This window comes from Acinetobacter sp. H1(2024), assembly GCF_046557555.1.
GTDB classification, from domain to species: Bacteria; Pseudomonadota; Gammaproteobacteria; order Pseudomonadales; family Moraxellaceae; genus Acinetobacter; species Acinetobacter seifertii.
The window spans coordinates 115,344-173,014 of the sequence record NZ_JBKGFO010000008.1; the positions used below are offsets into that span (position 1 = coordinate 115,344).

The following is a 57,671-nucleotide window of genomic DNA, read 5'->3' on the forward strand; positions in this document are numbered from 1 at the left end:
GATCTTTACGATCAATAGCATCCATCACCTGAAAATGCTGCTCGCTTAGCAAGTCACCATTTATGGGGTCGTTATAAACTTTTTTACGTCCCAACAAGACATTGTATTGCAACAAATCAAATAGACTACGCATCATTTGAATCAGCACCACATTATGAGATGCCTCTGCAATCGCTAAGTGGAATTCAGCATCAGCCACCGCGGCCTGTGCTGAGTCACCCGCATTTTGGTGGCGACTAATTTCATTAAAATAATGATGAATTTTGGCTCGATCTTCGGGCGTTGAACGTAATGCGGCATACCATGCCGTGCCACCTTCAAGTAATAACCGCGCCTCTTGCACATCAAAACGGTACAGAGGATCTTCTTCAATCAGGTTACTAATTGGGTTCACAATCAATTGCTGTGGCCACTGTTCAGGTAACTGCTGAATATAAGTCCCATCGCCACGGCGGCTACTGAGCACCCCTTGACTATTGAGCTGTTGAATTGCTTCACGCAAAGACGGACGAGAAACCCCTAAGCTAGTTGCAAGCTGGCGTTCGGCAGGCAAACGGTCACCTTTTTTCATGTGACGCTCTTCAATTAATGCCTGCAATTTCATGACCACTTGATCGGAGATTCTCATCGCGTTTCCTTCACTGGAGTTATGGAATCATCCACGGAACCAGATAAGCCTGAACCGTAATAATGATGCCAACAAAGACAGTGAATATGATGCTATGTTTTACCGTGAAACGGAACAAGTCAGACTCTTTTCCAACTAAGCCTACTGCTGCACATGCGATCGCAATCGACTGTGGAGAAATCATCTTACCTGTCACACCACCACTGGTATTCGCTGCTACAAGTAACACTTCCGGAATACCAATTTGCTGAGCCGTAGTCGCCTGTAATGCCGAAAACAAAGCGTTTGAAGAGGTATCTGAACCCGTAAGGAACACACCAAGCCAACCCAAAAATGGCGAGAAGAAAGTAAACGCATGACCTGTATGCGATAGAGCCAAAGCCAAAGTAGCAGATAAACCTGAATAGTTCGCAATAAAAGCAAACGCCAACACCATACCAATTGAATAAATCGGTGTTTTCAACTCATTGAGTGTTTCACCAAAGGTTGTTACTGCCTCACTTGCTTTCATTTTTAAGAAAATAGCAGTGATGATTGCAGCAATAAAAATTGCAGTACCTGTTGCAGAGAACCAGTCAAACTTATAAATCGCTTCGTATGGCTTCATCTCTGCCACAATTGGCGGCATTTTTTCGACCAATTTATGCAAATATGGTACTTCAAGTTTAAAAATCCAGTGTTCAAGAGCACCATCTTTTGCAAATAATGCTTTAAATGGCTTAACGCTCCAGATCGTCACCATGACTGTTAAAATAGCAAATGGAGACCACGCCTTAGCAATTTTCCGAATGCTATAACGTTGAACCGTAGTAGGTTGCTGAGTCAAAGTTTGACCCGCTTCAGGCTCAAAACGGAAAATATGTTTTGGTTTCCAGAAACGGAACAACACAGTCAAGCTGACCAATGATGCAATTGCAGCGGTAATGTCTGGTAACTCAGGACCAATGAAGTTAGATGTAAGATATTGGGCAACCGCAAACGAACCACCACCAACGACTACCGCAGGCCAAGTTTCTTTAACACCACGCCAACCATCCATAATCGCCATAATCCAGAACAGCACAATCAGCGTTAAAAATGGCAACTGACGACCAACCATCTGGCTAATTTCCATGGTATCTACGCCAGAAACCTGCCCTGCCACAATAATTGGAATACCCATTGCACCGAACGCAACTGGCGCTGTATTTACAATCAAGCATAAACCAGCAGCGTAAAGTGGCTTAAAGCCTAAACCAACAAGGAGTGCAGCGGTAATTGCCACAGGAGCACCGAAACCAGCAGCTCCTTCAAGGAAAGTACCGAATGCAAAACCAACCAATAACATTTGTAGACGTTGGTCTTCGGTAATTGACAAAATGCTTGAACGAATAACCTCAAACTGGCCTGTTTTTACTGAAATTTTGTATAGAAAAACTGCCCCAATAATGATCCATGAAATTGGCCATAGACCATAGAAGAAACCGTAAATGATTGACGCAAAGGCCATTTGACCCGGCATTTGATAGAAAAAGAGCGCAATCAATAGTGCAATAGTGACTGTGCCTGTACCCGCGATACTGCCTTTTAAACGAAAAACAGCCAATGCCAAAAAGAAGAAAATAATCGGGATTAATGCAACCGCACTGGACAGCCAAATATTATTTAAAGGGTCATAAAGTTGTTGCCACATATTGAGCATTGTCATCTCCTTGAAATGCCGAGGCGAAATTTTTTGTACCTTAAAAGTTTAAACATTTAGCACAATTGGTATGACCAATTTAAATTTAAGTGCAAATGTTGTTCCTTAAACCACAGATCGCATCATAAACACAGATATTGGCAAGATCAATCATTAAATTAACATCATAATTGGTATGACCAATATGGCTAAGAAAAATAAAGCTATTTCTAATTTATAAATTTATTTATTAGACTAAAGTCGTAAAAATCTTTCTTATAAATTTAGATATGAACTACCGAAATGAAGTGAAAAATTTGAATATAAAAACTATAAACATACCTGTTTCATGATCTATGTATAATGTGCACACAACTCAAACCACATGTATTGAATTGAATAATGACTACTTTAACGTGTTTTAAAGCTTATGATATCCGAGGCAAACTCGGCACCGAATTGAATGAAGAAATCGCCTATAAAATTGGCCGCGCATACGGACAAATCTATAAACCAAAGACCGTGGTTGTAGGTTGTGATATTCGTCTAAGCAGTGAGGGTTTAAAACAAGCGACCATCCGCGGGTTAAATGATGCGGGTGTCAATGTTCTTGATTTAGGTATGACAGGTACTGAAGAAGTTTACTTCGCCGCTTTCCATTTAGATGTGCAAGGTGGTATCGAAGTTACTGCGAGCCACAACCCAATGGACTATAACGGTATGAAATTGGTTCGAGAAAATGCTCGTCCAATTAGCGCAGATACCGGTTTAAAAGAAATTCAGGCTTTAGCAGAAACCAATAACTTTGAAGAAGTTAGCCAAAAAGGTACAACTCAAAGTTATAACATTTTGCCTGAGTTCGTTGATCACCTAATCACCTATATTGAACCTGCAAAAATCCGCCCACTTAAGTTAGTGGTAAACGCTGGTAATGGTGCAGCTGGTCACGTGATTGATGCAATCGAAGAAAAATTTAAGGCACTTAACGTACCAGTTGAATTTATTAAAATTCACCATGAAGCAGATGGTACGTTCCCAAATGGCATTCCTAACCCAATTTTAATTGAAAACCGTGACAGTACCCGAAATGCTGTTCTTGAGCATAAAGCGGATATGGGAATTGCTTGGGACGGCGACTTTGACCGCTGTTTCTTGTTCGATGAAAAAGGTCAGTTCATTGAAGGCTACTATATTGTGGGTCTATTGGCTCAAGCTTTCTTGATTAAACAATCAGGCGAGAAAATTGTGCATGATCCGCGTTTAGTGTGGAACACATTTGATATCGTAGATGAGTACAAAGGTGTTGCCGTACAGTCAAAATCTGGTCATGCATTCATTAAAGACGTTATGCGTGAGAATAATGCTGTATATGGCGGCGAAATGAGTGCCCATCACTATTTCCGTGACTTTGCTTACTGCGACAGCGGTATGATTCCTTGGTTACTCACCGTTGCTCTACTTTCTGAAACAGGACAATCACTTTCAACCCTCGTTGAAAATATGATTACCAAGTTTCCTTGTAGCGGTGAAATCAACTTTAAAGTGGTTGATACACAGATCACTATTCAAAAGATTTTCGATTTCTATGCCGAGCAAAACCCAGAAATTGACCGTACCGATGGTGTAAGCCTCGACTTTGGTGCATGGCGTTTTAATGTACGTGCTTCAAACACTGAGCCTTTACTGCGTCTCAACATTGAAAGCCGTGCAGACCGTCAAGCTCAGCCAATGCAGCATTATATAGATGAATTGACTGGATTAATTCAGTCTTAATAGAGCTCATCTCAAAGAGATGGAACATTATTGTTCCATCTCTTTTTGGCTATTCTGCATAATTTTATAAGTATGATTATGTCCATCTAATACATCCTTATTTAGATTTTCATAACCTTTCAACAGCGCTTTCTTATCAAAATTACACGTTTGATTTTCATTAATAAATTTTTGGTGAATGGCACTATAACAACTCGATACATCATCAACAAATTGATAATAATCTGACAAAGGCAACCCTGCTAGCTTTAATAGTTTTGGAGCAACGAAACTTGCAGCAATATAAGGCTGATTCAAGGGCTTCTTATCTAATTTATAATTGCTCCACACTACAAACGGTGTCTGGTAATTTTTGAGATTAGTCCGCTCAGGATCATCTTTAAAAAATCCATAACTCTCATAAACTTCTTGTAGATTCGGCAAATGATCGCCAAAAGCCACTAAAATTGTTGGTCGATCTACTGTCTTTAAATATTCAGCGAGCTCTTTTAGCTTTTGGTTAGCACGTGCAGTTCCAGCAGTATAAGTACTTAATTTTTGCTTTTCATTTTCAGACAGCTCTTTGTTAAATTTATAATTTTGCTTACCAAAACGATCATCGTTATACATCGGATGATTTTCAACAGTAATCGCATAAATAAACTTTGGCTGTTGCTCACTCTCTTCTAAAGTAGACTTAATCGAATCAAAAATAAGATCATCTTTAGCCCACCCACCCAAGTTAAAAACTGTAGATCGATCTTTTTGGGCAATCATATTTTCAAGTGATATAAATTTATCGAAGCCTAAATCTGGATATACCTTATTCCGATTATAGTAATATCCATAGTTATTATGCATTGCTATCGTTTGGTAACCAATTGAGTTTAAATAATAAGGTAGAGCATAAATTGGTTTCTTTAGCTTAGAAACATATAACAACTCATTTGGGAAAAAAGTTGTGTTGAGGCTCGTAAGTACTTCAAACTCAACATTCGCAGTACCTCCTCCAAAAGAAGGAGACAATAAATTAGAGACCTGATTTTGATGAACAAAAGATAGTAAGTCTTTTGGTAAACCATTATCTAAATGGTGAGAATCCCAAAAAGATTCTTCCATCACAATAACAATGTTCGGATATTCCTTCTCATTGTCTTCTAAAGATTGAATAGAATGATGTTGCTGCAAAATCTGCTGTATCTCTTGCTCAGATACTTTACGGTTAGGTAATAAAACACTGGTTACATTATCCAATACCTTAGATACGTAAAAAGTCACAAACCCGTAATCTTGAATTTTTCGATAGTCGCCAATCCAGTCATTTCTCGTATTTGGAAATTCCTGTAAGCTGGCACAAATCATGGGTTTGTTTTCTGCAAAACACGCTCCCGTAGGGTTTTTAATAAAATTTAAGTAAACTAAACCACTCCCAAGCAATCCAAAAATAATAATATTGGGAACATAGGTATGAAAAGTGGCTTTACTCTCTTTACGTATGGCAATCAGGAGTACAATAAGAAAGAAAATAATAAGAGTGAAAAAGATAAGTTGTAAGTGCCAAGGTGTTGCCTTCATAGCCTCTGGAAGTAAAAAAATATCTTCCGGACTTAAATTACTAAATAAATATTGTTGTTTCTTTTTATTAATAAAATTTAAAAATATAACGAATAATTGACTTAAGAAAAGAGCTGTATACTTTCGGCCAACTACAATAAAAAATAGTTGAATTACTGCATAGTTAAAGAGAATTGAAAAAATAGCTTTTTCTGAAATCAAATAGCTATAAAACTTATCCCATGTAAGGTTCATATCCCATGCAACGTATACACCAACGCAGGTGGATAAAAATGCAATAAAGATGAATAACAGCTGTTGACGTAAAAAAACCATGACGACAAAAAAGAGGCTAACAGAGGATTGTGGCGAATACTAACATGAAAGTAGTCACAACAACTGTAGCCTCTTTTTAGAAAAGAATAGTATCTGACTTTAAGAAAGATAGGTAACTGATATTTAGAAAAATTAAATAATCAATCTTTATATCCTGTCGGATTTTGTTTTTGCCAATTCCAACTATCTTTTAACATATCTTCTAAGCCGTATTGTGGTTTCCAACCTAGCTCAGCAACAGCACGAGTATTATCTGCAAAAGAAGTGGCCACATCACCTGCTCGTCGTGGTGAAAACTCAAAAGCCACAGCTACTCCATTCACCTGTTCAAAGGTATTTTTAACTTGTAATACTGATGAGCCATTACCTGTGCCAATATTCCATGCACGGCAACCTTGTGCTTTTAAACGGTTATTGAGAGCGCATAAATGTGCATTTGCTAAGTCAACAACATGGATATAATCACGTACACCTGTACCATCTACAGTGTCATAGTCATTGCCATAAATAGAAAGTTTTTCACGGCGACCAACAGCAACCTGTGTAACGTAAGGCATTAAATTATTTGGAATACCTTGTGGATCTTCACCAATACGTCCACTTTTATGGGCACCTACCGGATTAAAATAGCGAAGTAAAGCAATCGACCATTTAGAATTAGAAACAGACAATTTTTGTAATAATTGCTCAACGATTAATTTAGTGTAACCGTAATTATTACTAGGTATCCCTGTAGGCATTTCTTCATTTAGTGGAGAAGTATTCGCTTCATCATATACTGTCGCAGATGAGCTAAACACGAGTGTATAGACACCTGCATTCTCCATTGCCTTAGCCAATTGAATACTACCTGCAATATTATTATCAAAATAAATAAGGGGTTTTTCCTGGCTTTCACCAACTGCTTTTAAACCTGCGAAATGGATCACTGCATCGATTGTATGATTTTGGAATACGCGATCAAGTTCATCTGCATTGCGAATATCTCCCTCTACAAAAGTTAAACTTTTTTGAGTGAGTTCTTGAACTCTATTTAAAGACTCTTCTGAACTATTTGAAAGATTATCAAAAACAATGACTTCATGACCTGCATTCAAAAGCTCTATGCAAGTATGTGAACCAATATAGCCTGCACCACCAGTAACTAGAATTTTAGCCATCAACTTTTCCTAATAAAATTTTAATCAATCCACGCGTTGAATCATCAAGTGCTGAAAGATCGTTTTGAACACCATTCAAAATCGGGAGTAACTGGTCAGCAATCTGTTTACCTTTTTCAACCCCCCATTGATCAAATGGATTAATGTTCCAAATTACAGATTGAACAAATACTTTATGCTCGTATAAAGCAATCAACAAACCCAAACTATAGGGATTAAGTTCTTTTAAAAGTAATGTTGAACTCGGCTGGTTTCCTTCATATTGTTTATAGATAGGCAAATTACCTAATTCTTTCGCATCTAAGGCTTCATTACCAAAAGCCAATAACCGTGATTGCGCTAAACAGTTTGAAAGTGCAAGGTGATGTTGTTCAATCAATGCCTCAGCATTTTCTACATATGTAAAATGGTCAGCGTTATAACGCTGTACAGGTGCAATAAAATCACAACTTACCGCCTGAGTTCCTTGATGAAGTAACTGGTAAAATGCATGTTGAGCATTTGGTCCTACTTCACCCCATACAATTGGGCAAGTATCTAATTCGACTTTTTGCTCATCACGTTGTACCGACTTACCATTAGACTCCATCTCGAGTTGTTGTAAATAGGCAGCGAAATATTTTAAACGGCCATCATAAGGCAATACAGCGTGGGTCTGAATATTTAAAAAATTATTATTCCAGATTCCTAACAATGCCATAAGTACAGGAATATTATGCTCAAAACTTGTATTTTGAAAATGTTCATCAACAGCATGAGCGCCAGCTAAAAGCTGCTGAAAACCATCCACACCGACTGACAATGCTATAGGTAAACCAATACATGACCAAAGAGAATAACGTCCACCAACCCAATCCCAAAGCAGTAATTGGTTTTCAGGCGCAATACCCCACTCTGACATTTTGTCAGCTTTTGTAGAAACACCGATAAAATGACTTTTTACAACCCGTTCATATTTCCCTAGCGCTTTTTCAAGCCACTGTCGAACAGTTTGTGCATTGGATAAAGTATCGATAGTACCAAATGACTTCGATGAAATAATAAATAAAGTCGTTTCTGGGCGCAATTGATGCAGCAGGTCCGACAACTGACTACCATCCATGGTTGATACAAAATGGACAGTGAGTGGCTTGGCTGTTTTTACTTTAAAATCTGATAATGCATGGGTTACCATTTGAGGTCCTAAATCAGATCCTCCTACCCCAATGTTAACGACATCTTGAATGACTTCACCAGTAGCCCCACGATATTGTCCAGCATGGATTTTTTCAACCAATCCATACATACGCTGCAATTGGTTATGAACATTTTTAGTTAATTCCGGAAATTTAGAATATTCTAATGGTAAACGTAAAGCCCAATGCATTGCAGCACGCTGTTCGGTACAGTTGACTTTATCTTGAGAAAATAATCGTTCAATCCAGTGAGTCAATTGTTTAGTTTTTGCTAAAGCCACCAATTGCTCTAAAACATTTTTAGTCACACGGTGCTTACTATAATCAAAAACCAGTTGATCGAACTTTACAGAATATTGCTGAAATCGATCGGGCTCTGATGCAAATAATTCTTTTATATGTAAATTTGAATTTTTCTCAACCAAAGAATGAAGCTGCGCGATAGGGGAAACTAGCTCTTTGGGAAACTTCTCGATAGATTTACTCATAATCGACCTACTCCTTCATAAGCAAAACCTTTAGATTTCACATATTCTGGATCATAAATATTACGCCCATCCAAAATAAGAGGATGCTGCATCAATTGTTGTAACTGTTTAAAGTCAGGACTCCAATACTGCTTCCATGCTGTGACTAAGCATAAAGCATGTACTCCTTGTGCTGCTTCATATTGATCAGTGCATAAAATCAGGTCTTCACGGGTACCATATAAAGCTGCAATTTCATTAAGAGCTTGTGGGTCATGTAACCGAACCTTTACACCTTGCGCCCATAAAGCAGCCAATAAAATATGAATAGGTGAGTTATGTGTACTTGGAGTATTCTCTTTAAATGAAGCTCCCCAAATTGCAACAGTTTTTCCACTCAAATCACAATGATAGTAGTTCCATAATTTACGGAATAAAATTTCTTTTTGTTGTTCGTTAATCGCCCAAACTTGTTCTAGAAGTTGACTTTTCACACCTGTTTCAGAAACTGTACTTGAGAGTGTTAAAATATCATGTGAAAAATTTTCACCACCAAAACCCACGCCTGCAGATAGGTATGCTGCGCCAATACGAGTATCAGCCGCAAGCCCGTGTTTTATATTGGCAATATCAATACCCAGCTTTTCAGCAACTAGAGCAAGATCATTCATGTAGCTGATGCGAGTTGCCAACATACCTGAAATACTGAGCTTGGTAAATTCGGCATCTAAAATCGGCATGAATAAATATTGATAGCTGAAACGGAAGAATGGTCGTAGTAATTCTTGCATCGTATCTTGAGCATAACTCGATTCAACACCAACAATGACATGCTTTACATTGAGTACACTATTAATTGCATTCCCTTCTTGAATTACATCAGGAAAATAGACCCACTCATCTTTAGGTAAATATTGCTTTAATTTTTCTGTCCCATGTAAACCAAAAGTAGATCCATTAACCATTAACTTTGGATGAACAATTGGACGTTCACTTAACTTCTCAACTGTTTTTAAAGCTAGGTCTATTTGTGTTGGGCTAAAACAGAATAAATAAACTTCAACCTCCAAAGGAATTTGAGAAAAAGGACTTTCTGTTAAAAAACCTGCTTTTCGTTGTTTATTTAAATAATGATTAACTTCTTGATCTTGATATGAAAGTACAGATATATTTTCTTCACAGGTGACACTTGTACACCAATAGATCTGATTACCATATTCAGCTAATAACGCTGCCATTACACCAGCGTGCAAGGTGGTTCCAAATACCGCAATTTTCATTGTACACCTGATTTTAATATTCCATAGAATTCTCTTCCCACTACGAGAAGAGAATATATTGAACCACTCACATCTTCATTATTTTTTACAAATACTTAAGTTGAGCTACAAGTTTTATAATTTAAGTTCTTGAATCAACTGTTTAAAATCATTTCCCAATTTAGGATGTTCTATGCCATAGTGAAGTACGGCTTTTAAATAACCAAGCTTACTACCACAATCAAAGGTTTGCCCTTGCATACGATAGGCTTCAACCACATAAGTTTGTTGCAACATGGCAATTGCATCTGTTAATTGAATTTCATTACCCGCACCTTTCGGTGTATTTTCAAGTAACTGCATAATTCTTGCAGGTAAAACATAGCGACCAACAACAGATAAATTAGATGGTGCAGAACCTACAGCAGGTTTTTCAACAATACCCTGCATAGCAATACTTTTACCTTCATTTGGGCTCTGTGCAACATCAACAATACCATATTGATCTACCAAGTGATCAGGCACCGCTTCTACCATTATCTGCGCCGCGTTACATTCAGCATAACGAGAAATCATACGCGATAAATCATTCTGTCCTGAGCTATCTTTCACCAATACATCAGGTAATAACACGGCAAAATCATCTTGCCCTACTACACTTTTCGCACATAAAACAGCATGTCCTAAGCCTAGAGGTTGAGGTTGTCGTACACTTACAACACTCACATAAGAAGGAACAATTTGAGTAATCTCTGCAAGTAAATCAAATTTTTTCTTTTGCTCTAGAGTGGTTTCCAACTCAAAGTTTCGATCAAAATAATTTTCAATCGAAGCTTTAGAAGAGTGTGTCACCAAAATAATTTGTTCAATTCCTGCTTCCACTGCTTCACGAACTACATATTCAATAGCTGGGCGATCAACAACGATAACCATTTCCTTTGGAATTGACTTACTTGCAGGTAAAAAACGCGTTCCTAAACCGGCTACTGGTAAAACTGCTTTTTTGATCATAAGAAATATTTCAAGATATAAAATTTACTTTACAGATGAGTCGACATTTTCTTGGACGTCATTACCTTTAAATAAAGATGGTCCTACATGTCCTGGTGCATTAATACCTTCGCGTCTTAACATCACTTTAACTGTTTTAAACATGATTTTAAAATCAACCCAAACACTATGATTGTCTACATACCAAACGTCACATTTGAATCGTTCTTCATAATCCAGTTCATTACGCCCACTGACTTGAGCTAAACCAGTCATTCCAGGACGGACTTCTAAACGACGCGCTTGCTCTGGTGAATATAAAGCGACAAAGTCTTTTAACATTGGACGAGGACCCACCACACTCATATCGCCTTTTAACACGTTAATAAGCTGTGGCATTTCATCTAAGCTAGTAGAACGCAATTTTTGACCAAATGGGGTAATACGAGCCTCATCTGGCAATGGATTTCCCTGCGCATCAAAAGCATCCTTCATCGAGCGGAATTTGATCATTTTAAAAAGTTTGCCGTTCTTACCTGGTCGCTCTTGATAGAAAAAGATAGGCGAACCTAAATTTTTACGCACTTTATAAGCAACAAATAAAAAAATAGGTGAAAGCAGAAGCAATGCTACAGAAGCAATAAAAATATCAACTAGTCTTTTCATTTAGATCTTTTAAACCCATGATATCTATAAGTTTGGCGTTTACTTTTTCAGCATCAAATTTTTCTTGTGCTATTTCATAGCTTTTCAAACCCATTATATTCACTTGCTCAGGATTTTCTATAAAGTAACACATTTTATCTGCTAAAGCTTTTGGATCCCACCTAGGGACTAGAAAACCATTCACACCATCCTCAACAGTTTCACGACAACCGGGCACATCGGTTGTAATGACTGGACGCCCAATTGCCATTGCCTCTTGAGTGCTACGTGGTACTCCCTCTCTGTATGATGGCAGAACAAATACACTAGAATCTGTTATCCATTGATTTACATTTGTAACATAGCCAGGATATTCGAATAGTTTTTCAGCAATTAGTTCATCTAACTCTGACTGTTTTAAGGCCCCCATATTTTGATGATCAATCGCTCCTAAAATTGTAAAATGTGCTTGTGGATATTTTGACTTCACAATCCGAATTGCTTGAATTAACTCAAAAACTCCTTTTTCTTTGAGTAATCGTCCTATAAATAAAAATTTAACAGGCGATATTTTTGCATCCATGAAAGGATAATCCGACAAATTCAATCCAATTCCACCTAAAATATGAACCTCTGGCACATTTAAACTATATTTTTTTATCAAGTCATTTCGATCATCTTGATTTAAAAAAATTATTTTATTTAAACATGGGAATGACATTTTATAAAGTAATACTTGTATACTTCGAATAACCTTAGTTTTTATATTTTGTCCTTCTGGTTGTTCAGTAAACGTATAACCCAAGCCTTCAAGCATCCCTATAATAACAGGCACTTTTGCAGATTTTGCTGCCATGCTTCCATAAATTACAGGTTTTGCGAAATATGAAAGTACAATATCAGGTTTAATAGCTTTCAATATGCTTTTTAATTGTAAAAAAGATTGAATATCAGCAAATGGATTAAGCCCTCCACGACTTAACTCATACATTATAGGTATGGCACCTAGAGATTTAATTCTAACTAAACATTGTTCTGTAGATTCTGATGTTAATGCATACACTATATGTCCTTGCTTAACCAATCGTAGAATTAAATCTGCGCGGAAACCATAAAAGCTTGATCCAGTTGTTCCAATTAATACAACTTTTTTACTAAGCTTCATATATTTTTAACCATTGCATTGTAGTTTTTTCTAAATCAAAATTTTCATGAACATAATTTAAAGCTTTTAGATTATTTTCTAAACGAACATTTAAAGGCATATTTATTGCTCTTAGCAATTGGTCAGCTAATGCTTTTGAATCTTGAGGGGGCACCATTAAACCATGACCACCCATAACCTCTTTTACCCCACCACAATCTGTTGCTACAACAAATGTTTCACAAGCCATTGCTTCTGCAACTACTAAACCAAAACCTTCAAAAGCAGATGAAAGTACAAAATAATCAGCTATTGACATCAACTCTGCAATATCATTACGCCGACCTAATAAAGTGACATCTTCATCAAGGTTAAGTTTTCTTATTAGCTCTTCAATAGCACACTTTTCCTCACCATCTCCTACAATTAATAATTTAAAGGCTTGAGAGGAATTTTCTTTTAAAAGGCTAATAGCTTTAATTAAATTTGGATAATCTTTTTGCTCATTTAAACGCCCAACAGCCAAAATTATTTTTTGGTTTAGATGAATATGATTTAATAAAATCGTATTTCTATCAATTACCTTTTTTCTAAATTTAGTTAAATCTATTCCATTATATATAGTTATAGCAGAAGTATCAAAAGCTTTCTTTTTTTGAAAAGCTTTAGTAGCTTCTTTACTTACATTTGTATTAATATCAGATAAATTATTTGTATAGCGATAAGCTAGCATTCTTAATACACCACCTTCATTTGAATTATGGGCAGTACAAACTAGTTTAGGAATCTTACAAAAATATCTCATAATACGTGTAAAAATATTCGCATGTACCATATGAGAGTGAATAATATCAGGTTGATATTGCTCAACTATTATTTTATATTTTTTATAAGCTTTTTTATAGTTCTTTAAACTTTCTAAACCAATATAAATCAATTCTATTGAATCATTTTTAGGACGTACTACAACATTGCCTTTCAAATATGCAATTTTGACTTGATGCCCTTTATGAGTCATTTGATCAGCTAAATCGGCCACAACCTTTTCAGCACCACCACCACCCAACCCTGTAATCACATAAAGAATTTTCATTAAATCGACTCCATCAAGTAGTTAAATAAATAGTTTTGATAGGGAAGCCAAGCCTGGGACCATGCTCCAAAGTTCAACCAGATAACTAACATTAATGTATTAAAAAAAATAATACTTCCAACCATAACTGAACGGTTAAAATAATTTAAATGAGCAAATAAAAAAGAAAAAACAAATATATCGAACATAATAAGATATAAATTGAAACGATCCGCCAGAGTGGAGAAAGGTATAGCTAATATTAATGTATACAATATAAGAAGAGCTAAATAATCAAAAACACGCAAATTAAATTTTAATATTTTTTTTATTTTTGAATAATATAAAAAATAAAATAATAAAGGTAAAAAATGTACTATAATTCTAAAAATTGCGCCAGTTGAGCTTATATCTCCAGATTGATTTGTATATACATTTTCACCAGTAATAGATGAAATATAAACTAAAGCACTCATGACTAAAAATGAAACAAGAGTATAAAAATAAAATACCCATTGTCTTTCGAAAGTTCTACTCGGCATTAAAAAAAAGGGATATAACATAAATATAATAATAGCAGATTTATGAAAAGACATAGCTAAGAAAGAAAATATTGCTAGCTTCCAAAACTTACCTTCTAGTGCACATTTAAAAGCTAAAATCACTAAAGCAATAGCAACCGATTGTCGTGTATATCCCATCGACACAACAAGAATAAGATAAGGAAATGAAATTAATAGCGGCAACCAGTAGTTTTCCATGTCTTTACAAACAAAGTAGAAACATGTATAAAATATTAATGCACAAATAAAATTAATTAAAAAAGTATCAGAAAATCCTAGCTCTAAGCTAAAATAATTTAAAATACCATAACCAGGATCTGTAACACTTAAAGATTCTATAAAAGTTAAGCCTCTAAACCAATCATAGATATTTAAATAGTTTTCCCAATCACCGCCTATTTCAAATCTTAATCCAGTCATTAAACACAAAAAGATAAGTAAACATAAAAAAAATACACGAATTTCAGGCTTTTTAGAGGAAAAGAAACTAAAAAAAGAAATAACAAACCAAATAGAATAGTAAAATAACATTTTAAACCAACCTAAATAATATTGAGCCATTGATTTAATATATTTTCTAAATAAAATTTTCGAGAATTTAACTTCGATAAATTTACCATTTCTACATAGTCATCTAACGGTTTTTTAGACATATCTAATAACTTATTAGCTAATTCACTTACATTTAATGATTCTACTAAATATCCATTTACTCCATTTTCAATAATATCGGATGGCCCCGTGTTACAATTAAAAGCAACTAAAGGTAAACCAAATGATTGTGCTTCTAATAAAACCATTGGTAATCCCTCAAATCTTGAACTCATACAATAAAATGAACTAGTTTTATAATAGTGCTCTACATTTTTTGTAGCTGGTACAAAATCAATCCTGTTTAACACTCCTAAGCGTTGAGACTGCTCTTTTAATGCTTTTTCATCCTCGCCACTTCCAACTATCCTTAAGATCCAATCCTTGTTTTGATGACATACCTGTGACCATGCTTCAATTAAAAATTCAAAACCTTTTTGATACGTAAGTCTTCCTAACGCTAAAATAGTTTTATGTTCTAAACTTGGCATATGCTCTATGTCTTCATATGGTGTTGGATTTGCTATTGCTACTATTTTTGCATTTATTTTTTTTAGACCTTGCTCCCATAGTTCTTTGTCACTTTTAGTTAAGGTCACCACATAATCACAATATTTCGCGGCCCATTTACGGCCAATATCACGATATTTAACTCCAAGATTTACATCAAAATTAAAGTGTTCCCAACAAATATGATTAACCTTAAGTCCAATACACGCTGGTACTGTAAAGATACAGCTTATACTATCAACGACAATCAAAGTATCAATATTATTATAATTCAGATAGGCCCGTATTCGAATTATTGCCTGCAAAAAATTTCTTTTCATAGAAACTTTAGATTCAAATAAATAATTATTAATTATTTGATCATTTTGATAGAAAAAAGGACTTTCACCTTTACATAAAGATAAAATATGAACTTCATAATTTGGACTATCTGATAATGCATTAGAGATTAAGGTAGTTACACGCTCTGTACCACCAGAATGATTAATATTTCCAATTAAAAAACAAACTTTTTTCATATTTAAATCTTTCTCTTTGCTCTCATCAAAAAAAAGTAAAAGCTTAGCTTAGGAAAATAAGTAGCAAGATAAAATAACTTTTGAATAAATCCTATTTTTTTTATTTCTACCGATTTATAAACATATTCTTTAAAAAGTTTTGGATCTTTATCAATGATGGCATAATGATAGGCTTGAGATAACATAGCATAAGCATATATTTCTTTTAGCTCATTACTTTTTTGTAGATCATTTTTAAAAAATATGAGTCCTTTATCAAATACTCTTTTTACACCCAGTGGAAGAACAGGATTAATTTTCCCTTCAATCCAACTTACGCCAGCATTTACTCTATAAGCACCAAGCAATTCGCCAATATGGAAAATATTCCCATCAATACAATTAGCTACATGTACATCTATATCTAAAATTTTTGAATCATTTAAAACTTCATTCCAAAAATTAACATCATATTTATTCCGGAACATTTTTGAAGAATGTGAAAAAAAAGGTAACTGTCGATATAAGTCAAATAAGTCGTAATTGCCTGTAGGATATATCCAAGAATTATTCTGATCTACACCCATATTATTAATACGTATTACATCATGGCTACAAACATTGCAGTCAAGATTTTTCTCTAGAATATCAAATTGTTTTTGCAACTTTCCTGGTAAAGCTAAATCATCACCATCCATATGTGCAATATATTTACCTTTTGCTTTGATATAAACCTGCTTTAAATTTTCAACGGCTCCCACATTTTTTTCATAAAATAATGGTACAATTAAATCTGGGTATTGCTGTATATATTTTTGAATTATTTCTCTTGTACTATCTGTTGAGCAATCTTCACCAACAATAATTTCAAATTTGAAGTTTGTGACTTGCTTTACCAAACTTTCCAGGCATTCCGCTATATAATTCTCTTGATTGTAAGTCACTACACATACGGATACTTTGATATCATTTTCTATATTCATAGAAATCTCTTTAATACTCGCGAATGAATGATAAGTCTAGTTTGTTTAGAACTTAGTAATGAAACTATGAGACAGATCAGACTAAAAAAACAAATTTGTAAAAATGCGATATTTCTCTGTTCTGAAAAACTCATAAAATGAATAAGAAGATAGGATATCATGCCTGTGCTGGCCACACTGGGTATAAAACTCTTGAACCATTTCAAATTAATATTTGGTTCAATCATTTTATGAACATAACTTACCCACAGCACAAGATAAGAAAATTGTATTAGTAACCAAGTCCAACCTGCACCAATTGCCCCATAGTTTTTAGCTGCCCAAATTATGGCTGGTATAAGCAGTATTGCAGTAATTAAATTGCCAATAAAATGTAAACGCAAATTACCTTTTGCATACTGTAAATAGTAAGGAAAAGCCCCTAAAGTTAATATAGCATTACCTAATGCATACAGCTGTAAAATAGGTGCGGCACTTTCTGAGAGTTCAAGATTACCAGTCCAAACATAAAGTATAGGCTTTGCCAATACCGATAAAACAATTCCAGCAGTTACAACTATAACCGTCACAAACTCTGTAGCGCCTAGATAAATCGTTTTTAACTCTTGATATTTCTTTTCACCTTGCAAACGCGCCATTCTCGGCATGATGGCGGAACTTATGGGGGTACCTATCTGCAAAATTCCTCCTGCCACTAAAACTGCCAAGGTAAAATAACCATATTCAGATAAAGGAAGTAATCCAGATAAAATAAATTTATCAAGTTGAGTTAATAACACCCAAACTGACGAAGTAAAAGCAATAGTTAATGCGAAGCTTAAAAGTGGTTTTACTGGATTTAAAGACCATCCTAGTTTTGCTGAGGAATTTAATTTTGGTAATAAAACATATGTCTTAAATATGAGTAATACAAACTCTAACATTGCAACAATAAGCTGAAATACGAAAAAACTTCGAATTGTAAAACCGAAGTAATACATATAAAGCAAAGCACCAGGAAAACGTAACGTAGCAATTATAATATTACTAATGCTCAACCAGAGAATGCACTCAAAGCCTGAAATCACGCCTCTATACAATCCAGTCATCCATCTGAGCGCCACACAGACTGCCATAATTTGTAAGCTAAAAAGTACATCAGACATGGTTAAATTTTCTAATTTCAACCAATGTTCAGCAATATAATGATTAATATAAAAAAGCGTTCCACCACCTAAACACGCTATTCCTGCAAAAATAACACTCAGTGATCTAAAAAGCTGTCGAAAGCCCAAAGCTGTTTCTACACCAGCATTGTATTGAGCTGTTTGACGACTAATTGTTGGTGTTAAACCAAAGTCAAGTAAACTAAATATTCCTTGTAGCATCGCAAAAAAACCTACAAGGCCATAAGCTTCAGCCCCCATATATTTCATATAGATAGGTAGTATTGCAATACTAATAATCACTAAATAAATTTGGCTGGTATAGCTAGCCAAAACATTTATTTTTAATGAGGGCGCTGACACTTAATTATCCCAATAATTAATTTTTGCTACATGCTCATCATATTGAGCATGTGTTATACCGCACATAACTTTATCGTGAAACTGACCATTTCTATAAAACCAATCAACTTTCTTACCTTCTATCATCCAACCACACTTCCTAGTATAAAAGTCAATTGATCGTTCATTATATGCAATCATTTCAGCATCTAAACGATTTAACCCTAACTCTTTGAAGCAATATCTCATTACTGTCATAACAGTATCTAATGCATAACCTTTTCCTCGGCTATCTTTATCACCCAACATAATGCCATTAGATGCAGTTCGATTTTTCCAATCTATATCAACTAAATTTGTTGTCCCAATAAGACCCATTTCCTCTGTTTCTATAGCAAAATTTTGAAATTTCATATTATTGTTATCAACATTCTTAATATATGCTTCAGTACTTAGCCTTGAATATGGAAAATGCCAACCACCTAAGTTGTACCAAATTTCAGGTGAGTTTGCCCACTTTGATAAGAGCTCTAGATCATTCATTTCTAGAGCTCTTAAAGTAACTACTTTACCTTTTATATTCATTTTAAATAGTCCTGTACTTTATCTATTTGAAACTGCATTTCTTTCTCTCCATACCTTTGGTCACAGATCAAATGAGTAACATTAGAAATAAAACTATTTTCAAAACTATTTTCAGATACTCTTTTTAAACTGTCTAACCAGTATATAGGAGTATAAATTTTTGACTGAATGAGTACATTTGAAATATTTTTTTCTAACATTAAAGGATATGTTAATGGTGATTCAATATCTTCAATGTTTATTTTTAACTGATTATATTTACTGAGTTGAGAATGTAAAAATTTGAAATTTTTTAACCTTTTTTCTTTAAAATCCGCATAATCGAAACTTTCAAGCATTTGTTCAGTAATTTTTGAAAGTTTCCTAGGCAAACAATCTTCAAACGTCTTTTCATTATCTTGGAAATTATTATAAGCATAAGTCGCTGTAGAGGTACTTCTTAATAATGTATGCTGATATTGCTTGACCATTTCCTCAGCAGTTCTTTCGCAATATTCAGAAACAATATCTTGATTGATAAATAACAATCCACCTTCTGCAACTGGTAGGAACTTTCTTGGTGAATAAATTGTGGCATAACAATCAAGTGGTTGTACAAAAAAAGCCTGTGAGTGATCAAAAATAACTTGTTTTTCAGAGTATTTTTTTAATATCTTCTTCTGGATCGAAGTACATAATCCGAAATAATTTACATATAGTAAGTATTCATTTGGCATTAATACTTCAGGGAGTATAGGAGAAAAATCCTGATTTAAATCATAATAACAAATTTCAATACCTAAGATAGTCAATGGTTTGATCATTGAGTCACAAATAAATTTAGGCATCCATACTTTTTCTATAAATGTATTTTTTAACACATCATAGAATGCAGAACGAGCCGAGTTGTATTGAATTGCTTTTGGATACGGAAACTGATTTAGTGCTGATAAACTAAATTCAAAAAAACCACCTATTTCCTTATGCTTAAAATCCATGTATCTTCTCCCTAGAATATCAGATACATTATTAAACAAGATGAAAATGCTTTAATTGTTCTTGAATTTCTTCAACATCATTAAACATCATTACATCAATTATTGACAAAAATGGAACAAACTCACCCGAAAACTGCTTATATATTGATTTACTAGATTGAATAAAAAATAGCTCTACTCCATGCTGCAAAAAAACGTTTTTTGAATACAACTCCACACCACCTATTGGATTAATATAAGTTAGCGCATTTTCAGTTTTACATATATCAAGTACACGATCCTGACCCGACAAATAAGTATTTTGGTATCTTTCACTGCTAACCTCAAACTCTGTTTCAATTCCTAGATATCGTGAAACTTCAATTATACTCTTAATTGCTAATTCTGAAATTGTTTTAGGTTGTTGCTCTAGGATAGAATGAATTAGATTAGAAATTGCTTCATAATTTTTAGCTTTTTTATAGCTAAAAAGTATAGAATTTAGAAAGGATTTTTTCCACTTATCATATGCTTTTTCAGTAACTAGAACATCCTTGATTAAAACATGCGAACTCGCATTCGACAAAGGAATACTAAATAAACTTGCCTGATTATTGATTAATATTTGATTTCTGTTAATCCAGCCTTGCTTAATAAATGTTACATCATCATAAAAAATAAATTTATCAACTTCATTAATTAACTGAAAATAGCCAATATATGGCATAAAATACGGTTGCATAATTGCTAATTTCATTATCTACACCTATCATACTACATTTTTAATCACATTTACGATCGATTGAATTTCATCAATCGTTAATGTTGGATACATAGGTAGACATAATACTTTTTGTGAAAGTAAATGTGATTGTGGTGTTGCAGACTGATACTGCTGATAAATTTCAAAATCAGTCATAATAGGATAAAAATATTTACGCGCAAAAATTTGATGTTCTTTCAGTTTTTCAAAAAGCTCATCACGATTTAATGGATACGGCTGTGAAATTACGATTGGAAAATATGAATAATTATCTATCTCAGTTTCCGTACGTTGAATACAATGAATACCTTCTATGTGAGCTAATAAATCTCGGTATTGACGGTCAATTTGTTTACGTGCTTGTAAGGTTTGATCAATTGTTTTCAACTGAAGTAAACCTAATGCAGCATGAACCTCACTCAGCTTTCCGTTTAAACCAAAATCTTCAATCGTTGTTTCATTTACAATCCCAAAATTCTTCAAACGATCTATACGTTGTTTCATTTCTGCACTATGGCAAATGATAGCCCCACCTTCAAAAGTATTGAATACTTTTGTCGCATGAAAACTAATCACACTCAAATCGCCATAATTTAACAAACTTTGTCCACGATACTTCACGCCAAATGCATGAGCCGCATCATATATAAGTTTTAAATGATGGTGATTCGCTATTTCTTGTAATTGCTCAACATCACATGCAATGCCATAACAATGTACAGGCATAATCGCAACAGTTTTTTCAGTAATTGCCTGCTTGACCTTTTGAGGGTCAATATTTGACGTAATAGGATCAATATCTACAAAAACAGGCGTCAACTTATTCCAAACAATTGAATGCGCAGTTGCTATAAACGTGTAAGGTGTCGTAATCACTTCCCCCTCAACTAAATTAAGCGCCTGCATTGCAGTCATTAAAGCAATAGTTCCATTATTAAACAAAGATATAAAAGGAACATCTAAATAATCACACAATTCTTTTTCAAGTTGTTGATGCAAAGGTCCACAATTAGTTAAGACCTTATTTTTCCAAATTTGCTCTAAATAAGGAATAAAATCATCTAACGCTGGTAATACTGGCTGAGTAACATAAATTGGTTCTTTCATTAATCTTCGTCCACCAGAGAAATCAAATATTGTCCATAATCATTCTTACTCATGCTTTGGCCGATTTCTAACACTTGAGCTTTCGTCAACCAACCATTATGAAGTGCAATTTCTTCAAGACAAGCCACTTTATAACCTTGACGTTTTTCAATAGTTTCAACAAACTGTGCTGCTTCAAGTAAGCTTGCATGTGTTCCTGTATCTAACCAGGCAAAACCACGTCCAAGTAACTCAACATTGAGATCACCACGGTCTAGATACATCTGGTTCACTGTCGTAATTTCAAGTTCACCACGATCTGATGGTTTTACTTGTTTTGCAATTTTCACTACATCATTATCATAAAAATAAAGACCCGTAACCGCAAAATTCGATTTTGGATGTTTTGGTTTTTCTTCTAATGAAACTGCTCGTTTTTCCTCATCAAACTCAACAACACCAAAACGTTCAGGATCTTTGACTTGATAACCAAATACGGTTGCACCCTTTTGACGGGCCACAGCTTGGCGTAGCATTGGCGTAAAACCTTGACCGTAGAAAATGTTGTCACCAAGTACTAAACAAACATTACTTTCGCCAATAAACTCTTCGCCAATAATAAATGCTTGAGCTAAACCATCCGGACTTGGTTGAACGGCATAACTTAATTCAACACCGAATTGTGAACCATTACCCAATAATCGCTTAAAGCCATCTATATCATCTGGCGTACTGATAATAAGAACTTCACGAATACCAGCCAACATCAAAACAGACAATGGATAGTAAACCATTGGCTTATCGTAAATTGGTAATAGTTGTTTTGAAACGCCTTTTGTGATCGGATATAAACGTGTTCCAGAACCACCTGCTAAAATTATACCTTTTGTACTCATTATGCACTTACACCTAATCTTTCTCTTTGGTAACTGCCATCTTGTACTCGGCGGCACCACTCTAAATTATTTAAATACCATTCAACAGTCTTTCTAATACCTGTTTCAAATGTTTCCTCAGGCTTCCAGCCTAAATCTTTTGCAATTTTTGAGGCATCAATTGCATAACGTAAATCATGTCCTGGACGATCTTTTACGAAAGTGATTAATGTCTCATAAGGTTGATGATTATTTTGTGGTTTTAATTCATCTAAAATTTTACAAATTGTTCTCACAACTTCTATATTTTGTTTTTCATTATGACCACCGATATTATAAGTTTCTCCAACTTTACCTTCGCTCACAACTTTATATAAAGCTTTGGCATGATCTTCGACATACAACCAATCACGGATCTGGTCACCTTTACCATAAATTGGTAAAGCTTTACCATCCAGCGCATTTAAGATCACTAATGGAATGAGCTTTTCTGGAAAGTGGTATGGACCATAATTGTTTGAACAATTCGTCACGATAGTTGGCAAACCATATGTTCTATGCCAAGCACGTACTAAATGATCAGAACTTGCTTTACTTGCTGAATACGGCGAACTTGGCGCATAAGATGTCGTTTCAGTGAATAAATCTGTTGTACCTTCTAAATCACCATAAACCTCATCTGTTGAAATATGGTGAAATTTAAAAGAGGCTTTCTTTTCTTCATTTAATTGTAGCCAGTACTTACGTGCAACCTCTAATAATGTATAAGTGCCCACAATATTTGTTGTAATAAACTCAGCGGGACCATCAATAGAACGATCCACATGTGATTCGGCTGCTAGATGCATCACGACATCTGGTTTGAAAACTTTAAAAATTTCCGTTAAACGTTCATTATCACAAATATCAACTTGTTCAAATTGATAGCGTGAATCCGTGTCAATTTCAGACAATGATTCTAAATTGCCTGCATATGTTAATTTATCTATATTTAATACTTCATCTTGAGTATTTTTTATAATATTTCTAATGACAGCAGAACCAATAAAACCTGCACCGCCAGTGACTAAAATTTTCATAAAATTCCTATGCTAATAACTAGTAATTTTTACAGCCGAATATCACTTTGTTCTTTATCTAAGACATATTTTAAATCATATAAAACATGTTTCTCTTTGCCTAATGCAATGAGTTCCTGACTCGACATTACTTTAAACTGATCATGGGCAACAGCAATAACTATTGCATCATAATGATCTTGCTTTAATTCTGTAACTGGAGCTAAACCATACTCGCCTTCAACTTCGGCACTATCCACCCAAGGATCGTAAATATCAAGATCTAAATCGTATTCCTTTAGTGCTTTGACCATGTCTACAATTTTAGTATTTCGGATGTCAGGACAGTTTTCTTTAAAACTCAAACCTAAAATTAATATACGAGCACCCACAACTTGTATGCGCTGCTTTACCATTTCTTTGATCAATTGGGTCGCCACATACTCACCCATACGATCATTTAAACGACGAGCTGCCAAAATAATTTCAGGATGTAAACCAATTGACTCTGCTTTATGCGTTAAATAATACGGGTCAACGCCGATACAATGCCCCCCAACTAAACCAGGTCTAAAGTTTAAAAAATTCCATTTTGTACCTGCTGCCTTGAGTACATCTTCTGTATCGATACCCATTTTATTAAAAATCAGAGCCAACTCATTGATTAAAGCGATATTCACATCTCTTTGTGTATTTTCAATGACTTTAGCAGCCTCAGCAACTTTGATACTCGGGGCTTTATGTGTGCCCGCCTCAATAATTAAGTTATATACTTGATCAACATAGTCAGTGACCTCTGGAGTCGAACCTGAGGTAATTTTTAAAATATTAGTGACACGTCGTTGTTTATCACCAGGATTAATACGTTCCGGACTATAACCAACAAAGAAATCTTTATTAAAATTTAAACCCGAATGTTTTTCTAATTCAGGTATACATACTTCTTCTGTCGCACCAGGATAAACTGTTGATTCATAAACAACTATATCCCCCTTTTTTAGAACTTTAGCAATGCTTTGGGATGCTTTTATAAGCGGGGTCAGGTCTGGCTGTTTAAAGTCATCGATTGGTGTAGGTACAGTAACTATAAAGAAATTTGAATTTTTTAAATCCTTGATATCTGCAGTATATGAGAGATGTTCTACATATTTTAGCTCATCTGCAGTCACTTCTAAGGTGTGATCATGTCCACTTTGTAACTCTAATATTCGCTTTTGATCTATATCTAGTCCTATTGTAGGTTTATGTTTACCAAATTCAACCGCTAGAGGTAATCCAACATACCCTAAGCCGATAATTGCTATTTTTAGTTGCTCAAGTTGAAACATATATAAAACCTAACCATTTAATTTTAAATGGGGAAACATCATGGATACGACCTACTACGTTAATATAGCAGAGTTTAAACAAAATTTTCTCGAAATATACAATTACTAGTCGGCAAATAAAGTATGATTTGGGTTAATTATAGACTACAATCCAATGTCTTCATGCAAAGTATCATTGGATTACAAACAATAAAGGGTTTGAATGTGAAGCATCAAAGCACATTATTATTTTTAGCCATTTCACTTTCGTTTACAGGATGTGCCGTTACCTCTGGATTTCAAACTTATGACTTGCCTGAACAAGGCACTTTTAAAACTGCTCAAGGTGCAGAAGTTTCTGTAGTACCGCTCAATCAAGACAACCTTGCTAAGCTGAACTCAGAAATCATCCGCCCAAATAATAATATTAGTGCTCTTTTTAACACCTCACATTATCAATATCGTTTAAGCCCTTATGATGTATTATCTATTCAACTCTGGGCCTATCCGGAAATTACCCCTCCGACACAAGACAAAGCGGGTGTAAATACAGGTTATCCAATTGATATAGATGGAAATATACAACTTCCATTAATTGGACAGATCCATATTGCAGGTAAAACTGTACCAGAAGCAACACGATTGTTACGAACTCAATTTGCTAAATATTTAAAAACACCTGACGTTATTGTTAGAGTCCTTTCTTATGAAGGACGTCGATTCTATGTAAATGGGCAAGTACAGAAAAGTGGACAATACACTTTAGATGATCAACCTATAAGTATTTATTCTGCACTAAGTATGGCTGGTGGTATTAACCCGCAAACAGGTGATAATACCAACATTCAACTCATACGAAATGGTCAGACTTATAGTCTAAATGCGATAAATTTAGAGAAACAAGGATATTCTCTCCATAAATTATTGGTACAACCAAATGACACGATCTTCGTCAACACAAAACAAGATCAAAAACTTTATGTCATGGGTGAATCGAACAAAAATGAAGCTATTAATTTGCGTGATGAAGGTATGACCTTGAGCGATGTATTAGGCGAAAGTGAGGGAGTCAACCCATACTCTGCAAGCGCTGCTCGTATTTATGTGATGCGTACTAATTTACAAACTAAACAATCGACTATTTATCAGGTCAATTTAAGTAGTATTGGTAATCTCGCACTATCCAATCAATTTCAAATGCAAAAAAATGACATTGTATATATTGATGCAACAGGCTTAACACGCTGGCAACGAGTTATTGGACAGATCGTACCATTTGCTAGTGCAATTTATTCATTCCAGCTATTAGGAAATAACTAGAAATGAATATTGAAAATATTTTGGTAGTCTGTGTAGGCAATATTTGTCGTAGTCCAATGGCAGAATATTTTTTTAAAGTCCAACATCCTAAATTAAATGTTTCGTCCGCTGGGATTTCTGCTTTAGTCGGCTATGCAGCAGATGATAAAGCCATCTATTGCATGGACCAATTGAGTATCGATATGCGCTCCCATATTGCTCGGCAGCTTAATGCTGAATTGATTAAACAAAATGATTTAATTTTGGTGATGAGTCATAATCAACAAAAACATGTTGAACAAACTTGGCCCTTTGCTAAAGGTAAAGTCTTTAGGTTAGGCCATTGGCAAGGACAAAATGTACCCGATCCTTATCAGCATGACCAAGCTTTTTTTGATCAAACTTGCCGCAACATACAAAGCTATGTGCAAGATTGGCGTACTCAATTATAATTCTGTATTAGTTGTAAATTTATGAATCAAAACTCTAAAACCAACGAAGATAGCATTGATTTAAAAGAGTTATTCTTTTCTTTGATTGCACAGTGGAAAATTATCGCATGCTGTGTAGTTTTAAGCTTAATTTGTGCCTTGCTATATTTACGTATAACACCAGATACCTATGCAGTCGATGCAATGGTACAGGTAGAAGATAGTAAAAGTGCTGCGTCTGCTGCCTTACTTGGTGATCTATCTAAGGTAACTGGTGGCTTAGGTCAAAAGTCTCCAACCGATGCAGAAATTGAGATTCTGAAATCTCGTATGGTTTTGGGGCAAGTTATCCAAAATCTTAATCTTGATGTTAAAATTAAAGATAATCAATCTGGACTCATAGCTAAACTAATCACACAAGTCAAAAGCAAATTAGAGTATCATCATGATGCTGTAATTTATTCAAAAAGAGACCATAATTTAGCTGTAAATCAGCTTGTCGTACCTGAATATTATTTAGATAAAGCTTTAAAATTAGAGTTTAAAGACGTAAATAATTTTAATCTGATCTATAAAGATCAAATTGTGTTTACCGGCATATTAAACAAAAACAATGTATTAAATACAAGTAAAGGGCTATGGCAGGTAAAAATTAGTTCTCAAGGTAATACTAAAGATCAAAGTTATACTTTAACTAAATTGTCCTTAATCACTGCTGTAAATCAATTTAATACTATTTATAAAATTGCTGAGAAAGGCAAAATGACAGGTGTTATTGGTTTAAGCTATTTAGGTCAAGATCCAGAGCATATTACTCAAGTTCTCAATAATGTTCTAGCTGTTTATCATCAACAAAATATTGAGCGGAAATCTTTAGAGGCCAAACAAACATTAGCCTTCCTTGAGAAACAGTTACCAGACCTTAAAAAACAACTAGAAGACTCAGAGATCAAATTTAACCAGTTCCGTGAGAAATATAGAACAGTCGATGTGAATGCTGAATCTGAATTGTTACTCAAGCAAAATATTGATTTAGAAAAGCTTAAAATTGAGTTACAACAAAAACAAGCAGAACTTTCTGCTAAATATACTAATGATCATCCATTAATCTTGCAAATTGATGCACAAATTGCAGAGATTAATAAAAAGATTGCCGATCTTAATAATCGTTTAACACAACTACCTGAAACACAACGTTTATATTTACAACTATATCGGGATGTAAAAGTCAACACTGAGTTATATACGTCGTTACTTAACTCTTATCAACAGCTTAAAATTGCTAACGCCGGTGAAATTGGTAATGTCCGCATCATTGATACCGCTGTAGAGCCAGTTAACCCAGTTAAACCTCAAAAATTGATTGTTATCATTCTTTCGTTATTTGTTGGTGGGTTTATCGGTGTATTAATTGCGTTATTACGTAATATGATGCGTAGTGGAGTTAAAGATTCTACACAAATCGAAAATGAACTTGACCTTCCAGTTTATGCGACTGTACCTCGCTCCCCTATTCAAGAAACTCGTATGAGTATCTTGAAAAAGAAAAAAAGTATTCCTATTTTGGCTGTTAAAAGTAGCGATGATATTGCAATTGAAAGCTTGCGTAGTATTCGCACCGCTATCCACTTTGCATTAAGTACAGCAAAAAATAATATTATTATGATTGCTGGTCCTTCTCCAGAAGTCGGTAAATCTTTTATTTCAACTAACCTAGCAACTATTTTTGCACAAGGGAATAGACGCGTATTACTAATCGATGCTGATATGCGCCGTGGTTATATGCATAAATATTTTGATATTGATGTGAAGCCTGGTCTTTCTGAATTGCTAAGTGGCCAAGCTGATTTAACACAAGTTTTACATAAAACTCAAGTTGCGAATCTTGATGTAATTACTCGTGGTAAGAGCCCAACCAATCCATCAGAAATGTTGAGTTCTACTCAGTTCAAAGACTTACTTGAAAAGTTCCAGACCCAATATGACCATATCATTATTGATACTCCACCAGTGCTTGCAGTAACCGACGGTATTATTATTTCTCAATATACTGGCGTAAACTTAATTGTTGCTCGTTATATCAAGTCACATATGAAAGAGCTTGAATTAACTGTTAATCGTTTTGAACAAGCTGGTGTTAAAGTAAATGGCTTTATTCTTAACGACATTCAACGTTCTAGTGGCGGTGGTTATGGTTATAACTATGCCTATGCCTATAAAGCACAAAAAGAAGACTAAGTTTCAAGTTTTCATAAAACCGGATCAAATGATCCGGTTTTTTTATTTAATTTTTTAAGTTTCGCCAAATTAAAACTAACTAAAATATATAAAAAAACCACTCGTTTTTTTTGTTAAACATTCTATGCTTAAGTCGAAGCATGCTAAGATCGAAGCAGCCTTTTAGACTCAAATGATTATTTTTGGAACCTTTTATGAGTAAAGCCTTACCCATTGCTGTCGCTGTAGTTTTAGGCGGTGCTGCACTTGTACCTGTATATTATGCAACTCAACATCCGACCACAGAAGTTGGACGTAAAGCAGACAAAAATGCTTCTCCAATTCAAAAAATCAGTTATGTGCTTGGGTATGAAGTTGCGCAACAAACTCCTCCAGAACTGGATACAAAGGCATTTGTTCAAGGGATCCATGATGCGCGTAGCAAACAGCCAAGTGCTTATACTCAAGAAGATTTAAAAGCAGCTGTTGCAGCTTATGAAAAAGAGTTACAACAAAAAATGCAGCACCAAGACAAACCAGAGCAAGCAGCCACATCGGCTGAATCTGCAGATGCACAATTCCTTGCTGAAAACAAAACAAAAGCTGGGGTAAAAACTACTGCATCAGGTTTGCAATATATCATTACTAAAGAAGGTACTGGTAAGCAGCCAACAGCACAGTCTGTTGTTAAAGTTCATTATGAAGGTCGTTTAATTAACGGTCAGGTTTTTGATAGTTCTTATAAACGTGGTCAACCTATCGAGTTCCCTCTTAATCAGGTGATTCCAGGATGGACTGAAGGTCTTCAACTTATGAAAGAAGGCGGAAAAGCGACTTTCTTTATTCCATCAAATCTTGCATATGGTCCACAAGAAGTTCCAGGGATCCCAGCAAACAGCACACTGATTTTTGATGTAGAACTCATTTCAGTGAAATAATAACAATCCAGGAGAGTAATTATACTCTCCTGTTTTTTTGGAAAATGGCATGAAAAAAATTAGTTTGGTTATTGCAGCCTCAACAATGAGTTTATCTGTTCTTGCTGCCACGCCGATAACAAATAAAAGTCCAGCAAAAGATCAGTTTAGCTATAGTTATGGCTATTTAATGGGACGTAATAATACTGATGCATTAACAGATTTAAATCTTGATATCTTTTATCAAGGTCTTCAAGAAGGTGCTCAGAACAAGTCAGCGCGCCTCACTGATGAAGAAATGGCGAAAGCGATTAATGAGTATAAAAAAACTTTAGAAGCTAAACAGCTTGTTGAATTTCAAAAGCAAGGACAACAAAATGCCCAAGCTGGGGCTGCTTTTCTTGCAGAAAATGCTAAGAAATCTGGTGTGATTACAACAAAATCAGGTTTGCAATATCAAGTTTTAAAAGAAGGTTCTGGTAAAACACCTAAAGCTACTTCTCGTGTAAAAGTGAACTATGAAGGCCGTTTACTCGACGGAACTGTCTTTGACAGTTCAATCGCACGTAATCACCCTGTCGATTTCCAGTTGAATCAGGTGATTACAGGCTGGACAGAAGGCTTACAAACCATGAAAGAAGGCGGTAAAACCCGTTTCTTTATTCCAGCTAAACTTGCTTATGGTGAAGTAGGTGCTGGTGATAGTATTGGTCCAAATAGTACTTTAATTTTTGATATTGAATTGCTACAAGTTTTGCCAAAATAAGTTTTTTAAGATCAAAAAAAGCGATCATTTAAGATCGCTTTTTTTATTTTAATGTTTTAAATCTCTTGGTCTAAAACCAGTAATCAGTAAGCCAATTAAGTAAGCGATTACACCTACTACGCATAGACCTGCGACCTCAGCAATACGGATCCATTGAGAAAGTTCACCATTATACCAATTTAACCCCAACCAAAGCACTGCAATCATAGCAAGGTTTGCTAAACCATATTGAAGAGCTAGTTTTTTCCAATGTGAGCCAAATCGGAAAATATTACGCTTATGTAGATAGAAGTAGAGCAAACCGGCATTTACCAAAGCTGAGCCAGAAGATGCCAATGCAAGCGCCATATGCTCAGCATGCCAATTGATCAGTTTAAAGAATCCAATAAATACAACGTTTAAAATGGCATTTGCGGCAACTGACATTAAACCTACACGTACTGGTGTTTTAGTATCTTGCTGCGCATAGAAGCCTGGTGCAAACACCTTAATGAGCATAAAAGAAATTACACCAGCACTCATACATTGCAATGCAAGTGCTGTCATTTGAGTATCACGTAGGTCAAATTCGCCACGTTGGAATAAAGCCTGAATAATCGGTGTAGAAAGCATAAATAAGGCGATACTTGCTGGCAAACCAACCAACACAATAACTCTTGCTGCCCAGTCGATCATGCCGCGGAACTTTTCCTGATCTTGCTCAGCATGGCGTGCTGAAAGCGAAGGTAAAATTACTGTACCAATCGCAACACCAATTAAACCTAAAGGTAACTCAGTCATACGCTCTGCACTGTAGAGCCAAGATACCGAACCGTCTTGCATGAAAGAGGCCCAAATCGTATTTAACAATAGGTTAATCTGAGTCACAGACACACCAAATAATGCTGGAAGCATTAATTTTAAAATACGCTCTACACCCTCGTGTTTAAAATCAACTTTAGGTGGAATTAGTAGATTTTTACGCCATAACTCAGGAATTTGTATGGCTAACTGTAAAATACCTGCTGCGACAACAGACCATCCTAATGCTTTAATAGGCTCAGCCATATACGGCGTAAGCCACCATGCACCTGCAATCATTGCGACATTAAGCAATACAGGTGAAAAAGCAGGGGAAGCAAAAGAACCATAACTGTTTAAGATACTACTCGCAAAAGCAGTCAGTGACATAAACATTAAATATGGAATAGTCAGACGGAACATGCTGACCGCTAAATCGAATTTTTCAGGGTCATTATGGAAACCCGGCGCATACATATAGATGATTGCTGGTGCCAAAACCATGGCCACGAAAGTGAGTAACGTCATGACCATAAGCAAACAACCAAATACTCGACTAATCAGTATTTGTACTTCAGCATGTAATCGACCTGTTTTATATTCGGTTAGTACCGGAATAAAGGCTTGCGAGAAAGCTCCTTCTGCAAATAACCTTCGAAAGAAGTTGGGAATACGAAAAGCAACGACAAAGGTATCGAAATCTTTACCCGCACCAAACACGTTGAGCAATACGACATCTCGTACTAAGCCCAATACCCGTGACAACATCGTCATCGCACTGACAATAAAAGTCGATCGCCACAATGCCATCGTACTCACCTACAGCTATATATTCGAAAGTCGCTATTGTAATGAAACTAGAAAATCTTTTCGTTGTGAAATGATGAATGAACTCAAGTTTTTTTCTGTGCTAACAGTTGTCTAAAGTGCTGCCATTTAAAATAAGGTCCCGGATCGGTTTTTCGGCCCGGTGCAATATCTGAATGTCCTGCAATATGGTTTTTAATTTCTGGATAAGCTTGACGAATAGCAGTAACCACATCAGTTAGTACACTGTACTGTACTTCTTCAAAAGGCAAGTCATCACTTCCTTCAAGTTCAATACCAATTGAATAATCATTGCATTCAACTTTAGCTAAATAACTCGAACGCCCTGCATGCCATGCCCTATCGTTAAAATTAACAAACTGTAGGACTTCCCCACTACGTAAAATCAGCAAATGCGTAGAAACTTGCATGCCTTCAATAGTTTGAAAATAGGGGTGAACCGACCAATCTAATTTATTTTGAAAAAACTGCTCAATATACCCACCTCCAAATTGAGATGGCGGCAAACTAATATTATGAACCACAATCATTTGAATTTCGGTACCAGTCGGACGCTGGTTAAAATTTGGAGAAGGGACTTGTCTCGCCCCTTTTAATTGTCCATCTATAACTTCATACGGTGTGATTTTCTTCATTGAAGTGCCAATAAATTGCTTGCCAATTGTTTTAGTTTAAAACAGTTATGTGCTTTTCAAAGTAGTCAGCACGATTATTTATCGCGATTAAACGAATAAAACAGCTTATTTTTAAAGTCGACGGTGCTAATATATCGCAAGTTTTAGGGTCATCGACAAAATGGAAACCGTATGAGCATACCTCAGTCTTTGCTTGAACAGTCAATTCAAATCAATATTCAACAAGCATTACAAGAAGATATTGGGGACGGTGACATTACCGCTATGCTCACGCCTGAAGATGAACAGGCAACCGCGACCATCATTAGCCGTGAAGATATGGTTTTAGCTGGACAGCCGTGGGTAAATGCACTCATCTCAGCTTATGACAATACTGTACAGGTAACTTGGTTAAAACAAGAAGGTGACCGTGTTGCTGCAAATGAAGCCTTTTTAAAGCTTGCTGGTTCTGCACGTAGCCTACTGACGGTAGAGCGCCCTGCTTTAAACTTTATTCAAACTTTGTCTGCTGTTGCAACAAAAACTGCTGAATATGTTCAGCATCTTGAAGGTTTAAATACAAAACTTCTCGATACACGTAAAACTTTACCGGGTTTACGTATTGCACAAAAATATGCGGTTGCTATTGGCGGCGGACAAAACCATCGTCTTGGTTTATTTGATGCGTTCTTAATTAAAGAAAACCATATTATGGCAGCTGGTGGTATTGTTCAAGCAATTGCAAAAGCACACCAAATTGCACCAGGCAAACCAGTTGAAGTCGAAGTTGAAACTTGGGATGAGCTCAACCAAGCACTTGAGGCTGGCGCGGACATTGTTATGCTAGACAACTTCAGCCAACAGCAAATGATTGATGCCGTAAAGCATGTAGCTGGACGTTGTAAACTCGAAGCTTCTGGCAATATCACCATTGAAAACTTGCGTGAAGTGGCAACTACTGGTGTCGACTATATTTCTATGGGTGTCCTGACTAAAGACGTCAGAGCTGTTGATTTATCTATGCGTTTTAATGCTTAAATAAAATCCACATCGTTATTGGTTTGTTTCTGCGACTTAGTTATGTCTGCCGCTTGTGTTTTTTGCCATGCTGACTGAGTCGCTTGTGCCCCGTTATCTCTTGGGTCGGCAGCCATTAAAACAAAAGTAACTACTGCTAATAATACAATAAAACCCTGTAGCATAAATTTTCCCCATCACTTTTAAAAATTTAGGGTTTCAAGGTAAAAGATAAATATGACCAAGCTTAGGAGATTCTGTTACAAAAGGTAAGTCTTTATTTTTATTATTCATCTATACAACAGCATCTTCCCACATAATATTTTATATCAATACCCTAATCCCTTTATTTACTATCGTGACAAGGATATCTTGTTTCTCTTTATTAACCTACAAGGCGGAGTCTTACCGTCTAGATTTTTTTGCCAACAGCTAATTCTGTTACTTTGGTTTTGCCCAAAGTAACCAAAGGCATTGCCATCTGCAAAACCTGCCCACTTTCAGCCTCTATCCTATTTTGTTGCAAAAATAAGATCCTTATAGATTATAGACAGGTTGCAGATGACTTTTAGCACCAGCTAATGAGGAATAAATTCCAATACCCTCATTAAGGGAAAACTTACCAACTTAAGACTCTAAATAACCCATATATGGATCAGAAATTGAATCTTCTTGAGTTTCTATACGTCCTGCAAAACGACGACTAAACGTTACATCATCCGCTAATGTCACCGTAAAATCATACCAACCACCAAATTCAGACATATCCCAAACTAATTCTTTTTCAGAACTATTCGTCTCGATAGTCCATGTCTTACTTGGAAGATAAGCATTTGCTTTGACTGTGAGTTTGACTGACTTATTGCCATCGTGACGTACTTTTAAATATAAATTCGCATCACACTCTTCCACACATACTCTAATTTCCGGTAATGCTTGCGTCTGGTTGGCTTGGCTCAAATTACCTTTAAATGCACGGTGGAAACCATTTGGCCCAAGTACCCATAAATCGTACTGTCCATTTATTGTGCTCCACACGTCATCAAGCTGTTTATCCGCTTCAACCATATAACGGCGTGGAATTGACGTTAGGTCCAATCGGTTATACACATGGAAAACGGCTGCCTGTTTACCCGTATTAGAGAACATCAATTTAACTGTTTTTTGAGTGGCATCGACTTTAGCACTGGTATGCAAAATATATGGCAAAGCACGTGATGGTCGAATCCCCATTTCCTGCTGAGGAAATTGCTGCTGGCTTGGAACAGGAACTTGTGGCAACGAAGCTTGAGCAACACGAATCGCATCGGCCTCAGCTTTTGTTTTCTTCCCATCTAGTTCAGCAACAGGCAAAAGGTTCGGTGTTTTAAAATTAAATGCTGTCGTTAAATCACCACATACGGCGCGGCGATATGGACTAATATTCGGCTCTTGTACACCAAAGCGTTTTTCTAAAAATTGTAAAATAGAAGTATGGTCAAAGACTTGAGAGTTTACCCAGCCACCACGGCTCCACGGTGAAATCACATACATCGGAACGCGTACACCTGGCCCATACACTCGACCATCTGGCTTAGGTTGAGATTTTGAAGTCGCTACCGCCGGATGGTTAAAGTACTCATAAGATACTTGCTGATCGGTTAAAGTTGTTTTTCCATATACAACGCCATTTATATCTTTAGATGGTGCACTCGGTGAAGGAACATGGTCGAAGAAACCATCATTCTCATCAAAATTCACCAATAAAACAGTTTGGCTCCATAACTCAGCGTTTTCAGTTAAAGCATTTAATACTTCCTGAATATACCAAGCGCCTTGCACAGGACTAGATGGCCCAGGATGCTCACTATAATTTGCTGGAGCAACTAACCAACTGACTTGAGGTAGTTTTCCTTGGGCAATATCAGCTTTAAAAGTTCCTAAAAAACCACCATCCGGCATGGTATTGGCAATACCTTTATAAAGTGGTTGTGTCGCATCAATTTTTTCATCGTATGCTGGACACGTCAGTGTGTCATTGCTGACAGGTTGTCCAGATTGCTCATTTGCACGGCGATACTGTTTGAAACCAGCTAATGGATTATCAGTAAAGTTATCTGGCATGTTTTGATAAACTTTCCATGTCACGCCAGCCTGCTGTAAACGCTCAGGATACGTCGTCCATTCATAACCTTCTGTTGATGATCCAATCCCATCAAATTCGTTGACCACACTGGCTACACCTGCACCTGTAGGTCCATTGGTTCCAGTCCAGATAAACTTACGGTTCGGGTTAGTTCCCGCATGCATAGCGCAGTGGTAAGCATCACAAATGGTAAAAGCATTGGCTAAAGCAAACTGATATTCAACTTCTTGCTTTTTATAGTAGCCCATTGACTGCGGTTTCTTATAAGCCACCCAGTCGCTCATACGACCATTGTCCCAAGCAGCTTGGCCATCAGACCAAGAGTGAGGAGTTCCTGAAACACGCTGAGCATTTCCTAAACGACTATCTAAATGGTAAGGCAATACTTTATTTTTCTTAGCGTCGTATTGCTCCCAGACCTTACGATTTTCTGTCATTGGAATGGTAAAGCGGTCACCAAAACCACGCACACCTTTTAACGTTCCAAAATAATTATCAAAAGAACGGTTTTCCTGAGTCAAAATCACGATATGTTTAACATCTTGAATAGTTCCACTTTCAACTTTGGCATCGATAGCCAGCGCTTTTTGAATACTTAGCGGGAAACTTGCCAGAGCAGCAGTCCCAAACATAGTTTTTGTAGAATTTAAAAGAAATTCGCGACGATTCATTTTTTCATCCTTAATTTTTATTATGGTGCACAGTGCATTTTGCAATTGCTGGTTGGCGGTGTTGTTGGCGATGAATTATCTGAGTTGTTGTCATCGTTACAAGCACTGAGCATAAGCGCTAAAGATGTAATAAATAAAAGTGAAAGTTTTCGCATCATTTTTTTCCAAACGGTTTAAATGCGAACTACTAATAAAGCGAAAAGGTGACAGGCAGGTGATGTTTTTATGTCGATTTGATGAAGGCATAAAAAAACGCATCCGAAGATGCGTTTTTTAGATAACTTGAAATTACCAGCCTAAAGCTTCTTGTTGCTTTTTAATCAGCTCGGCAATTCCTTTTTCTGCCATTTCTAACATGGCATTGCTTTGTGCACGAGTAAACGGTTTATCTTCGGCTGTACCTTGAATTTCAATAAACTCGCCCGCTTGTGTCATTACTACGTTTAAGTCAGTTTGACAGTTCGAATCTTCTTCATAGCAAAGATCAAGAAGTACTTCATCTTGATACATACCCACAGAAATTGCAGCAACTAGGCCTTTAAGCGGATCATGCTTAATTTTTTTCTGTGCAAGTAAAACATTCATCGCATCAACCAATGCTACAGCAGCACCAGTGATTGAAGCAGTACGTGTACCGCCATCAGCCTGAATTACATCGCAGTCGATGGTAATGGTATTTTCACCAAGCTTTTTCAAATCAACCATAGCACGTAAGCTACGGCCAATGAGGCGTTGGATTTCTTGAGTACGACCAGTTTGTTTACCACGAGCAGCTTCACGGTCACAACGTGAATGTGTTGAACGCGGTAACATACCATACTCTGCTGTTACCCAGCCTTGGCCTTGGCCTTTTAAAAAGCGTGGCACTGAATTATCAATGCTTGCAGTACAAAGGACTTTGGTGTGACCAAATTCGACCAGCACAGAACCTTCAGCATAACGGGTGTAGTTTCGTGTAATTTTCACTTCACGTAATTGGTCTAATGCACGTTGGTCAATACGCATAATCCTTCCTAAATTCTCTTAAATACAAACTTGGGCATAGTATAGCAAAGGATTTTGACAGGTTGAGTTTATTCCCTACTTTGAAATGTAAGTCTGCACTTTTCATGACTTAAAAATAAAAATAGCCCCTTTTAGGAGCTATTTATTGGGCTTTCTATTAGGCAAATTTGAATTTTGCTTTTAACTTTTCGAATGTCTGCATCACTTTTCCAGTGGTATGGTTTGGTAATGAACATTTTGCTAAACGTATCCATACACTCCAGAACTGGCGCATAAAGCTCGCTTCGTTGTAGTGAATACCATATTCTGTGCAAAGCGCCTTAATTTTCGGTGCCACTTCTTTATAGCGGTTGGCAGGCATATCTGGGAATAAGTGGTGTTCAATTTGATGACTTAAGTTACCACTCAGAAAATGAAGCCATTCTGTCCCACTAAAATTACTCGAACCACGAATCTGGCGTAAATACCACTCTGCCTTAGTTTCAGTGTCGGTATTATCCGGCTCAAACGTTTCTGCATCTTCAGTAAAATGACCATTAAAGATCACGGCAGATGACCACAAGTTACGAATAATATTGGCAACTACATTTCCTGCAAAAACTGGTAAAAACATAGGACCAGAGATCACAGGGAAAAACACATAGTCTTTTAAAACTTGGCGCGTTGCTTTTTTACGCACTTTAGCCGAATCTTTCCAAACCTGTTTCCAGCTCTTGGTTTTATAAACTAATGCATCTTCAAGATGTAAGTTTTGTACACCTACATACCATTCAAAGAAAAACATTAACTGTAGACCGAGTGGAATATTAAACAGGTGACGAGGTTCCCACTTTTGTTGGTCACTTACTCGTAAAAGGCCATAACCCACATCATGGTCTTTACCTACAATATTGGTATAGGTATGGTGCACATAGTTATGTGTTTCACGCCAGTCATCACCCGATGCAATGGTATCCCAATCGTAAGTATTACCGTTCAGGCTTGGTTCATTTAACCAATCAAACTGACCATGCATAACGTTATGACCAAGTTCCATATTTTCTACAATTTTAGAAATGCCTAATAAGCCTGTTCCCAATAACCAGACAGGTGGAATCCAGCCACCAAACATCAACATGCCACGCGATGCGATTTCGGTATAGCGAACAAAATTACGCACTTTGTAGATATATTTTGCGTCTTGTTCACCAAGACTTTGCATCACTTCTTGACGAATCTGTTCAACACGGCGACCAAACTCTTCAGTCTGTTCAGGTGTTAAATGAGCAGATTTAGAAACGGTAGAAAATTCTAATGCCATATTCATAGGCTTAATCCTCTTTAATTCTTTTTATAGATCAATCGTGACTGGGCTTAATGCCTGGCTCACGCATAGTTTAATTGGACGATTCGGCTGGTCTTCAATTTCACCTGTTAACAGATTTTGAGTGACACCGCTTACTTTGGTGCAACTGCATTTATTGCAGACACCCATACGGCAACCATGTTGCGGACGTAGTCCTGCTTGCTCTGCACTGCTCAGTAAATTTGTTTCAGCTAAAAACTCGTGTTGGGCACGGCGGAAAATAACAGGCTGTGCGGTATAGGTTCCCGTCACTTGAAGTGGCTGAAAATACTCTTGATGAAGCTGTGACTGAGCATCCTTTTGTGCATAAATTTCATTCGCCTGCTGCATCATGCTGTGGTGTCCACACACATAGGTCGCAGTCTGCGCAAAGTCAGGAACCAGCTTTTGTAGCAGGCTTTCGGTTAAATGCTGCTTTTGCTCGGTGGTATTAAAAAAATGATACTGAAACTGTGGGTACTGCTCTGCCAAAGCTTTTAGTTCAGCATGAAAAATTTCCGCACGATTAAAATAAATCACATGAATTTGTTCAAGCTGCTGTTTCAAAGCTTGCTGCAAAAGTGAATAAATTGCAGTAATACCGCTTCCTGATGCAATTAAAATCGCGGGCTGCTGGCCTTGATGCAAAGTGAACTCACCTTGTGGCTGTGAAATTTCAACACACTCACCCACATGTAAAAGTTGAGCTGCGCGAGATACCAAGCCTTGTACTTTAATACCTAAAGCAATTTCACCTTGAGTGGTTACTTCAATAATTGAATAACTACGCTGTTGGTAAACGCCATCGATAAGTAAAGTCAGTAAAATACTTTGACCTGCACAAACCTGATCGAAATTAAAATTACGATTCGGTTTAAGCTTGATCAGCACCATATCGGTATGAAGTGGCTGAACTGTGGTAACTTCTGCAAGTACCCTTTTCCAAGCCCAAGACACATTAATTTTTTGCAAAACAAAATCAACGAAATCTTCTCGAACCCAATGTGGTTGATAGTTAAGTGTTGCGTTCATACGTTCCTCTTTTGTTTCTGGCTATTTATTTGAGTGAACACATGTTCGTATAGTGAACATATGTACACTATATTTATAAGTGTTCACTCAGTCAACACTTGTTCACTATTTTTTTTATGAAAGTTTGCTCTTTTTTGTTAGACTTTGGCTCACGGTTTAAATAGGTTCTTTTAATGTCGATACGGGATGAACGAAAACAGCAAAGTCGTCAGGCACTTCTCGATGCAGCCTTGCATTTAAGTACGTCTGGGCGTTCGTTCAGTAGTATCAGTTTGCGTGAAGTTGCACGTGAAGTTGGTTTGGTACCAACAGCGTTTTATCGCCATTTTCAAGACATGGATGAACTCGGTAAGGAACTAGTCGATCAAGTCGCGCTACATTTAAAAAGTGTTTTACATCAACTTGGACAAAGTTATTTACAACATAAATCCGCTAAAACCCAAACCAGCATTGAGCTATTTGTGCAGGCGGTAAATCATAGCCCTAAGCAATGGCAATTTATGATTGCTGAACGTTGGGGTGGTTCAGAAACGGTTCGTGCAGCGATTGCTCGAGAAATCGAATTTCTGATTGAAGACTTAACAACAGATCTAACTAAACTCGAAAATTTTAAACATATTCAAAACCCTCAAGATTTAAATGTCTTATCTACCATTTTGACTAATATGTCATTTACATGGGCAATGACGTGGGTCAACCTCGCCAAACAATATCAAGGTGAACAGCTCAAGCAGCAACAAACTGCCTTTATTGAAAACGCATCTACACAAGTTCGCTTACTGTTTAGAGGAATTGCGAACTGGGAACGATAGAAGCGGCAAATGACAAAAAACAGGTTATGTGGTAATACGTAAACAGAGAAAGAAAAAGGCTCAAAATTTCGAGAAAAGTCTTTTTCTTTTTTACAGGAAGTAAACTATTCGTTAGGCCAAACTGGTGTGGGAATACCTATGAATCTTGATCGTCATACACAGTTTTTAATGCGCAAAGAAAAGATTCTGAGCGTTGCAGAAAAATTGTTACTAGAAAACAATCAGGAAATTACTCTAGATGAATTAGTGGCCGAGCTAGATATTGCAAAAGGTACGCTTTATAAGCACTTTAGAAGTAAAAATGAACTTCTACTTGAACTCATTATTCAAAATGAAAAGCAAATTTTAGAAATTTCTCAAAAATATAATACCGACTTTAAAGAGTATGCACCGCGTTACATGCTGCATCATTTACTCACACCGGGCAAAACGATTCTATTGCATCAACTTGAAGAAAATCTGACCATGACAGAGTCTAAGTTGAAACACCTCTTTGAAGAGCTTTATGAAATTCGTCAGCAACGTATTTTAGCGATTAAAGATATTACTGAAAATTATTTAAAATCATTGAACTACGATATGTCGATTCGTGATTATTTATCATATATCTGGTCACTGACTTATGGCGCATCACTGCTTCTAAACTCAACGTATTATCAGCGTTCAATTGGTTCTCGCCAAAAACTCATTAATTTATATATTAACCAGGCATTGTCGTTACCAACACAAACCACCAATTTTGATGCACTAAATTTCCAAATCGAAGATGAAAATCATCAAAATTAATTGAATTATTTCGTGATTATGAAAGTAATTGAATATGTAGATTTATAAAAAAAGGGACCTCAATAGAAGTCCCTTTTTTAAAGCAATCAATATTATTTTGCCTTACGTTCTTTCTCAATTAAGTAATTAAGTACTTGGGTCACTTTACCATCTTCGCCTTGTACTACGTATTTACCATTTACCACTACAGCAGGAACACCAGTTAATTGGTACTGTTGAGCAAGTTTATTCGACTCAGCAACTTTTGCAGTTACGGCAAATGAGTTGTAAGTACTGTTAAATTTCTCTTCAGGTACCCCATAACGCGTGAAGAATTTAGCCGCAGAAGCCTGATCAAAAATCTGCTGACCATTCACCTGAATGGCATGGAATAATGGTAAATGTGTGCGCTTACGAACACCTAATGCCTCAGATGTATAATAAGTACGTGCCCCTTGTTCCCATACTTTGTTCATAGCAGCTGGTGTACGTACAAAACGTACATCATTAGGAATTTGTTTTAACCACGTTTGCATATGTGGTTCAAGTTTAAAACAGTGCGGACAACCATACCAAAAGAACTCACGTACTTCGATTTTCCCCGGTACTTCCACTTTGCCTGGATTGGCAATCACGGTGTAGTCTTTACCAGCAACGAAATCTGCTGCCATTGCACTACCCGATACGGCCATAATTGCTGCACTCAAACCACCCAAAACCAATTTTTTCATTGCTACAGCTTTTCCTCTAAGTTGTTATGCATTAGCTTATGCTCTAAATATAAAACAAATATGCTAAATTCGTTTTGCTTCTGTGAAGTTTTTTATTGGGTTTATCGCTTTTTTCCCAATAATCGCTACACTAACGGCGAACTACATCCAAAAAGATAACTCAAGTTTAGAGGTAGCACCATGTCGCAATTGAATGTTGATTTACAAGAAATCGCAAAGTTTGAAGCACTTGCTGCCAAATGGTGGGATCAACATTCTGAATTTCGCCCACTTCATCAAATTAACCCATTACGTTTAAACTGGATTGATGAACGTGTTGGTGGTCTTGCAGGCAAAAAAGTACTTGATGTTGGCTGCGGTGGCGGTATTTTAGCTGAAAGTATGGCTCGCCGTGGTGCAGATGTACTCGGTATTGATATGGGTGAAGCACCTTTAGCTGTAGGTCGTTTGCATGCTCAGCAAGATAATGTTCAAAATATTGAATATCGCCAAATTCCAGTTGAAGAATTGGCCCAAGAGCAAGCAGGCCAATACGATGTGGTCACTTGTATGGAAATGATGGAACATGTTCCTGATCCAGCATCTATTGTTAAAGCATGTCAGGCTTTAGTGAAGCCAGGTGGTCATGTGTTTTTCTCGACCATTAACCGTAACCCAAAGTCATACTTATTTGCGATTATTGGTGCTGAATACGTATTACGCATGCTTCCAAAGGGCACGCATGATTATCACAAGTTCATTCGCCCTTCAGAAATGGCACATGACATTCGTAATGCAGGCTTAACTTTAAAAGAAATGACAGGCTTGCACTACAATCCGCTTACCAAGCATTACTGGTTAGCGCCAAATGTTGATGTTAACTATATGGTTCATACAGTAAATACAGGTGCATGATGAAAGCTGTTTTATTTGATTTAGACGGCACTCTCATCGACACGGCTGCCGACTTTATTCGTATTATTCAACAAATGTGTCGTGATGCAAGACGCCCTGTAGTTGATGCAGACCTCATCCGTACTCAGGTTTCTGAGGGCGCACGAGCGATGGTCAAATTGGTTTATCCAGAACTGGATGTAGCCAATCCAATTTTCTTGGCGCATCGACAAAACTTTTTAGATATTTATGGCAATAATATTGTCGTCGATACAGACCTGTTTGAAGGCATGTATCCGCTTTTAGAAGAGTTAGAAGCTCAGCAAATTCCGTGGGGTATTGTGACCAATAAACCACGTGGGTTAAGTGAGTCATTGTTAGATAAATTAAATCTGACTGAACGCTGTGCAGTTCTAGTGTGTCCAGAAGACGTTTCTAAAACCAAGCCAGACCCTGAACCAATGTATTTGGCTGCAAAGCAGTTAAATATACCAGCAAATGAAATTATTTATGTGGGTGATCATCCACGTGATATTGATGCTGGTCGCAATGCCGATATGTATACGATCTTGGCAGCATACGGTTATTTACCTATCGAACATCGTGATGATTTAGCTGCTTGGCAAGCCGACTCGATTGTAAATACGGTGACAGAATTACACGAGATGTTACGTCAAAAGCTTCCTGCTCTACAGGAAAATCAGCGTATGATAGGTTAACACAAGAGTTTTACAGGCTTTTTTAACAGTTATTTATATCAATATAAAAAGAAGGAGGTTTACCAATGAAATATTCAGAATATCAACCTCGTCCAGATCTTCTCAAAGATCGAATCATTTTAATCACTGGTGCAGGTGATGGAATTGGGCGAGCTGCGGCCCTCAGTTATGCTTTACACGGCGCAACTGTGGTTTTGCATGGTAGAACCTTAAATAAACTTGAAGTAATTTATGATGAAATTGAAGGTTTAGGCGCTCCTCAGCCTGCAATTTTACCATTACAACTTTCGAGTGCTTCTGATCGTGATTATGACTTTTTAGTAAATACTCTCGAAAAGCAATTTGGACGTCTGGACGGTATTTTGCACAATGCCGGCATTTTAGGTGATCGAGTAGAACTGGCACATTATCCAACAGAAGTATGGGATGATGTGATGTCAGTAAATTTACGTGCGCCTTTTGCTCTTACTCAAGCCCTACTCCCGCTTTTACAAAAATCAGATAACGCTTCTGTGGTATTTACCAGCTCTGGCGTAGGTCGCGAAGCACGTGCACTCTGGGGCGCGTATTCAGTGTCTAAAGTTGCGATTGAAGCTGTAAGTAAAATTTTTGCAGCTGAGCATACCTATCCAAATATCCGCTTTAACTGCATTAATCCCGGTGCGACACGTACTGCAATGCGTGCAAAAGCCTATCCTGAAGAAGATCCAAAAACATTATTGACACCTGAGTCGATTATGCCGGCTTATCTTTATTTAATGGGTGAAGATAGTTTGGCGCTCAATGGACAAAGTATTGATGCTCAGGATTAAATAACTATAGATGAAAAGCTAAAATACATTACGGCCGATCATCACATCTGGCTTGGCTATACCTGAAAAGATATATACAAGCCTTTTTTATTATTGATAAAAACTCTGGATCTATCCGTAATTTTAATTGAAGCATTAAATGATCTTCACAGTTTCTCTGCATTTTACGCGTAGAGTATTCACCATGAGAGACATCAGATGTAAACGAGGATGCATCATGAAAAAGTTGTTCACTACCTTAACTCTTTGCATAACCGTACTGACTACTAGTATGGCAAGCTTTGCTGATCCTCCATTTGACCGAGGACATGGCCAGAAAGGGCCTAAAGGTGGGCCTCGTGGTGAATGGAATGATCGTGGACACAAATATGACCGTGACGATGATGAAGATCGTTTTCGCGATGAACGCCGTATGCGTGAAGAACGTGGTTTTGAGCGTCTAAAACAACATCGCTGGCAGCCAGGTTATGTCATGCCACAACATTATCGCGGCAATGGCTATAAGGTCGACTATAGAGACAGTAACTTGCCTAAACCAGACCGTAACCAGCAATGGTATAAAATTAACAATGACTATATTTTAGTCGACACAGACTCTAACAGTATTGTTAGCATTCGTGGTTTATAAAACTGATAGCTCCTCACTCATCAGTTAGTAAAAAAGGATAAAGCCCATCGGTTTTATCTTTTTTTTATTTTATATATCAATTAGATAACAAAAATTCATATATTCTAAATTTCTTCTTATTTCATAGAATTTTTTCACATTTATCGTTCTTAGTCTTCACGATTTATCTTTAATTATTCACTAATCTTCAATTATCGAAATTTAATTGATCATTCGAGGTTCATGATGAAAAAACTAACAACAGCAATTGTTCTTTCAATGAGTGGTTTAATCGCAACAACAGCAATGGCTGCTCCAAATGACCATGATCGTCATGGTAATTACCCAAACCATGAAGTAAAAACAGTTAAAGTGATTAAAAAAGACGACCATCGCAATGACTGGCGAGCAGGTCAAGTTGTACCCCGTGAATATCAGCACCCACGTTATGCAGTTGACTACCGCTCACACCAGAAACTGACCAAGCCAGGGCGTTTTCAAAAATGGTATAAAGTGAATGGTAACTATGTACTGGTAAATGAACAAAGCCATAAAATCATTAAAGTGATTCGTTAATTTAACAAAATATCAGACACCCAAATCTAATTTGGGTGTTTTTCTATCTAAAACATGCGACTTTAAGCTTTTTTGTTTAGAATCATCTTTATATCTTTTTGCTGTTGATTCGAGATCGGTATGCCAACTAAGTCTTTAGAGAAATCACATAATAACACTCAACATTATGTACATTGGTTCCGACATTCAGCACCTTATATTAATGCTCATCGCGATAAAACTTTTGTATTAATGTTTGGCGGTGAAGCCGTCCGCGATCCTAATTTCGAACATATTATTCATGATATTGCTTTATTGCATTCACTTGGTATCCGCTTAATTTTAGTCCATGGTGCACGTCCACAAATTAATCAAAACCTTAAAGATAAAGGTATCGAAACTCCTTTTTATGATAACAGTCGTATTACAACACGCGAATCATTAGGCTGTGTCATGAGTGCTGTGGGGTCTATTCGGTTAGAAATTGAAGCACTGTTATCTATGGGATTGGCTAATTCTCCAATGTACGGCGCTCGAATAGATGTTGTATCAGGGAATTTCGTTACAGCTAAACCTTATGGTATTCGTGATGGAATGGATTTTCAGCTTACGGGTGAAGTTCGTTCCATAGATACCGACGCGATTGAGCGTCATCTCGATAACGATAATATTGTTTTACTGGGCCCGACTGGTTATTCAACCACTGGTGAAGTATTTAATTTAAGAGCTGAAGAGGTGGCAACCAAAACCGCAACCTATTTAAAAGCAGACAAATTAATCTTTTTAGGTGAACAACAAGGTTTGCTTAATGAAGAAGGACAATTATTGCGTGAATTGAGCCCGCATCAGCTTGATTACTATATTCAGCAATACCAGACCAGTAGCCCCACCCTAACCCTACATTTACAGGAAGCAAAAAAGGCATCTTTATCGGGTGTTCACCGTGTTCATTTAATTTCTTATGCCTATGATGGCGCACTTATTGAAGAACTCTTCACCCGTGACGGTGTGGGTACCATGATTACTGATGCACACTATGAAGAAGTTCGCACAGCCCATATTCAAGATGTGGGTGGCTTAATGAATTTATTGCGTCCGTTAGAAGAAGAAGGCATCTTGGTTTATCGTTCGCGTGAACGTTTAGAGCAGGAAATTAGCCAGTTTGCGGTTATTGAACGAGACGGTATGATTTTGGCTTGTGCTGCTCTTTATCCAATTCCAACTGAATTTAATGAAACTCGTTCGGCAGAAATTGCTTGTGTAGCAGTACACCCTAGTTATCGCAAATCAAATCGTGGTAGCCAAATTCTGCAATTCCTTGAAGAAAAGGCCAAACAACAAGGCATCCGTCAATTATTTGTCTTAACAACACGAACTGCTCATTGGTTTTTAGAACATGGTTTCCATCAAGTCACTGTTGATGAATTACCAAATGCCCGTCAGGCACTATATAACTATCAAAGAAATTCTTTAGTGTTTAAAAAACTGCTTCCCTAGTCTTTGCATTTTTTAAGATATTCTTATTTCAGATAAGCTTAGTCCCAAAAGTACAACCATACATACCATTAATGTATGGTTGTACTTTTTTTAAATCTTTAAATTTTCTTCATTTCATATTTTTCATTTTATTTACAAAAACTTAAACACCATTTTCTAAATATTATTCTGTTTAATAAATCTTTTTTTTGCATAAGTTTATCGCCGAAAGTTTTTAGCTTTTTTTTGTATAAATAAAGACCGAATACTTATTTTTTATGAAATAAAAATCCCTTTAGGGTATCTGCTCATCCAATTATTTTTCTTTTTCTCTTTTGGGGAGCACGAAACCACATGGCACTTTTTAATTCCACTTCATGGGCAAAATATTCAGTCATTGCTGCCGGCCTTGCGGGAGTGATGATGCTAGGTGGTTGTGCCAAAAAAGAGGAACAGACCACCACAACTCTAAATATTGGATACCAGAAATATGGCATCCTTCCTATTTTAAAAGCTCGTGGTGACTTGGAAAAAGCACTAAAAGATCAAGGTGTACAAGTGAAATGGGTCGAGTTTCCTGCGGGTCCTCAATTACTTGAGGGTCTAAATGTCGGAAGCGTTTCATTGGGTGAGGCAGGTGAAGCACCACCTATTTTTGCTCAAGCAGCCAATCCAAACTTAGTCTATGTTGCAAACCAACCGGCTGCACCAAAAGCAGAAGCATTATTGGTACAAAAAGACTCTCCTATTCACTCTATTCAAGATTTAAAAGGCAAACGTGTCGCACTGAATAAGGGTTCGAATGTTCACTACCTATTATTGAAAGTTCTAGAAGCCAACAACTTAAGCTTAAGTGATATTCAACCAGTTTATTTACCGCCATCAGACGCACGTGCTGCTTTTGAAAAAGGCGCTGTCGATGCATGGGTCATTTGGGACCCGTTCTTTGCAGCAGCTGAACATCAAATTCAAGCTCGAGTTTTAGCAACAGGTGAAAACTTGGTAAGCAATCATCAGTTCTACTTAGCTGATCGTAAATTTGCAGAAAGTAATCCAAAAGTACTCAACACTGTTGTGCAAACGCTAAATCAAACAACCCAATGGGTCAGCACGCATCAAGATGAAGCGGCCAAGCTACTCGAAAAACCTACGGCACTTGAGTTTGATGTACTCAAAACTTCTATTTCGCGAATGGGTTTTGGTGTTCAGCCAATATCTGACAAGGTCGCTCAAGAACAACAATATGTAGCCGATGCCTTTTATGCGCAAAAGCTCATTCCAAACAAGCTCACCATTCAAGATGCCATTTTAAAACTGAAATAAACCCAGCTTTGGCACAGCTTAAATAACGATATAAATGCTGTGCCTTGCCTGAAGGGAACAAGGATATCTATATGCAACATCAGTCATTATTTAATAAGAGTCAGTGGACTCAGTTAGTTAAGCGCTTTAGCGCAGTCGCTGTCTTAGGTTTAACGATTGCTGCACCTGCTTGGGCAATAGACCCTACTGTAAAAGAACTTCGTATCGGTTTTCAAAAAAGCTCGATCAACTTTGCAATTGCTAAGCAGCAAAAATTATTTGAACAAGAATTTCCAAATGCCAAAATCACTTGGAATGAGTTCCCTGCCGGCCCACAAATTTTAGAAGCCTTGGCTGTTGGCTCACTCGATGTTGGCGTTACTGGAGACACACCTCCAGTCTATGCTCAAGCAGCGGGCAAGCCTTTATATTACATTGCTTATGAAGCAGCCAAGCCATTGGCGTCAGCAATTTTAGTTCCTAAAAACTCACAGCTCACCCAGCTTAAAGACCTAAAAGGCAAACGTATTGCGTTGCAAAAAGGTTCTAGTTCACATTACTTGCTCGTACAGGCTGTGCGTAAAGCGGGCTTAAAATGGAGCGACATTACGCCAATTTGGCTCACACCTGCCGATGCTCGCGCTGCATTTCAAAAAGGTGCCGTTGATGCATGGGCAATTTGGGACCCTTACTACGCTTCAGCACAACTAGAAGACCAAGCTCGTGTACTTGCTTCAGGTAAAGGTTTAAGTCCGAACTATACCTTTTATTTAGCCGCTCCAAATTTTGTTAAGCAATATCCAAAAGCTGTTCCTGAACTCATCAAACAGATTAATCAAGCTGACAAATGGGTTCAAAGCCATCAAACAGAAACGGCGAGCGCGATTGGCCAAAGTACAGGCTTAAAACCTGCAACTAGTGACTTATTCATTAAACGTCGTCCACGTCCATCAGCAGCAGCTCCTCTTAACAGCAAAGTGATTGCTGAACAACAGCAGCTTGCAGACATCTTTACCCAACAAGGCATCATTCCAAAACCAATCAGCATCAAACAAGCTGTTTGGGGTGCCAAGTAATTTCAATAGACATATAGGTAATGCACATGAAAATTTTCTGGTTTATTCCTACTCACGGTGATAGTCGCTATTTAGGTACAAGTAAAGGCGCTCGTCAGGTTGACCATGCCTATATGAAGCAAATTGCTGTGGCAGTAGATAATTTGGGTTACGAAGGTGTACTTATTCCAACGGGCCGTTCATGTGAAGATCCTTGGATCACGGCGGCGAGCCTGATTGATGCAACTCAGCACCTTAAGTTTTTAGTTGCGTTACGTCCGGGTGTAACAACACCAGCTTTGGCTGCTCGTATGGCTGCTACATTTGACCGCTTATCGAATGGTCGTGTGCTACTCAACTTAGTGACTGGTGGCGATGAAGCAGAACTACGCGGTGACGGTTTATATGAAGATCACTCAACACGTTATCAAACTGCCAATGAATACGTAAAAATCTGGCGTGAAATTTTGACGCGTTCACATACGGGTGAAGCTTTTACATTCCACGGTGAACGCCTACAAGTAGATGATGCAAAACTACTTTACCCACCTGTCCAAAAGCCTTACCCACCACTTTGGTTTGGCGGTTCTTCAGATGTCGCTGTCGACCTTGCAGCGGAGCAAGTAGACAGTTACCTCACTTGGGGTGAACCACCAGCAGCCGTGAAAGAAAAGATCGAGCATGTTCGTGCAAAAGCCGAGGCTAAAGGCCGTAAATTAACTTATGGCATTCGCTTGCATGTCATTGTTCGCGAAACCAACGAACAAGCATGGGCAGCAGCGAACGAGCTTATTCAATATCTCGACGATGCAACTATTGCTGCAGCACAGAAAAAATTTGCACAAATGGACTCGGTAGGCCAACAACGGATGGCCGCACTACATGGCGGTAACCGAGACAAGTTAGAAGTCTCTCCAAACCTATGGGCTGGTATTGGTTTAGTCCGTGGTGGTGCAGGTACGGCACTTGTAGGTGACCCAGAAACAGTTGCTGCTCGTATTCAGGAGTATGCTGATTTAGGTATCGATACTTTTATTTTCTCGGGCTATCCACATCTTGAAGAGTCGATCCGTTTTGCAGAGTTAGTATTCCCGTTATTACCAATTGAGACCCGAGCTAAACTTGCTCAGCCAAACTTAACTGGTCCATTCGGTGAGATTATTGCCAACAACTATGTTCCAGACGAGAAGAAGCAAAATAGTTCCGTCAAGGAGCCTGCATGAGCCAAGATGTAAATATTGTTTCACGTGGAACAAAACAAATCGGGCAGCGTTTGCTGCCCTGGATTTTCCCAATTGTTCTATTGGTTGTTTGGCAAATTGCCTCAAGTTCAGGTCTTTTAGAAAGCCGCATTTTACCTGCTCCAAGTGCTGTCATTTCAGCTTTTTGGCATCTTTTGGTGAGTGGCGAACTATGGCATCACGTTAAAGTAAGTGCTGGTCGTGCATTGCTTGGGCTTTTAGTAGGCGGTGGTTTAGGCTTGCTATTAGGTCTGCTCAATGGGTCTTCGCGTTTCGCCTCCACCCTACTCGATACAACCTTACAGATGATTCGTAATATCCCAGCTCTTGCGCTTATTCCGCTGGTGATTTTGTGGTTTGGTATTGATGAAACAGCAAAATTGTTTTTAGTTGCTGTCGGTGTTTTCTTCCCAATTTATATCAACACCTATCATGGAATTCGTTCAGTCGACCCACAATTGATTGAGATGGGTAAAAGCTATGGGCTTTCCCGCTGGCAGCTCTACAAAGAAATTATTCTACCAGGTGCAATGCCTTCTATTTTAGTGGGTCTACGTTTTGCGTTAGGTTTGGTTTGGGTATTACTCATTGTGGCTGAAACGATCTCAGCGCAAGCAGGTATTGGTTATATGACCATGAATGCACGAGAGTTTTTGCAAACAGATGTGGTACTCGTCGGTATTCTGCTTTATGCCCTATTAGGCAAGTTAGCCGATGTTTTAGCACAAATTTTGGAACGCTATTTACTACGTTGGCACGCTGGTTATCAAAAATAAGGGAGCTTAAAATATGACAAATCTGAATTTAAATATTAATCAGAATGACGTAGAGCTCATTCCAGAAAATCATCCAGAGTCACAAGAACCTGTCGTAGGTGCAGAGATTCTGATTGAACAGCTTTACAAGTTTTATGGTGAGGTGAAAGTTCTTGAAGATCTTAACCTTCATATTCAACCGGGCGAATTTTTGGCAATTGTTGGTCGTAGTGGCTGCGGTAAAAGTACCTTATTACGCTTAATTGCCCAACTTGAAAAAGCGAGTTTCGGAGAAATTAAATTTAAATCTGCGCGACATTTACGCGAAGGGATTACTAACGATGATATTCGGGTTATGTTCCAAGACCCACGTTTACTTCCTTGGAGAAATATTCTTCAAAACGTTCAACTTGGACTACCAAAATCACAACATGCTTTGGCAGAAGAATTACTGGAAAAGGTGGGTTTAAAAGAAAAATCGGGACAGTGGCCTTCACAGCTCTCAGGTGGCCAGCGCCAGCGTACAGCGCTAGCTCGCGCATTATCTCATACTCCACGTATTTTACTGTTAGATGAGCCGTTAGGTGCATTAGACGCGCTCACCCGTCTTGAGATGCAAAGCTTGATTGAACGTTTATGGAAAGAGCAAGGTTTTACAGCCATTTTGGTCACACACGATGTAAGTGAAGCAGTACAACTGGCCGACCGTATTATCCTATTAGATAAGGGCCAAATTGCCCAAAGTTTCCAAGTGAATTTGCCACGTCCGCGTAAAAAGAGCATAACTTTTGCCCAGCTTGAACAACAAGTACTCGATGCTGTTTTAGCAACTTAAAGCTGAGATGAGTAATGAGAACCATTTCAACTACAAAATGTCCAATTAACGAGCAATAAAACTGATGATTTATTGCTCTTTTCTGGGGCGAATATAAAAAAATATTTTTAAGAATAACAATAAACTAGTGAATCTCTCTATTTTTTGCACAATAGTATATCTATTGCTCAAATAACTATCCGTTTTTTCACTAAAAAAGTGAGACACCTGTGCACAAATCAAACGATTTACCTTACAATGGGAGCACTATCTTTTTAATTTATGCAGCAAATGGAACAAAAGAAGAGTACTCAAAAGCGCAATCAGCTTCTTGCTGCCGCCCTTGATGTGTTTTCACTATATGGGTTCAGTGGTGCAAGTCTGGATGAAATTGCCCAACTCGCTGACATGCATAAGTCGAATATTTTCTATTACTATGAAAATAAAGAGTCTTTATATGTGGAAGTGCTGACCACAGTTTTACAAAAATGGCTTGCTCCCTTACAAACCTTAGAAGCTGAGTTAGAACCAGCCGAAGCTTTGTCTCACTACTTAATACAAAAAATCGAACTTTCACGTAGCCAACCAAAAGCTTCGCGACTATTTGCTTTGGAAATTATCCAAGGGGCGCCGCACATTTTACCTATACTGAAAGGGCCTTTGAAAAAGCTATTTAAGCGCAAAGCTAAAGTCATTCAGACTTGGCAGGAAGAAGGTAAAATTTCCCCAGATATCGATCCTGAATTGTTAATACTCAATATTTGGGGTCTTACACAAAACTATGCCGATTTTGCCACGCAAATGGAAATGGTGACTGGAAAAACGTTGCGAAACCGCAGTATGTTCCAACGCTCGATTGAGCATACAGTACATCTCATGCTCTACGGCGTAATCCCTCGTTAAAACAAAAAAAGATCGGCAAATTTGCCGATCTTTTTTTTAGAAATGATTTTGATAAAGAGCCAAGAGTTTTTGCGCGCCCAATAATAAATTTTCTTCCCAATCTAAATGAGCGGTATCATCTGCGCCATCAGTAATATACTTGACTGAAATTAGGCGTACACCTAGCTTATAGCAAACTTTGGCTAAGGCATACCCTTCCATATCCACCACATCACAAGCGACTTTGGGCTGACCCGTTTCAAATGAGTCCCCTGTCCCGCAAATGCCTTTTGGTAAATCAGAAAAATGTGATTGAAGATGAATTTCAGCAGGTAAGTGCTCATCTAACGGCGTTACACCGACTTCAAACCCTAATGGTGAAACATCCATATCACGTTGCACAAAAGTTTTTACTTCGACCAAATCATGTCGATTAAAAGATGAACTTCCTGCCGAACCTAAGTTAATTAGAGTTTTACAGCCTGTTTTTTGAATAACTTCAAATGCTTTAAAGGCAGCGTTGATTTTACCGATACCGCTATAATGGACTTCAATACCTGCTTGCTCAAACAAACCTTTAGATTCATTAGGAAGTGCCATAATTAAAGCGATATCTTTGTTCATTCAAAAAGGCTCAATTCAAGATTAATAAATTAGAAAATAAGTATAAATCAGGTGCAAAAGCTTTTTGCACCTTTTTCCCACTACTGCATTTTTTGTTGTAAGGCGATTAAACATGGAGAGAAGAACAGTTGCCCACTATAGGCTCCGGCTAAGGTTTTCTTCATTACAACGCTCCACATCACTAATAATAAAACACTGAGTGCCACCGCAACATACTGTAAAAATACAACTTCAACCTGATGCCCTAAATTAAATAAAGCCAAAATAAACACACCAAGTGGAAAGGTTAAGCCCCACCATCCCAAGTTAAATGGAATACCTGTTTTTGCATGACGAAGCGTTGTTAAGATCGCAAGACCTAGCCACCATAACCCAAAGCCTAACAGTACCAAACTGCCTACCACGCCTAATGCTTGAAATACATTAGCAAACTGGTCAAATCCTACATTTGGCGCCACTCTTTTTGCCTGTTCACCTAGCAACAATAGACCTAACGCACCTGTTCCAATTGGACCTAAAGATAACCAGCTAGAAATTGCGACTTCTTTTTCCGGTAACTGATGCAAAGCCATACGCAGCATTAAAATGGTCAAAATAGCGAATGCAGGTAAAACAGAAATTCCCCAAAGTACGTAGCCCGCCATTAATAAATGAAAGCTATGCAAATCTGCTGGTAAGTGTGCAACCAACATGCCCGCAGAGCTTGCTGCTACTTCACAAGCAACGACAGGTAAAAGCCAGATTGCAGTCATGGTATGTAGCTGATGGTTCTGACGGCTAAACATGCAAAACGGCACAATCCAAGCAATTGCGAGTGCTAAAAATACATCGACGTACCATAAAGCTTGAGCAATATGGATTGCTACTTCACCATAAAGCCCGACACCGAAGCTTAAAAAGCCATTTAATATGGTTGCAAGCCCCATCGGTATAGCGCCTAAAAACAAGCTCATATTTGGATGATTAAATACTTGCTTCGCTTCATGAGGGAAAAGAAACCACCGCAATAAATAAAGACCTGAAAAAACACTAAATAGAACAATATTAAATTGCCATAACAGCGTCGCCAGCATAAATAAAAATGATTTGGCAAATGGAAGCTGAATTAAAATCATACTCACCACACCAGTACCCATAGTTGCTGTAAACCAATTTGGGGTAAAATGCCGTATAACATCTTTACTTTGATTTAATTGGTAAAAGGGTCTTTTCATCTTGAGTCTCTAGTCAAAGAGTGGATAAAGCTATAGTAGGATAAATTAATAATAAGAAAAATTGATTTATTTTTATTTAATTCATCAATTTTTTAGATATAAAAGATATTCGTATTGAAAAATACCTGAGTAAAAACACAACAACAAGACGAATCTGTGAGATTATGGCAATATATAGCCCTTGCAAAAATAGCCATATTTTAAGTTCATGAAACTGCTTCGTCTTAATGCGTTATCGCCCAATTTCCAGTTGCCGCAAACAGCGGTAACTATTGGTAATTTTGATGGTGTCCATTTAGGTCACCAAGCGATGATTGCTCAACTCAAAAAAATTGCTGCAGCACAAGGCTTAAAAACATTGGTCATGATTTTTGAGCCACAACCGCTTGAGTTCTTTAAAGGCTACGATGCCCCACCTCGTATTAATTCATTACGGGAAAAAGTTGAATACCTCGCTGAACTTGGGGTGGATTACATTGCGGTTGCCAAATTTGACCAGCATTTCCGTAGCATGAGAGCATCACAATTCGCAGATTTATTAAAAGACAAATTAAATGCGCAGGCTTTGGTTTTAGGAGATGACTTTCATTTCGGCAAAGACCGTCAAGGCAACAGCGAATTTTTAAGAAATTACGGCTTTCAAGTCACAAATTTACATACGATTGAACTCGAAGGTGAACGCGTCAGTTCAACTCGTATTCGCCAAGTGCTTCAAGTGGGTAATCTCGCTTTAGCAGCTAAATTATTAGGCCGTCCGTACAGTATTACCGGTCGTGTTCAATATGGCGACCAAATTGGGCGAACTTTAGATTTCCCAACGATTAATGTTCGTCTCAACCGCCATAAGCCTTGTTTAAATGGTATTTATGGCGTTGAAGTCATTTGCGAAACAACTTCGCTAACTCAAAAAGTGCTTCAGGATGACCCTGAAAAACCGGGAATTGCCGGATATCATGAAAACAGCCTTTATGGTGCAGGTCATGTCGGTACTCGCCCAGCCATCCAGCAAGAGCATCCAGAGTGGAGATTAGAAGTACATTTCCCTGATGTTTCTGCTAATCTGTATGGCTTATTTATGCGGGTGACTTTTCTTCACTATCTTCATGGTGAATTGAACTACCCTTCGCTTGAGGCACTTAAGGCAGGAATTGATAATGACGTGCAGCAATTACGACAATATCGTAACGACACGACACAATTTCCTTTTTAATTCGAATTTTGATTGTAAAACATGTCGGCTCCCAAGCTGATTAAACTGGAAGACAACTTGCATGAGCGATAAGCAAACTACTGAAAATGCAGTGGACTACAAAGCCACGCTAAACCTGCCGGATACTCAATTTGCAATGAAAGCAAATTTGGCAGTACGTGAAGTGAAATGGTTAGAAGAGTGGTATACCGACAACATTTATCAGCAGATTCGTGCATCGCGTATTGGCAAGAAAAAATATATTTTGCATGATGGTCCTCCATATGCGAACGGTACAATTCACTTAGGTCATGCAGTCAATAAAGTACTCAAAGACGTCATCGTAAAAAGCCGTACTTTGGCAGGTTTCGATGCGCCATATGTTCCGGGTTGGGACTGTCACGGCTTGCCAATCGAACTAAAAGTTGAAGAAAAAGTAGGTAAAGTGGGCGAAAAAGTTGACGCAGCGACTTTCCGTAAACTCTGCCGTGAATATGCGCTAAAACAAATTGATTTACAGCGTACTGACTTTAAACGTCTTGGTGTTTTAGGTGATTGGGATAATCCTTACCTCACCATGAACTACAAACAAGAAGCCGATATCGTTCGTGCTTTAGGTTTAATTCAAAAAAATGGTCATATCCAGCCGGGTTTAAAGCCAGTGAACTGGTGTATGGACTGTGGTTCAGCACTTGCTGAAGCTGAAGTTGAATATGAAGATAAAAAATCTGACGCAATTGACGTTGGTTTTGGCGTTGTAGATTTAAAAGATTTAAGCGCTCGTGTAAATGTAGATGTTCAAGACCCAACAGACATCGTGATCTGGACCACTACACCTTGGACATTACCAGCGAACCAAGCAGTTGCATTGCATGCCGAAATTGAATATCAATTAGTACAAGTATCGACTGAACGTGGTAAACAAAACTTTATTCTTGCTAAAGACTTAGTTGCTTCTGCAATTGAGCGTTACAAGCTTGAAAACCCAGTTGTTTTAGCTGACTTTACTGGTTCAGCTCTTGAAAACCTTACTTTACAACACCCTTTACTTACCGATCGCCAAGTTCCGGTTATTTTAGGTGAACACGTTATCGCAACAAGCGGTACAGGTGCTGT

General features: G+C 37.3%; 55 protein-coding genes (2 of these 55 cut by a window edge). 23 read left to right on the forward strand and 32 right to left on the reverse strand.

Annotated elements, in window-relative coordinates:
* Positions 1-628, reverse strand: partial view of a transcriptional regulator LldR gene (gene lldR / locus ACLCEG_RS17560; RefSeq protein ID WP_004706044.1) — the 5' portion only. It extends 125 nt beyond the left edge of the window; 628 of the gene's 753 nt are visible here — the first part of the coding sequence; it begins with the start codon at positions 626-628; its stop codon lies off the left edge, out of view.
* Between the two features lie 19 nt (positions 629-647).
* On the reverse strand, positions 648-2,315 hold the full coding sequence (gene lldP, locus ACLCEG_RS17565; protein ID WP_410568549.1) for an L-lactate permease: 1,668 nt from the start codon (positions 2,313-2,315) through the stop codon (positions 648-650).
* Between the two features lie 375 nt (positions 2,316-2,690).
* On the opposite strand from lldP, the gene ACLCEG_RS17570 reads away from it, so the two are divergent.
* Positions 2,691-4,061 carry a phosphomannomutase CpsG gene (locus ACLCEG_RS17570; RefSeq protein ID WP_410568551.1) on the forward strand — a complete coding sequence of 457 codons (1,371 nt, stop codon included), beginning with the start codon at positions 2,691-2,693 and terminating at the stop codon, positions 4,059-4,061.
* 27 nt (positions 4,062-4,088) lie between these two features.
* On the opposite strand, the gene ACLCEG_RS17575 is transcribed toward ACLCEG_RS17570, so the two are convergent.
* The 19 genes from ACLCEG_RS17575 to tviB form a co-directional block, all read right to left on the reverse strand.
* On the reverse strand, positions 4,089-5,930 hold the full coding sequence (locus ACLCEG_RS17575; protein ID WP_410568553.1) for an LTA synthase family protein: 1,842 nt from the start codon (positions 5,928-5,930) through the stop codon (positions 4,089-4,091).
* Between the two features lie 140 nt (positions 5,931-6,070).
* On the reverse strand, positions 6,071-7,090 hold the full coding sequence (galE, locus tag ACLCEG_RS17580) for a UDP-glucose 4-epimerase GalE (protein WP_410568555.1): 1,020 nt from the start codon (positions 7,088-7,090) through the stop codon (positions 6,071-6,073).
* A complete protein-coding gene (gene pgi, locus ACLCEG_RS17585) occupies positions 7,083-8,753 on the reverse strand; it encodes a glucose-6-phosphate isomerase (RefSeq protein ID WP_410568557.1) in 1,671 nt (556 codons plus the stop codon). Before pgi ends, galE begins: the two co-directional genes overlap by 8 nt.
* Positions 8,750-10,012 (reverse strand): nucleotide sugar dehydrogenase, encoded by a 1,263-nt coding sequence (locus tag ACLCEG_RS17590; protein WP_191016111.1) that lies wholly within the window; start codon positions 10,010-10,012, stop codon positions 8,750-8,752. The genes pgi and ACLCEG_RS17590 overlap by 4 nt, the downstream gene beginning before the upstream one ends.
* 114 nt (positions 10,013-10,126) lie before the next feature.
* Positions 10,127-11,002 (reverse strand): UTP--glucose-1-phosphate uridylyltransferase GalU, encoded by an 876-nt coding sequence (gene galU, locus ACLCEG_RS17595; protein ID WP_410568559.1) that lies wholly within the window; start codon positions 11,000-11,002, stop codon positions 10,127-10,129.
* Positions 11,003-11,026: 24 nt separating this feature from the next.
* Complete coding sequence (locus ACLCEG_RS17600; protein ID WP_086321510.1) at positions 11,027-11,647, reverse strand: sugar transferase; 621 nt, start codon at positions 11,645-11,647, stop codon at positions 11,027-11,029.
* On the reverse strand, positions 11,631-12,791 hold the full coding sequence (locus tag ACLCEG_RS17605; RefSeq protein WP_410568561.1) for a glycosyltransferase family 4 protein: 1,161 nt from the start codon (positions 12,789-12,791) through the stop codon (positions 11,631-11,633). Before ACLCEG_RS17605 ends, ACLCEG_RS17600 begins: the two co-directional genes overlap by 17 nt.
* A complete protein-coding gene (locus tag ACLCEG_RS17610; RefSeq protein WP_410568563.1) occupies positions 12,781-13,863 on the reverse strand; it encodes a glycosyltransferase in 1,083 nt (360 codons plus the stop codon). The genes ACLCEG_RS17605 and ACLCEG_RS17610 overlap by 11 nt, the downstream gene beginning before the upstream one ends.
* Complete coding sequence (locus tag ACLCEG_RS17615; RefSeq protein ID WP_410568565.1) at positions 13,863-14,966, reverse strand: EpsG family protein; 1,104 nt, start codon at positions 14,964-14,966, stop codon at positions 13,863-13,865. Before ACLCEG_RS17615 ends, ACLCEG_RS17610 begins: the two co-directional genes overlap by 1 nt.
* Positions 14,948-16,024 (reverse strand): glycosyltransferase family 4 protein, encoded by a 1,077-nt coding sequence (locus ACLCEG_RS17620; RefSeq protein ID WP_410568567.1) that lies wholly within the window; start codon positions 16,022-16,024, stop codon positions 14,948-14,950. The genes ACLCEG_RS17615 and ACLCEG_RS17620 overlap by 19 nt, the downstream gene beginning before the upstream one ends.
* Before the next feature lie 2 nt (positions 16,025-16,026).
* A complete protein-coding gene (locus ACLCEG_RS17625; protein WP_410568569.1) occupies positions 16,027-16,986 on the reverse strand; it encodes a glycosyltransferase family 2 protein in 960 nt (319 codons plus the stop codon).
* Positions 16,983-18,494 carry an oligosaccharide flippase family protein gene (locus tag ACLCEG_RS17630; RefSeq protein ID WP_410568571.1) on the reverse strand — a complete coding sequence of 504 codons (1,512 nt, stop codon included), beginning with the start codon at positions 18,492-18,494 and terminating at the stop codon, positions 16,983-16,985. The genes ACLCEG_RS17625 and ACLCEG_RS17630 overlap by 4 nt, the downstream gene beginning before the upstream one ends.
* On the reverse strand, positions 18,495-19,058 hold the full coding sequence (locus tag ACLCEG_RS17635; RefSeq protein WP_410568573.1) for a GNAT family N-acetyltransferase: 564 nt from the start codon (positions 19,056-19,058) through the stop codon (positions 18,495-18,497).
* Positions 19,055-20,035 (reverse strand): hypothetical protein, encoded by a 981-nt coding sequence (locus tag ACLCEG_RS17640; protein WP_410568575.1) that lies wholly within the window; start codon positions 20,033-20,035, stop codon positions 19,055-19,057. The genes ACLCEG_RS17635 and ACLCEG_RS17640 overlap by 4 nt, the downstream gene beginning before the upstream one ends.
* A gap of 31 nt (positions 20,036-20,066) precedes the next feature.
* Positions 20,067-20,771 (reverse strand): WbqC family protein, encoded by a 705-nt coding sequence (locus ACLCEG_RS17645; RefSeq protein WP_410568577.1) that lies wholly within the window; start codon positions 20,769-20,771, stop codon positions 20,067-20,069.
* Between the two features lie 12 nt (positions 20,772-20,783).
* Positions 20,784-21,884, reverse strand: a complete 1,101-nt coding sequence (locus ACLCEG_RS17650) for a DegT/DnrJ/EryC1/StrS family aminotransferase (RefSeq protein WP_410568579.1) — start codon at positions 21,882-21,884, stop codon at positions 20,784-20,786.
* Complete coding sequence (rfbA, locus tag ACLCEG_RS17655) at positions 21,884-22,759, reverse strand: glucose-1-phosphate thymidylyltransferase RfbA (RefSeq protein ID WP_410568581.1); 876 nt, start codon at positions 22,757-22,759, stop codon at positions 21,884-21,886. The genes ACLCEG_RS17650 and rfbA overlap by 1 nt, the downstream gene beginning before the upstream one ends.
* Entirely contained in the window at positions 22,759-23,817 is a 1,059-nt protein-coding gene (rfbB, locus tag ACLCEG_RS17660; protein ID WP_410568583.1) for a dTDP-glucose 4,6-dehydratase, read from the reverse strand. Before rfbB ends, rfbA begins: the two co-directional genes overlap by 1 nt.
* A 29-nt stretch (positions 23,818-23,846) precedes the next feature.
* On the reverse strand, positions 23,847-25,124 hold the full coding sequence (gene tviB, locus ACLCEG_RS17665) for a Vi polysaccharide biosynthesis UDP-N-acetylglucosamine C-6 dehydrogenase TviB (protein WP_410568585.1): 1,278 nt from the start codon (positions 25,122-25,124) through the stop codon (positions 23,847-23,849).
* Positions 25,125-25,286: 162 nt separating this feature from the next.
* Here tviB and ACLCEG_RS17670 point away from each other — a divergent pair, with 162 nt between their 5' ends.
* The 5 genes from ACLCEG_RS17670 (at position 25,287) to ACLCEG_RS17690 (ending at position 30,733) form a co-directional block, all read left to right on the forward strand.
* Positions 25,287-26,423: a polysaccharide biosynthesis/export family protein gene (locus ACLCEG_RS17670; protein WP_410568587.1), complete on the forward strand. Its 1,137-nt coding sequence runs from the start codon at positions 25,287-25,289 to the stop codon at positions 26,421-26,423.
* Between the two features lie 2 nt (positions 26,424-26,425).
* Complete coding sequence (locus ACLCEG_RS17675) at positions 26,426-26,854, forward strand: low molecular weight protein-tyrosine-phosphatase (protein WP_410568589.1); 429 nt, start codon at positions 26,426-26,428, stop codon at positions 26,852-26,854.
* A gap of 21 nt (positions 26,855-26,875) precedes the next feature.
* Positions 26,876-29,071, forward strand: coding sequence for a polysaccharide biosynthesis tyrosine autokinase (locus ACLCEG_RS17680; protein ID WP_410568591.1), 2,196 nt, complete (start codon positions 26,876-26,878; stop codon positions 29,069-29,071).
* Positions 29,072-29,265: 194 nt separating this feature from the next.
* Positions 29,266-29,988, forward strand: coding sequence for an FKBP-type peptidyl-prolyl cis-trans isomerase (locus ACLCEG_RS17685; RefSeq protein WP_151761063.1), 723 nt, complete (start codon positions 29,266-29,268; stop codon positions 29,986-29,988).
* A gap of 49 nt (positions 29,989-30,037) precedes the next feature.
* Positions 30,038-30,733 carry an FKBP-type peptidyl-prolyl cis-trans isomerase gene (locus tag ACLCEG_RS17690; RefSeq protein ID WP_019457909.1) on the forward strand — a complete coding sequence of 232 codons (696 nt, stop codon included), beginning with the start codon at positions 30,038-30,040 and terminating at the stop codon, positions 30,731-30,733.
* Between the two features lie 48 nt (positions 30,734-30,781).
* Here the strand turns inward: ACLCEG_RS17690 and murJ are convergent, their stop codons facing one another.
* Together murJ and ampD are read right to left on the reverse strand one after the other, a co-directional pair.
* Entirely contained in the window at positions 30,782-32,332 is a 1,551-nt protein-coding gene (gene murJ / locus ACLCEG_RS17695) for a murein biosynthesis integral membrane protein MurJ (RefSeq protein ID WP_171073708.1), read from the reverse strand.
* 74 nt (positions 32,333-32,406) lie between these two features.
* Complete coding sequence (gene ampD / locus ACLCEG_RS17700) at positions 32,407-32,976, reverse strand: 1,6-anhydro-N-acetylmuramyl-L-alanine amidase AmpD (RefSeq protein WP_348888648.1); 570 nt, start codon at positions 32,974-32,976, stop codon at positions 32,407-32,409.
* Between the two features lie 171 nt (positions 32,977-33,147).
* Here ampD and nadC point away from each other — a divergent pair, with 171 nt between their 5' ends.
* Entirely contained in the window at positions 33,148-33,993 is an 846-nt protein-coding gene (nadC, locus tag ACLCEG_RS17705) for a carboxylating nicotinate-nucleotide diphosphorylase (RefSeq protein WP_410568594.1), read from the forward strand.
* On the opposite strand, the gene ACLCEG_RS17710 is transcribed toward nadC, so the two are convergent.
* The 6 genes from ACLCEG_RS17710 to ACLCEG_RS17735 form a co-directional block, all read right to left on the reverse strand.
* Positions 33,990-34,157: a hypothetical protein gene (locus tag ACLCEG_RS17710; RefSeq protein WP_004706093.1), complete on the reverse strand. Its 168-nt coding sequence runs from the start codon at positions 34,155-34,157 to the stop codon at positions 33,990-33,992. The genes nadC and ACLCEG_RS17710 overlap by 4 nt on opposite strands.
* A gap of 442 nt (positions 34,158-34,599) precedes the next feature.
* Positions 34,600-36,768 carry a phosphocholine-specific phospholipase C gene (locus ACLCEG_RS17715; protein WP_410568596.1) on the reverse strand — a complete coding sequence of 723 codons (2,169 nt, stop codon included), beginning with the start codon at positions 36,766-36,768 and terminating at the stop codon, positions 34,600-34,602.
* Between the two features lie 20 nt (positions 36,769-36,788).
* Positions 36,789-36,923, reverse strand: coding sequence for a hypothetical protein (locus tag ACLCEG_RS17720; protein ID WP_264653691.1), 135 nt, complete (start codon positions 36,921-36,923; stop codon positions 36,789-36,791).
* 133 nt (positions 36,924-37,056) lie between these two features.
* The gene (gene rph, locus ACLCEG_RS17725; RefSeq protein WP_004706096.1) at positions 37,057-37,773 is read right to left on the reverse strand and encodes a ribonuclease PH; all 717 of its coding nucleotides are present in this window, start codon (positions 37,771-37,773) and stop codon (positions 37,057-37,059) included.
* A gap of 157 nt (positions 37,774-37,930) precedes the next feature.
* Positions 37,931-39,073: a fatty acid desaturase family protein gene (locus ACLCEG_RS17730; protein ID WP_410568616.1), complete on the reverse strand. Its 1,143-nt coding sequence runs from the start codon at positions 39,071-39,073 to the stop codon at positions 37,931-37,933.
* 30 nt (positions 39,074-39,103) lie between these two features.
* Positions 39,104-40,129 (reverse strand): ferredoxin reductase, encoded by a 1,026-nt coding sequence (locus ACLCEG_RS17735; protein WP_410568598.1) that lies wholly within the window; start codon positions 40,127-40,129, stop codon positions 39,104-39,106.
* Positions 40,130-40,302: 173 nt separating this feature from the next.
* Here ACLCEG_RS17735 and ACLCEG_RS17740 point away from each other — a divergent pair, with 173 nt between their 5' ends.
* Together ACLCEG_RS17740 and ACLCEG_RS17745 are read left to right on the forward strand one after the other, a co-directional pair.
* Entirely contained in the window at positions 40,303-40,941 is a 639-nt protein-coding gene (locus tag ACLCEG_RS17740) for a TetR family transcriptional regulator (RefSeq protein ID WP_410568600.1), read from the forward strand.
* A gap of 138 nt (positions 40,942-41,079) precedes the next feature.
* On the forward strand, positions 41,080-41,727 hold the full coding sequence (locus ACLCEG_RS17745; protein ID WP_019457902.1) for a TetR/AcrR family transcriptional regulator: 648 nt from the start codon (positions 41,080-41,082) through the stop codon (positions 41,725-41,727).
* 92 nt (positions 41,728-41,819) lie between these two features.
* On the opposite strand, the gene ACLCEG_RS17750 is transcribed toward ACLCEG_RS17745, so the two are convergent.
* Positions 41,820-42,437, reverse strand: a complete 618-nt coding sequence (locus tag ACLCEG_RS17750) for a thiol:disulfide interchange protein DsbA/DsbL (RefSeq protein ID WP_019457901.1) — start codon at positions 42,435-42,437, stop codon at positions 41,820-41,822.
* A gap of 180 nt (positions 42,438-42,617) precedes the next feature.
* On the opposite strand from ACLCEG_RS17750, the gene ubiG reads away from it, so the two are divergent.
* From ubiG to ACLCEG_RS17810, 12 genes are all read left to right on the forward strand, one after another.
* The gene (ubiG, locus tag ACLCEG_RS17755) at positions 42,618-43,331 is read left to right on the forward strand and encodes a bifunctional 2-polyprenyl-6-hydroxyphenol methylase/3-demethylubiquinol 3-O-methyltransferase UbiG (protein ID WP_019457900.1); all 714 of its coding nucleotides are present in this window, start codon (positions 42,618-42,620) and stop codon (positions 43,329-43,331) included.
* Positions 43,328-44,029, forward strand: a complete 702-nt coding sequence (locus tag ACLCEG_RS17760; RefSeq protein WP_077169762.1) for an HAD family hydrolase — start codon at positions 43,328-43,330, stop codon at positions 44,027-44,029. The genes ubiG and ACLCEG_RS17760 overlap by 4 nt, the downstream gene beginning before the upstream one ends.
* A gap of 65 nt (positions 44,030-44,094) precedes the next feature.
* Positions 44,095-44,841: a YciK family oxidoreductase gene (locus ACLCEG_RS17765; protein WP_019457898.1), complete on the forward strand. Its 747-nt coding sequence runs from the start codon at positions 44,095-44,097 to the stop codon at positions 44,839-44,841.
* A 217-nt stretch (positions 44,842-45,058) separates the two neighbouring features.
* Positions 45,059-45,469 carry an RcnB family protein gene (locus ACLCEG_RS17770; protein ID WP_039249236.1) on the forward strand — a complete coding sequence of 137 codons (411 nt, stop codon included), beginning with the start codon at positions 45,059-45,061 and terminating at the stop codon, positions 45,467-45,469.
* A 225-nt stretch (positions 45,470-45,694) separates the two neighbouring features.
* Positions 45,695-46,024 carry an RcnB family protein gene (locus ACLCEG_RS17775; RefSeq protein WP_019457896.1) on the forward strand — a complete coding sequence of 110 codons (330 nt, stop codon included), beginning with the start codon at positions 45,695-45,697 and terminating at the stop codon, positions 46,022-46,024.
* Between the two features lie 120 nt (positions 46,025-46,144).
* Positions 46,145-47,500, forward strand: a complete 1,356-nt coding sequence (gene argA / locus ACLCEG_RS17780) for an amino-acid N-acetyltransferase (RefSeq protein WP_019457895.1) — start codon at positions 46,145-46,147, stop codon at positions 47,498-47,500.
* Positions 47,501-47,833: 333 nt separating this feature from the next.
* Complete coding sequence (locus ACLCEG_RS17785; RefSeq protein WP_191108894.1) at positions 47,834-48,802, forward strand: sulfonate ABC transporter substrate-binding protein; 969 nt, start codon at positions 47,834-47,836, stop codon at positions 48,800-48,802.
* A gap of 71 nt (positions 48,803-48,873) precedes the next feature.
* Positions 48,874-49,857: a sulfonate ABC transporter substrate-binding protein gene (locus ACLCEG_RS17790; protein ID WP_068934944.1), complete on the forward strand. Its 984-nt coding sequence runs from the start codon at positions 48,874-48,876 to the stop codon at positions 49,855-49,857.
* A gap of 26 nt (positions 49,858-49,883) precedes the next feature.
* On the forward strand, positions 49,884-51,059 hold the full coding sequence (gene ssuD / locus ACLCEG_RS17795; protein ID WP_410568602.1) for an FMNH2-dependent alkanesulfonate monooxygenase: 1,176 nt from the start codon (positions 49,884-49,886) through the stop codon (positions 51,057-51,059).
* Complete coding sequence (gene ssuC, locus ACLCEG_RS17800) at positions 51,056-51,853, forward strand: aliphatic sulfonate ABC transporter permease SsuC (RefSeq protein ID WP_004706119.1); 798 nt, start codon at positions 51,056-51,058, stop codon at positions 51,851-51,853. The genes ssuD and ssuC overlap by 4 nt, the downstream gene beginning before the upstream one ends.
* A 13-nt stretch (positions 51,854-51,866) precedes the next feature.
* Positions 51,867-52,667 carry an ABC transporter ATP-binding protein gene (locus ACLCEG_RS17805; protein WP_004706121.1) on the forward strand — a complete coding sequence of 267 codons (801 nt, stop codon included), beginning with the start codon at positions 51,867-51,869 and terminating at the stop codon, positions 52,665-52,667.
* Positions 52,668-52,928: 261 nt separating this feature from the next.
* Positions 52,929-53,549, forward strand: a complete 621-nt coding sequence (locus ACLCEG_RS17810; RefSeq protein ID WP_004706123.1) for a TetR/AcrR family transcriptional regulator — start codon at positions 52,929-52,931, stop codon at positions 53,547-53,549.
* 36 nt (positions 53,550-53,585) lie between these two features.
* Here the strand turns inward: ACLCEG_RS17810 and ACLCEG_RS17815 are convergent, their stop codons facing one another.
* Together ACLCEG_RS17815 and ACLCEG_RS17820 are read right to left on the reverse strand one after the other, a co-directional pair.
* Positions 53,586-54,152: a 5'-nucleosidase gene (locus ACLCEG_RS17815; RefSeq protein ID WP_410568604.1), complete on the reverse strand. Its 567-nt coding sequence runs from the start codon at positions 54,150-54,152 to the stop codon at positions 53,586-53,588.
* Positions 54,153-54,232: 80 nt separating this feature from the next.
* Positions 54,233-55,366, reverse strand: a complete 1,134-nt coding sequence (locus ACLCEG_RS17820; protein WP_019457891.1) for a TDT family transporter — start codon at positions 55,364-55,366, stop codon at positions 54,233-54,235.
* Positions 55,367-55,574: 208 nt separating this feature from the next.
* On the opposite strand from ACLCEG_RS17820, the gene ribF reads away from it, so the two are divergent.
* Both ribF and ileS read left to right on the forward strand, forming a co-directional pair.
* Positions 55,575-56,576, forward strand: coding sequence for a bifunctional riboflavin kinase/FAD synthetase (gene ribF / locus ACLCEG_RS17825; protein ID WP_410568606.1), 1,002 nt, complete (start codon positions 55,575-55,577; stop codon positions 56,574-56,576).
* Between the two features lie 61 nt (positions 56,577-56,637).
* Positions 56,638-57,671, forward strand: partial view of an isoleucine--tRNA ligase gene (ileS, locus tag ACLCEG_RS17830; protein WP_410568608.1) — the 5' portion only. The gene runs 1,804 nt beyond the window's last position; only the first 1,034 of its 2,838 coding nucleotides appear in the window; it begins with the start codon at positions 56,638-56,640; its stop codon lies beyond the right edge, outside the window.

What these genes read in the sequence shown, in the direction of transcription:
- ACLCEG_RS17715 (WP_410568596.1), bottom strand. Translation starts at nt 36,768, where the DNA reads ATGAATCGTCGCGAATTTCTTTTAAATTCTACAAAAACTATGTTTGGG.
- ACLCEG_RS17600 (WP_086321510.1), bottom strand. Translation starts at nt 11,647, where the DNA reads ATGAAAAGACTAGTTGATATTTTTATTGCTTCTGTAGCATTGCTTCTG.
- ACLCEG_RS17590 (WP_191016111.1), bottom strand. Translation starts at nt 10,012, where the DNA reads ATGAAAATTGCGGTATTTGGAACCACCTTGCACGCTGGTGTAATGGCA.
- ACLCEG_RS17730 (WP_410568616.1), bottom strand. Translation starts at nt 39,073, where the DNA reads ATGGCATTAGAATTTTCTACCGTTTCTAAATCTGCTCATTTAACACCT.
- ACLCEG_RS17620 (WP_410568567.1), bottom strand. Translation starts at nt 16,024, where the DNA reads ATGAAAAAAGTTTGTTTTTTAATTGGAAATATTAATCATTCTGGTGGT.
- ACLCEG_RS17640 (WP_410568575.1), bottom strand. Translation starts at nt 20,035, where the DNA reads ATGGATTTTAAGCATAAGGAAATAGGTGGTTTTTTTGAATTTAGTTTA.
- ACLCEG_RS17635 (WP_410568573.1), bottom strand. Translation starts at nt 19,058, where the DNA reads ATGAATATAAAAGGTAAAGTAGTTACTTTAAGAGCTCTAGAAATGAAT.
- ACLCEG_RS17805 (WP_004706121.1), top strand. Translation starts at nt 51,867, where the DNA reads ATGACAAATCTGAATTTAAATATTAATCAGAATGACGTAGAGCTCATT.
- ACLCEG_RS17745 (WP_019457902.1), top strand. Translation starts at nt 41,080, where the DNA reads ATGAATCTTGATCGTCATACACAGTTTTTAATGCGCAAAGAAAAGATT.
- lldP (WP_410568549.1), bottom strand. Translation starts at nt 2,315, where the DNA reads ATGACAATGCTCAATATGTGGCAACAACTTTATGACCCTTTAAATAAT.
- rph (WP_004706096.1), bottom strand. Translation starts at nt 37,773, where the DNA reads ATGCGTATTGACCAACGTGCATTAGACCAATTACGTGAAGTGAAAATT.
- ribF (WP_410568606.1), top strand. Translation starts at nt 55,575, where the DNA reads ATGAAACTGCTTCGTCTTAATGCGTTATCGCCCAATTTCCAGTTGCCG.
- ACLCEG_RS17750 (WP_019457901.1), bottom strand. Translation starts at nt 42,437, where the DNA reads ATGAAAAAATTGGTTTTGGGTGGTTTGAGTGCAGCAATTATGGCCGTA.
- ACLCEG_RS17770 (WP_039249236.1), top strand. Translation starts at nt 45,059, where the DNA reads ATGAAAAAGTTGTTCACTACCTTAACTCTTTGCATAACCGTACTGACT.
- ACLCEG_RS17650 (WP_410568579.1), bottom strand. Translation starts at nt 21,884, where the DNA reads ATGAAAGAACCAATTTATGTTACTCAGCCAGTATTACCAGCGTTAGAT.
- ACLCEG_RS17570 (WP_410568551.1), top strand. Translation starts at nt 2,691, where the DNA reads ATGACTACTTTAACGTGTTTTAAAGCTTATGATATCCGAGGCAAACTC.
- galU (WP_410568559.1), bottom strand. Translation starts at nt 11,002, where the DNA reads ATGATCAAAAAAGCAGTTTTACCAGTAGCCGGTTTAGGAACGCGTTTT.
- ACLCEG_RS17605 (WP_410568561.1), bottom strand. Translation starts at nt 12,791, where the DNA reads ATGAAGCTTAGTAAAAAAGTTGTATTAATTGGAACAACTGGATCAAGC.
- ACLCEG_RS17575 (WP_410568553.1), bottom strand. Translation starts at nt 5,930, where the DNA reads ATGGTTTTTTTACGTCAACAGCTGTTATTCATCTTTATTGCATTTTTA.
- ACLCEG_RS17760 (WP_077169762.1), top strand. Translation starts at nt 43,328, where the DNA reads ATGATGAAAGCTGTTTTATTTGATTTAGACGGCACTCTCATCGACACG.
- ACLCEG_RS17790 (WP_068934944.1), top strand. Translation starts at nt 48,874, where the DNA reads ATGCAACATCAGTCATTATTTAATAAGAGTCAGTGGACTCAGTTAGTT.
- ACLCEG_RS17720 (WP_264653691.1), bottom strand. Translation starts at nt 36,923, where the DNA reads ATGCGAAAACTTTCACTTTTATTTATTACATCTTTAGCGCTTATGCTC.
- pgi (WP_410568557.1), bottom strand. Translation starts at nt 8,753, where the DNA reads ATGAGTAAATCTATCGAGAAGTTTCCCAAAGAGCTAGTTTCCCCTATC.
- ACLCEG_RS17685 (WP_151761063.1), top strand. Translation starts at nt 29,266, where the DNA reads ATGAGTAAAGCCTTACCCATTGCTGTCGCTGTAGTTTTAGGCGGTGCT.
- ampD (WP_348888648.1), bottom strand. Translation starts at nt 32,976, where the DNA reads ATGAAGAAAATCACACCGTATGAAGTTATAGATGGACAATTAAAAGGG.
- ACLCEG_RS17820 (WP_019457891.1), bottom strand. Translation starts at nt 55,366, where the DNA reads ATGAAAAGACCCTTTTACCAATTAAATCAAAGTAAAGATGTTATACGG.
- galE (WP_410568555.1), bottom strand. Translation starts at nt 7,090, where the DNA reads ATGGCTAAAATTCTAGTTACTGGTGGTGCAGGCTATATTGGTTCACAT.
- ACLCEG_RS17615 (WP_410568565.1), bottom strand. Translation starts at nt 14,966, where the DNA reads ATGGCTCAATATTATTTAGGTTGGTTTAAAATGTTATTTTACTATTCT.
- ACLCEG_RS17610 (WP_410568563.1), bottom strand. Translation starts at nt 13,863, where the DNA reads ATGAAAATTCTTTATGTGATTACAGGGTTGGGTGGTGGTGGTGCTGAA.
- ACLCEG_RS17625 (WP_410568569.1), bottom strand. Translation starts at nt 16,986, where the DNA reads ATGAATATAGAAAATGATATCAAAGTATCCGTATGTGTAGTGACTTAC.
- ssuD (WP_410568602.1), top strand. Translation starts at nt 49,884, where the DNA reads ATGAAAATTTTCTGGTTTATTCCTACTCACGGTGATAGTCGCTATTTA.
- ACLCEG_RS17815 (WP_410568604.1), bottom strand. Translation starts at nt 54,152, where the DNA reads ATGAACAAAGATATCGCTTTAATTATGGCACTTCCTAATGAATCTAAA.
- rfbB (WP_410568583.1), bottom strand. Translation starts at nt 23,817, where the DNA reads ATGAAAATTTTAGTCACTGGCGGTGCAGGTTTTATTGGTTCTGCTGTC.
- ACLCEG_RS17710 (WP_004706093.1), bottom strand. Translation starts at nt 34,157, where the DNA reads ATGCTACAGGGTTTTATTGTATTATTAGCAGTAGTTACTTTTGTTTTA.
- ACLCEG_RS17775 (WP_019457896.1), top strand. Translation starts at nt 45,695, where the DNA reads ATGAAAAAACTAACAACAGCAATTGTTCTTTCAATGAGTGGTTTAATC.
- ACLCEG_RS17670 (WP_410568587.1), top strand. Translation starts at nt 25,287, where the DNA reads ATGCAAAGTATCATTGGATTACAAACAATAAAGGGTTTGAATGTGAAG.
- ACLCEG_RS17785 (WP_191108894.1), top strand. Translation starts at nt 47,834, where the DNA reads ATGGCACTTTTTAATTCCACTTCATGGGCAAAATATTCAGTCATTGCT.
- ACLCEG_RS17735 (WP_410568598.1), bottom strand. Translation starts at nt 40,129, where the DNA reads ATGAACGCAACACTTAACTATCAACCACATTGGGTTCGAGAAGATTTC.
- argA (WP_019457895.1), top strand. Translation starts at nt 46,145, where the DNA reads ATGCCAACTAAGTCTTTAGAGAAATCACATAATAACACTCAACATTAT.
- tviB (WP_410568585.1), bottom strand. Translation starts at nt 25,124, where the DNA reads ATGTTTCAACTTGAGCAACTAAAAATAGCAATTATCGGCTTAGGGTAT.
- ACLCEG_RS17810 (WP_004706123.1), top strand. Translation starts at nt 52,929, where the DNA reads ATGCAGCAAATGGAACAAAAGAAGAGTACTCAAAAGCGCAATCAGCTT.
- nadC (WP_410568594.1), top strand. Translation starts at nt 33,148, where the DNA reads ATGAGCATACCTCAGTCTTTGCTTGAACAGTCAATTCAAATCAATATT.
- ACLCEG_RS17690 (WP_019457909.1), top strand. Translation starts at nt 30,038, where the DNA reads ATGAAAAAAATTAGTTTGGTTATTGCAGCCTCAACAATGAGTTTATCT.
- ACLCEG_RS17645 (WP_410568577.1), bottom strand. Translation starts at nt 20,771, where the DNA reads ATGAAATTAGCAATTATGCAACCGTATTTTATGCCATATATTGGCTAT.
- rfbA (WP_410568581.1), bottom strand. Translation starts at nt 22,759, where the DNA reads ATGAGTACAAAAGGTATAATTTTAGCAGGTGGTTCTGGAACACGTTTA.
- ACLCEG_RS17740 (WP_410568600.1), top strand. Translation starts at nt 40,303, where the DNA reads ATGTCGATACGGGATGAACGAAAACAGCAAAGTCGTCAGGCACTTCTC.
- ACLCEG_RS17680 (WP_410568591.1), top strand. Translation starts at nt 26,876, where the DNA reads ATGAATCAAAACTCTAAAACCAACGAAGATAGCATTGATTTAAAAGAG.
- ubiG (WP_019457900.1), top strand. Translation starts at nt 42,618, where the DNA reads ATGTCGCAATTGAATGTTGATTTACAAGAAATCGCAAAGTTTGAAGCA.
- ACLCEG_RS17675 (WP_410568589.1), top strand. Translation starts at nt 26,426, where the DNA reads ATGAATATTGAAAATATTTTGGTAGTCTGTGTAGGCAATATTTGTCGT.
- ssuC (WP_004706119.1), top strand. Translation starts at nt 51,056, where the DNA reads ATGAGCCAAGATGTAAATATTGTTTCACGTGGAACAAAACAAATCGGG.
- ACLCEG_RS17765 (WP_019457898.1), top strand. Translation starts at nt 44,095, where the DNA reads ATGAAATATTCAGAATATCAACCTCGTCCAGATCTTCTCAAAGATCGA.